The organism is Mesorhizobium sp. B2-4-1 (assembly GCF_006442185.1).
GTDB lineage: Bacteria > Pseudomonadota > Alphaproteobacteria > Rhizobiales > Rhizobiaceae > Mesorhizobium.
This window is the reverse complement of sequence record NZ_VFVN01000015.1, coordinates 55,568-111,119: the sequence shown is the minus strand read 5'-3', so window position 1 is coordinate 111,119 and position 55,552 is coordinate 55,568. Positions and strand designations below refer to the sequence as shown.

Genomic DNA, 55,552 nt, shown 5'->3' with positions numbered 1-55,552 from the left:
CGCGCCGTGGCACCCTGGCACTTCGGACAGTGCCGGTTGCGGCAGGAGTTGTAGGCGATCCGCCATTGGCCGCAGTCCTCGCAAGCCTCGACGTGACCGCCAAGGGCTGCGGTGCGGCATACTCGATCGCCGACATGACCTTGAGCTGGGCGAGGCTCAGGTGACCTGCATGGGCGGCCCGGTAAGCGGGTCCGGCAGCACGGAAGATGTCGGCGACCTCGATCGAGGCGCGCACGGCTCAGATGTCGGGCGAGACCTCTCCCGGCTTGAACAGCCCGAGCTTGTCGAGCGGGCTCGTCACGGCACGTACCGTCCGGGTCGCCACCTTCGCGTAAAGGGCGGTGTTATTGAGCTTGGCATGCCCGAGCAGGACCTGGATGATGCGGATGTCGGTGCCGTCCTCCAGCAGGTGGGTGGCAAAGCTGTGACGCAGTGTGTGCGGCCCGACCGGCTTGGCGATGTCGGCGGCCCGGGCCGCCTCGACGACGGTGCGATAGAGCTGCCGCGTGCTGATCGGCTTCATCGCGTGCTGTCCGGGGAACAGCCAGCCGTCGCGGTGCATCACGCCCTGCTGACGTCCGACCTTCCACCACTCACGCAGAAGCGTGAGTAGGTCCTCCGAGAGCATGGCGTTGCGATAGCGCCCGCCCTTGCCACGCTCGACGCGCAGCAGCACGCGCTCGCTGTCGACGTCGGCAACCTTCAGCATCGACACCTCGGCGACACGCAGGCCCGCGCCATAGGCAACCGACAGTGCTGCCTGGTGTTTGAGGCAGGTGGTGGCGTTGAGCAGCCGGGCCACCTCGTCGCGACTGAGCACCACGGGCAGGTTGCGCGGATGCGACAGCCGGACGAGCCGACGCGCCAGGTCCGGGCGGTCGAGCGTTTGGGTGAAGAAGAAGCGCAGCGCCGACACGATGCTGTTCATCGTCGGCACGGGAACGCCGCCTTCCTGCTGCTCGATCTGGAACCTGCGCAGGGCATCGGCGGTAGCGGTGTCTGGCGACCGCCCGAGGAATGTCGCCAGGCGCCCGATATCGCGGAGATAGTTGCGCTGCGTCTCGCGTGAGAAACGCCGCATGTTCATGTCGTCGATCAGCCGCTGACGAAGTGGACTGATGGGGGCATCAAGAACAGGATAGGGCATGGTCAGGCTCCTTATTGAAGAAGCCCGTGATGCTCTGCCGCTACCGAACTACCCTCAATGCGAGCGCGACGATCGGCTCTTGATCTCCACCTCAACCGCAGGCGCCCTCCCGCGCAGCGGGTTCGTTCAACGGCCCCAAAGCGGACGTCAGACGGTTCTACAATTGGCCATCGACGGGGTTTTTGGAAGCTTTTCGAACTTTGTGCCTAGCGCCCCCAGCCGAGTTGCGCATCCCGATGCTGCCCTTTTTACGCGCATTGCCGACCCTCACAGCTCAATCTGTGCTGGAAGACCAGGCGAGATCCTTGTGCAAGCTCAGGCCAAACGTGTTGCCGGCTTCGCCATCTGTGCGGCTTCGGGCGTACGCGACATCGACGCGAAACGCTCCCGTTGGCTCGAATTCGAACTCGCGGCCAAGGCTGGTTGTGAACAACGTGTCGGTGCCGGCGTCGCTACCCAGGTGGTTGTGGACGGCCGCTGCCAGCGACCCAATCCAGGCCCCCCGTTGAAGCTCAGCGCCGATCGTCGCGCTTACCGCGTTCGTTTCGCCACCGCCCTGGTGGGAAAAGTAGGCGATTTCGGCGAGCGTCCTCAGTGTCAGGTCATCGCCCAATGCAAATATATCCTGACCGCTGGCCAAGAGCCCCCATTCGTCCTGGCCGCCATCTGTAGCGAGGCGCCTTACGGCAAATTGCGCCGAAGGACCAGAGAGTTCGCCCTTGGCGTCCAAAGTCTTGACGGCGGGTGGGAGCACTCGCCGGCAGGCGTGAGGTACACTGCCTGCCGATGAGCTTCTCGTCAGCCTTACTTGGCGGGCTGGATGCTCGAAACCGCCAGCTTGCCGGCCTTGGTCGAGTAGGTCACGACGACCTTTTCACCAACCTTGAGCGTCTCGGCCTCGATGCCTTCCGGCAAGATGAACGTCTTGCCGTCGGACAGCGTGATCGAATCGCCACTCTTGTCGACACTTACAATCGTTCCGGTGACTGCCTTGGCGAAGGCACCGCTTGAAGATGCGAGGGCCAGTACCATTGCGGTTGCGATGACTGATTTTTTCATTTTGGTTTTCCCGTTTGGTTTCGTTGCGATGCCGAAAGGGCTGTTGGCGCCTGAGCGGCAACGGTGACAATCCGGGGCGGTAGGGCTTGCCGGATCATTTCTCTCATCGAGAGAAGATGGGATCGAGCTTATGCGGCAGAGTTTTCGGGGAGATGGCCGGGACTTTACAAATGGGTAAGTCCGGCGCGGATTGTCATAGATCCCGCAAGTGCTGGGCGTCCTGTCCGGATGAAGGCCTGGCCGACAGGACCGCGGCGACGACCGAAGCGGCGACAAGGCTGAGCACGACCCCGAGATAGGCCCAGGGGATCGACAGCGCTTCGGGCGGGTCGAACACGCCGGTCAACAGCTTCACCAGCATCCACGCCGTCACCCAGCCCGACAGAAGACCGAATGCGAAACCACCGACGAGGATGAGGAGGCCTTCACCCCACAGGAAGGCCGCCAATTGCCGGGGCTTGGCGCCGATGGCGCTCAGTATGGCGAAGGTCCTGCGGCGCTCGATGAACCCCAATGCCAGCATCAGGCCGGCCGCGGCAGCCGCCATGACGACGGAAAATCCCAGTTCGATCGTCGTCAGTCCGCCAAGGTCGACCGCCGTCAGGCTCGAGCCGATGAGATGCGCGGCCTGGCCGATGTCGGTGACCTTCAGCGACGGATCGAAGGAGAGCGCCGAAGCGGCCTGCTGTGCGAGCGCTGCCGGATCGGCCCTTGCCCGCATCAGGACGTATTCGGATGCATCCGACCCGGTCATGCGGGCGACATAGGCGGCGTTGGCGACGAGGAAGGAGTCCTTCGGCGCGGTCGGAAATTCGCGCGCGACGCCGATGAACTTGAAGGCGATGGGATGATACTGGTGATCTTTTGCATCGATGAGCCGAAGATTGATCGTGTCGCCTTGCTGGAGCTGGAAGTCCTGCACGGTCTCTTCCGAGACCAGAACACCGTCGGGCGTTAGGGTGAGCTGGTCGAGCGTGCTGGCCGCGTCGGCGCCGCTGAAATAGGCGTCGGAAAGGCCCGTCGCGCGTTCGATGTGCCGGGGGTCGATGCCATAGAGATCCTGCAGGTCGGCGCCTACATAGGCGAAACGGTGCTGCATGGGCTCTGCCGCCGCTGCCTCGGTCAGCGAGGCCAGCGATGTCAGATGTGCCCCAGCCGGCCTGTCCGATGTGCCGAAGACGGTGACGTCGGAGCCGTTGGTCAGTTCGGCATCGATGCGCGCCTGCGCGTTGTAGGTGGTGTTGAAGATCGCGGTCGACGTGGCGAAGGAGATCGCCAGCGCGGTCATGGCGATGCCGACGGTCAGGCGCCGCGATTGCCGCGACAGCGCGGCCGATACGACAGCCGTGAGGGGTCCGGCGACCGGCGCAATGATCGCCCGAAGTCCGCTGCCGTTGCGCGCGATGATGGCGCCTGACAGCCGCACGGTCAGCAGCGCCATGCCCAGCCAGAACAGCGCCGGCGCGATGAACGCCTTGTAGTCGACAGAGGTGGCGGCAACGCCCTCGGGGGCAAGCACGATCTGGTACCCGGTGCTTGCCGACTGCCAGAAGAAGAGCCCGGCTGCCGCGAGCAGAATGATGTCGAGCCACAGGCGCTGCCAGAGTGGCGTCCCGGTGCGGGTGACGGTGCGCCGCGCGGCACTGACAGTTACCCAGCACGCGTCGCGCCAGACAGGAAACAGAAAGGCGATGAAACCGACAAGCAACCCGAACAAGGCGACAACAAGCAGTGTCGGACCGCTCGTGTTCGCCGTTACGTGCAAGCCTGGAGCGATGCGGCCGAAGAGCAACGCCGCGGCTATGCCGAGCGCGGTTCCGCCGGCTACGGCGATTGCGGCCTCGGCCGCCGACAGGGACAGGATTGTTCTCGTCGTCGCGCCGCGGACGCGCAGCAGCGCCTGCTCTGTGCGCCGGCGCGTAGCACCGGACGAGGTGACCGCAAAGGTGAGGGCAATGGCTAGCGCAATGCCGGGCAGCCCGAGAAACAGGAACAGGACGGAGGCATAAAGCGCATCCTCGCGAACTGCTCCGAGGCGGGAGCCGAGATTGTCGGCGACCAGAGCCTGACCGACGGTTTGCGCCTCGAGATTCCTCTGCGCACCGGTTACGAACGTATAGGCGGCGACGGGATCCGGCGGCAGCGCCTCACGGGCGAGCCGCACATGCCATTGCAGCCGGGCGGTGTCGGGGCGTATTTTCTGCTGCGGGTCGAACAATTGCTGCCAGTCTTGCCGCGGCAGCACGAGCACATTGTCGGGCGGCGCCTGTGGAGCTGCCTGAGGCGGCAGGCCCACTGCCTGGAACAGCGAATCGGCGTCGGGGAGGTCGATCACACCGGCGACTTTCACCTCTGCCGGAGGCAGCCCGACCCGCTTGATCGACACCGTGTCGCCTGGGCCGACATGAAGGTTGGCCGCCGTCTGCTGGGCAATGAGAACGCCGTCGGTGTTGCCGGAAAGTGGCCGGACTTCCGCCCGAAAGTCTTTCGCATAGAAGCTGTCGAAGGCGATGACCTGACCCGGCCCGGTGGTCTGTGTCGTGCCGCTAGTCTGGGCTTCAAAACCGGCGACATCCGCATAGCGGACCTGGTGCGCGGCCTTGACCGGCGCGGCCTCCGCCAGTGCCCTGCCGATCAGCTCCGGGTCGGCACCGGAAATCACCTGAACCTGCCAGTCGATCGGCACGGCCGATATGGCGCGCGCCGTCATCGAGGTGCCGGAACTGGCGAGAAAGAGCGCCATCACCGCCAGCAGTGCCACAGTCAGCGCAACACCTGCCGCGGCACCGGCGACGCGCAGCAAACGGCGGGCGAGAACACCGCGGATCCACAACAGCAGCATCATGCCGCCTCGCTTCTCGGTCGCCCCGCGATCAGCCTGCCATGATCCATTGTCCACCGCGTCGCCATCCGGGCGGCCGCGGCTTCATCATGCGTCGCCACGACGAGGGCGATGTCCGTGCCCTCCAGGCGATCGAGCACGGTGTCGAAAAAGAATTGCGCCGTGATGCTGTCGAGTTGCCCGGTCGGCTCGTCGGCAAGAACGAGTTTGGGGCCTATGGCTAGCGCACGGGCCATGGCAATGCGCTGCGACTGTCCGCCGGATAATTCCTCCGGCAGTTTGTCGCCAAGCTCGCCGAGGCCGAACGAATCCAGCAGGGCTGCCGCTGTTTCGTCTGCGGCCGCAGCTTCGCCGGCAAGCACCATGGGCAGGCCGACATTCTGAGCCGCGGTGAGAGCGGGAAACAGGCTGGGTGACTGGAACACAAATCCGACCTGACGCGGCCGCAGTTGCTCGAACGTCCCAAGCCCCGGCCATTCGATGGCGCCGGCTGTCGGCCGGTCCAGCCCGCCAAGAATGTGCAGCAGCGTTGTCTTGCCGCTGCCGGAGGGCCCGACGAGGGCAATGCGCGCGCCCGCCGCGATCTCGCAGTCGACATCGCGCAAAACGGTGATCCGGCCAGCATTCCCGTCATGAAAGTCGCGGCCAAGACCTTTGCCGACAACGAGCGGCCTACTCACCGTCGATTCTCCCGTCTCTCAGACGGATGATCCGGTCGGCTCTTTGCGCCAGCGCTTTGCTGTGGGTTGCAAGCAGCGTTGCCAATCCGGCTTCGCGTCTGGCCTCGAACTGCTCGATCAGCCCTGATTCGGTGTCGCGGTCGACCTCCGCAGTCGGTTCGTCAGCAACCAGAATGGGGGGATCCGCGGCCAGCGCCACGGCAAGGCCGGCGCGCGCCGTCTCACCGCCCGAAAGCTCGGTTGGAAATGCGCGCGCGCGATGCGACAGGCCGACGCTTTCCAGCAGGGCGCCGATTCGTTTCTCGTCCGGCTTCGCCGCCAGCAGCATCTGCAAACGGACGTTCTGTTCGACGCTCAGGTGGCCAAATAAATTGCCGGACTGCAGGAGGATGCCGAAATTGGCGGCGCGAAAGCGCGTGCGCTCGGGCTCCGATCGCCGGGTCAAACGCATGCCGCCCACCTCGACATGGCCACCATCCGGCTCGTCGAGGCCGGTTACGCAGGCCAGCAAGGTCGACTTGCCGCTGCCGGACGGCCCCGTCAGGGCGACGATCTCACCGGCCGACAGCTGGAAACTTACACCGCGCAGAGCGGCGGTCTCGTCGTCCCCGATGTGGAAGAACCGATAGAGTTCGTGCGCGTCCAGCGCGTGCATGTCACTTCCACCGCAACGAGTTGGACATCAACTGCCACTGGTCGACATTGTCGGCGCCCTTCGGCGCATAGAGTTCGAGCGTGACGAGCTTGCCGTCCTTGAAATAGAGGTAGCGCTCATTCTCCAGGCGGACCTGTTTGTTGGTCACCGCATTTGGTTCGGAGTTGGACGTGTAGACGATGCGGATTGCCGGGCCCGCCGGCAGCTTGACCTGCTTGACCGTCGTCACCCGGATGGCTCGACCGGTGGATTGGAGCTTCGGAACATAGTCCGCCTTGGCGCTTTCGACGGTCGGTGCGGCGTCCGCCTTTGCCGCGGAAACAACGACGCCGTCGAGCTTGTCGACGAAGCTTGCGCCATCGGCATTGTCCGAGCGCGCCCACCCCTCCGGCACCTTCATGGTGAACCCTTGCGGTGAGACATAGTCGATGAAGACCTGCGTATCGGGAATATCGCCAGGAGGGTTCTTTTCAGCAGGGACCGCCTTTTCGGCCGCCGACGCCGGCAGACTTCCGAAACCTGGAGCAATCGCGACGGCAGCCCCCAGACATGCAGCGACGGTAAGGATCGACGGAATCCGGCTGATTTTTCGATGAGCGGACATCATTTAGCGGCCTTTCGAGTTGAACGGCGAATGCACTCATTATCGCGCGCCAAGCTTACAGGCATGTCGCCTGGTTCATACGGATTGGTAAGCTTGGAGGGCAGTGGCTAGCCAGCCGACGACTTCGCACCAGGAAAACTGACGACCACCGCAAGGCCGGGATGACGGTCTTCCAGGGCAATGGATGCGCCGTGCAGATCGGCTATGGCGCGCACCAGGCTCAGGCCAAGGCCATTGCCCGGCGTCGTGCGGCTGTTGTCCAGCCGGTAGAGCCGCTGAAATACTTTTTCGCGCTCCTCGGTTGGAATGCCGGGCCCGTCGTCGCCGACTTTCGCAAGAATGCGGTCATCGTGCCGGATCACCGATAATTCGATAACGGTGCCTGCCGGGCAATGCCGCAAGGCGTTCTCCACCAGATTGGCGAACATCTGCGTCAACAATTCCCAATCGCCGTGGATCTGGCATTGTGTGCCTTGAAAGATTTTTGCCGTCAGCGACTTTCCGTCATCCTCGGCAACGTCCGCATAGATTTCGGCAATGCTCTCGACGACGCCATTGAGGTCCAGATCGATGAAGCGTGCCTTGCGCGCTCCAGCCTCGATCTGGGCGATGCGCAGCAGTGCATCGAAAGTCTCATTGATCTGAAGACCCTCCGCGCGCGCGTCCGCCAAATCATCGGAAACCGCTTCGCCCAAAGCGGTCTTGTCTGCGGCGGCTTCCAAAATCATCTGCAGCCGGTTCAGCGGCGTCTTCAAATCATGCGCGATGTTGGCGCTGACCTGCTTCATGCCTTCGACCAGCGCCGACAGCCGGTCGAGCGCTGCGTTGACCTGGGCGGAAACCCCGTCGATATCGTCGCCGTTGCCAACCAGGGGAATGCGGGCGTCAAGCCGCCCATGCGACACGTCGACCATGGTGGCGGCGATGCCGTCGAGGCGTCGCTGGACGCGGGACGCCAGCAAGGCGCCTCCGGCCACCGCCAGACCGGAGATGATGAGGGTTCCCCAGCCAAAGCTCATCAGCACGATGGTTTCCAGCTCCTCGGTCTCGGCAAGGCTTAAGGCGACCGTCAGATTGTTTCCGCGAACCGAACCGGACCAGGCCCGGTAGACGGTGCCGGCCGGCACGCCGGGCATGGTGGCGTCAAACATCGAGAAGCCGTCGGGAAGGTCTGCCGCGGTGAAGTTTCCGGCGAGATGATTGCCGGCCGGCTCGGTCAGCGAGAACAGCCGCTCTTTCTTGGTTGAGAGCGCGGCGTGGCTGTCGACGGTGGCAACCAGATCCTCCAGGTCGCTTTCGGCGTAAGTCGCCGCCACCACGGAATAGGTCTCCTTGATGGATTCATCGAGCCGCGCGGCAAGATCGGCGCTCATCAGCCGGTAGACGATAGCGCCCGACAGGATAAAGGCGAGCACGAACAGGAAGGCGAAGGTCAGGGCAAGGCGGAAAGGCGTGCTGCGCAGAAGGTTAAACCGTCGCATGCAAACTGTAGCCGGTGTTGCGGACAGTGTGGATAAGCTGGGCCTCGAACGGCTTGTCGATCTTGGCCCGCAGCCGGCTGATGTGGGTCTCGACCACGCTGGTCTTGGGGTCGAAATGGAAGTCCCAGACGCGTTCCAGCAGCATGGTCCGGGTAATCACCCGGCCTTCGCCGCGCATCAGCACTTCGAGCAGGCTGAATTCCCGCGGCTGCAGGTCGATCGCCTGGCCCTGCCTGGTGACGCGGCGCATGATCAGGTCCATTTCGAGATCGGCGACCCGCAAGGCGGTCTTCTGCTCCTGCGCCGCCGGCCGGCGGCCAAGGGCGTTGATGCGGGCAAGCAGCTCGGAAAAGGCGAATGGCTTGACGAGGTAATCGTCGCCGCCGGCTTCGAGGCCCTCGACCCGGTCGTCGACGCCGCCGACCGAGGTCAAGAAGATCGCCGGCGTTCGCACCCCGGCGGCACGCACCGCCTTGATCATTGACAGGCCGTCCAGGCCCGGAATCATCCGATCCGCGATGATCACGTCATAGGCGTCGCATGTCGCGGCAAACAGCGCGTCATGGCCATTGCGCAACAGGTCGCAAACATGCCCGGCTTCGCTTAGTCCCTTGACGACGTAGTCAGCAGTCCGTGGATCATCCTCAACAAGGAGAAGTCGCATCGTCGTTCCGGTCTGTTGCCGACTTTTTATCGAGGTGGCACTCTATCACCAGCCGCGACCCGTTCCTAGAAAATCGGTCGGCCCTAGGCTGCTCATGCCGTTGTACGTGCCCACAACATCATCTGGCAGGATCTCTTGCGGGAACAAGCATGCGGCGAAGCACGGTGTCTTTCAGAACAAAATGGTGGAAAAATGCTGCACCGGCATGAAGGCAGATCAGGACGACAAATACCGGCTTGGCCAAGGCATGGACATCTCCCATCCAGTCCCAGACATAGAAGGCCAGAAGCCCGGAAACAGGGACACCGATGAGAAGACAATAGAACAGCACATGCGTTGCTCTCGAGGCGAAAGCCATCCACCGCGGCATTGTCGATTGCGCATGTGGCGCGCCGGCGAGGATGCGGATGGCCAAGCGGACCAACACCAGCACCAGGATCGACCAGCCAACCCAGTAATGAGCAGACCCCATGGTTTGCTCATATGGCGACAGCTGACGTCCGTCCGCCGCGGCGTCGACAAACGTGGTCATGCTTTCTCCAAACAAGAGCTGAAACAGGACAAGCACTGCTATCGTCCAATGCAGACCAATCTGAAGACGGCTATAGCCGAATTTATCGGAGTTCATTTTTCTGTCCATGCGGTCGCTGACGATAGCTGCTGATCGCGAAGCTAGGCCAAGGGATTGATCGGGGTGTCGGTAGATCCGCTATACGACCCTGTCCGTGGTGTTCCTTGCAGCGTCATGCAGCCACTTTATTCTTGTTCCGATTGAAGCAGGATTTCGTCGGTCTGGTCGACGCCCCGCTTCAGCGTCATGTAGAGAACAAGGGCGACGATGCAGCCAAGGAAGAGGATGCTGGTCAAGGTGGTGCCGAAGCCGAGGCCGCCATATTCGACCGGTTGCGAGAGCAGGTCGCCGAATGAGGCGCCAAGCGGCCGCGTCAGGATATAGGCGAGCCAGAAGGCAAGGATGCCGTCCAGTCTGAGGACATAATAGGCAAAGGCGATGAGCGCGATGACGCCACCAAACAACAGACCCGTTGTGAGGTAGCCCATGTCGAAGCTTTCCGCCACGAGGTCGCCTGCGGCGGTGCCGAGCGAAAAGGTGAACAGGATCGCCAGCCAGTAGAAGATCTCACGCCTGGTGGTGACGATGGTGTGGATCGACAGCGTTCTTTCGCTGGCGTACCAGACCGAAAATGTCGCGGTGAGCGCGATGCTGAAGGCGATGGTCGTCGTTTCGAGCCGCACGCCGAAATTGTCGACGAGGTTGTCGGTGACCAGCGTGCCGACGATGCTGATCAGCACCACCGCCAGCCAGTAGGCCCACGGCACGTAGCGTTTCTGCGCAAACTGCAGGATGAGCGCGACAACCAGGATACCGGTCATGATCAGCGAGGTGACGGTGAGCCCGAGGCCGAGATTGACGGCAAGATAGTCGGCCGCCGTCTCGCCCATGGTCACCGCCATCAGCTTGATCAGCCAGAAATCAACGGTGACATCGGGAACCCGGTTTAGGGCAGGCGCGACACGTTGGGCGGCTGGCGAGAGCATGGCGGTATCCTGTCGTTGAAGGGGGGTAGAGTGGACTTACTTGCCCAGAATTTTCATGGCCTGAGCGAAGAAGTCGTCGGCGCGCTTGTCGTCGTCGGCGTTGCAGCGCTCGATGCCCTTGGTCTCCAGCTCGGAAACTTTTGTCTTGTCTGCATCGGTGAGTTTCGCTTCAGCCTCCGCGGCGCGCAGGCTCTTGAGCGTCTCTTCGCAAGGCGCCGGCGCGGCGGAGGCGGATGCAATCGGGCTGGCGAGCGCGGCGAGCGCGAAGGCGAGAACCAGTCTGTTCATGGGTGCTTTCCCTGGTTGAGCGCCGGTCTCCCGGCGTCGGGCTCCGGCCAGGCCGACCGGCACAGCGACCATAGGGACGCGACCTCACCGGCATCTGTCTCGTAGTTTACATTTTCGTAAGAATGGGCGCGGAAGCGACAAAAACGCGCCCGACGTCTCGCCAGCAATCGGCAGAAAGAGTAGTGGCTAGTGCGGGGCGCACATGCTTTTGCCCGGTTCCACAGGCTTGCCGGGCGTGCGAGAAACACCAATGACCTACGCTACTTCCAAGCCGTCCCCGAAGGCGTTCAACCAGCACAAGCGCCTGATCGTTGTCCAGGTGGCGGCCGTGCTCGCCATAGCGCTGCTGTTGTTTGCCAAGCCTTTGCTGAGCGAAGGGTCGAGCGGACACGAGTTCATCGAACTGCTCGGCTGCGTCCTCATCCTCATCTGCGTCGGCGGCCGTCTGTGGAGCATTCTCTATGTCGGCGGCAAGAAGAACGCCGAAGTGATTTCCGCCGGGCCATTTTCGATGACCCAGAACCCTCTCTATTTCTTCTCCACGTTGGGCGCGGTGGGCATCGGGTTGATGTATGGATCCATCGTGGTGGCCGCGGCATTGGGCCTGGTCAGTTTCGTGGTTTTCCGGGTGACGGCGCGCAAGGAAGGTGAATTCCTGCTGCAAAAGTTTGGCCCCGCTTACACGGCGTATGCTGAGCGAACGCCGCGCTTCTGGCCGAACCCGCTGCTGTTTGCCGACCAAGCCGAACGGCAGTTCTCAACGCATGCCTTGAAGCGGACGTTCTATGACGGGCTTTATTTCCTTGCCATCTTCCCCGCGATCGAGACGATCGAGTATTTCAGAGCCAGCGGCTTTCTGCCCACGTTTTTCACGCTCTATTGATCAATATTGATCAATGCATAAGTCTGCTGCCATTCGCCATGCTCGCCGCTATCAGCTGGAACATAAGAGCACCGACTAATTTTCGGCACATCGCGCAATGCAGACCGGAATTTACGACATCGGATGGTCATTTACCGGGAAGGCACTAAGCGGGACGGCGGTCCGCGGAAAACCCATCTCCCAACATTGGCCAAAGCATTTTCGCCGGACCAAGATGTAAGCACTCTTTCGCGATGTGGCTATCGTGCGCTGAGACGGATTAAATGCGTATCTTACTTGCGGAAGACAATCGCGAATTGTCGACATGGCTGGCGCGCCTGCTGCGGCGCGACAATTACGTGATCGATTGCGTCTTTCGCGGCGATGATGCCGATGCCGCCCTAGCAAGCCAGGACTACGCTTTGGTGATCCTCGACCTGGCGTTGCCGCATCTTGACGGCATCGAGGTGCTGCGGCGGCTGCGCGGTCGCGGCAGCACGACTCCGGTCATCATTCTCACCGCCAACGATGCCGTATCGAGCCGGGTTCGGGGCCTCGACAGTGGTGCCGACGACTATCTGGTCAAACCGTTCAACGTCGATGAATTCGAAGCGCGCGTCCGTGCCCAGCTCAGGCGCGGGCGGGCGAATTTCGATCCCATGGTGCGCTTCGGCAGGCTCGCCTTCGACACACAAGGGCGGACCTTCGTGCTCGGTGAAACACCACTTCATCTGACGGCCAGGGAACACGCCGTGCTTGAAACACTGATCATGCGCGCCGGACGACCGGTGCAGAAGACCGTGTTGGCTGAGAACATCTTCGGCTTCGACGACGAGACGAATCCGAATGCCCTGGAAATTTGCATCCACCGCGTCAGGAAGAAGCTCGAGGGCAGCGGCATGGCCATCACCACACTTCGCGGTCTAGGCTACGCCCTCAAAATCGACGATGGCCAATAGAATGGCGAGCAGAAGCCTCCAGCGTGAACTGCTCGGCTGGCTGGTCGTGCCACTGACGGCGGTCGTCTCGTTCAACGTGTGGACGACTTACAAAAACGCAGCGGAAACCGCCAATCTGATCACAGATCGAACCCTTCTGGCGTCGGCCCGGGTGATCGCGGAAAACATTCGCGAGAATGACGGTGTGCTAGAAGCGCCGATCCCGCCGGCGGCGCTGGAAATGTTCGCCTCCGATCAGCCCGACCGCGTCGTCTACCGCGTGACGACGCCGCGCGGCCAGGTCATTGCAGGCTATCCCGACGTTATCGCACCGCCAGGGCAGCCTGTTGATCTCAAACCGGTCTATTTCGAAACGACGTTTCGCGATCAGCCCGTTCACGCGGTCGCCATCGCCCAGCCCATCGTCAGCAAGCAGAACCCGGGCAACGCGACGGTGGCGGTCGGCCAGACACTTAGGGCGCACGACAAGCTGATGACCAGCCTGTGGCTCAAGGCGCTGCGCGATCAGGTGCTGCTGGTTGCGGCCGCCGGCCTGCTCGGCGTTTTCGGGCTGCGCCGTGGCCTGGCACCGATCCTGCGGCTTCGCAACGATGTGATGGATCGCGATCCGGCGGAGTTGAAACCTTTCGCCACCGATACCGTCCAGAGCGAATTGCGGCCGCTTGTCGAGGCGCTGAACGAGGCCTTCGACCGCATCCAGCGCCAAATGGCCACGCAGAGGCGGTTCGTCGCCAACGCCGCCCACCAGTTACGCACGCCGCTGGCGCTGTTGAAGACGCAAGTCAGCGTCGGCCTGCGCGAACCGGATATCGGAACCAAGGATGAAGTTCTGGCTGCGGTCGACATGTCGGTCGATGGCATGGCTCACCTGTCGAACCAGCTTCTTTCACTTGCCCGCGCCGAGCAGGGCAGTGCGTCGCTGATGAAATCCGAGGTCGATTTCGGCGCCGTGGCCAGGGATGCCCTCGAGGGGCTGGCGCAAGCGGCACTGGCGCGCAACATCGACCTCGGCTTCGAGTCCGGGGAAGATGGCCTGGCTGTGTGGGGACATCCAACCTTGCTACGCGAGCTGGTCGTCAACCTGGTCGACAACGCCCTGCGCTACACGCCGCAAGGCGGCTCGGTTACGGTAGGGATTGGCCACGAGGCGGGCTGGGTCGTGCTGCAGGTGGAGGACACCGGCCCCGGCATTCCTGACGGCGACCGGGAAAAGGTGTTCGAGCGCTTTTTCCGTGGCTCCGAGGCCGGCAGCGAAGGCACAGGTCTGGGTCTTGCCATCGTGCGCGAGATCGTCTCCTCGCATGACGGTCACATCGTACTCGCCAACCGCCGGCCGCCGCCTGGATTGAGTGCGCAGGTTAGGCTGCCGGCCCACCCGCCAGCCCACACTTGATTCAGTCCTGAACTCTACGCAGCTTACTGCGTCTCGTGCAGGGGCTGGGGACGCCACTTCGCCAGCCGGTCCTCGACTAGCGTCATCAGATATTCCGCGCCGAGCGCCACCACCATGACGATGACGATCGCGGCATACATGCCGGCGGCGTCGAAGGAACCCTTGGCGATGTTGATCAGCAGGCCGATGCCGTAACGCGAGCCGACGAACTCGCCGACGATGGCGCCGATGATGGCAAAGCCGAAGCTGACATGCAGGCTGGCGAAGATCCAGCTCATCGCCGACGGTACGATCACCGAACGGGTCAATTGCCAATTGGAGGCACCGAGGATGCGGGCATTGGCGATCATCGCCCGGTCGGCTTCGCGGACGCCCTGGAAGGCGTTATGGAAGACGACGAAGAAAACCATGACGAAGGCCAGCGCCACTTTCGAGGCCAGGCCGAGACCCAGGATCATGATGAAGATCGGCGCCAGCACCACGCGAGGAATGGAGTTGATGACCTTGATGTAGATGGAGAAGATGTCGGCGGCCATGCGGTTGCGGCCGAGTGCTACGCCGATGATGATGCCGGCGACCGACCCGGTGACGAAACCGATCGTAGCTTCCTCCATGGTCACGTAGAGATGGTACCAGAGCGGTCCTTCGGACGTACCCTCGGTCATCCATTCGTAGAGCCGTTCGGCGATCGTGCTCGGCATCGCGTAGAAGAACGGATCGATCCAGGCGAGGCGGGCGGCGATCTCCCACAGAGCGAGGAAGACGACGAGGATGGCGATCCGCCAAAAGATCACCGTGCGGCGCCGCTGCGTTGCTGCCTTGGCTGCGGCGGCTTCGATTTCGGCGTCCGAGGTTCCCGGCCTGAAGCTTCCGGTGCCGATGTCGATGGCAGCATCAGTCATGATGTTCTCCCTCAGGCCGCGGCGCGTGCATAGCTGGTCTCGACCTCTTCCTTGAGGTCGGCCCAGATCGTGCGCGAATAATCGATGAAGCTCTGTTCGTAGCGTATATCGGCGACGACGCGCGGCCGCGGCAGATCGATGGTGTAGACCGACTTCACCGTCGCCGGCCCGGCGGTCAGTACATAGACCTTGTCGGCGAGCGCGATCGCCTCTTCCAGATCGTGGGTGACGAAGACCACGGAGGCCTTGGCCTCGGACCAGAGGCGCAACAGCTCTTCATGCATGAGAACGCGTGTCTGCACGTCGAGCGCGGAAAACGGCTCATCCATGAGAAGAATCTCGGGGCCGTTGATGAAGGTCTGGGCGAGCGCCACGCGCTTGCGCATGCCGCCCGAAAGCTGGTGTGGATAATGCTGCTCGAACCGCGACAGGCCGACGCGCGCCAGCCAGTCGCGCGCCTCGGCCTGGGCTTGCGCTTTAGGCTTGCCGCGAAAAAGCGGTCCGGCCATCACGTTCTCGATCACCGTGCGCCAGGGGAACAAAGCGTCGGTCTGGAACACGAAGCCAATACGCGGGTCTATCCCCTTGACGGGACCGCCCATCACGCGAACCTCGCCGGCGCTTGGGCTTGCCAGACCGGTGATCAGGTTGAGGGTCGTCGACTTTCCGCAACCTGTCGGGCCGACGACAGCGACGAATTCGCCACGCTCGACCGTCATGGTGAAGTCGCGCAGCGCTGTCAGCGATTTTCCGGTGGGGGAGAGGAAGCGGCGGCTGACGTTGATCAGCTCGATCGCCGGAACGGTTTTTTCGGCAGCCATGATAAAGAACTCTCCAAAACCCAGCGGTCGCCGCGCGGGAGATCGCCGGACGCGGAAACAGGATGGATGCCGGCGCGAGGCTCGCGCCGGCGATGTCGGCTATTTCACGTTCTTGACGAACTCGGTGGTGTAGGTCTTCGACAGGTCGATCTGCTTGCCCTGTAGGTCCTTCTTGAAGGCTGAGAGCACGGTCAGCACCGTTTCCGGGCCGCCTTCCGGCATGACACCATCGGCGGTGAACATTGCCTTGCCCGCGTCCAGCGCCTTCACATAGCCTTCCTTGTCGCCGACATAGTAGTCCTTCGGCATCTTGTCGGCGATCTCGGCGCCGCTATGGGTGTTGATGAACTTCAGTGTCTTGACGAAGGCATTGGCCAGCTTCTGCACTGTCTCCTTGTGGGCGTCGACCCAGTCGGTCTGCATGTAGAGGGAAGCAGCCGGATAGGTGCCGCCGAGCGCGGCTTTGGTGCCTTCCATCGTACGCATGTCGACAAGAATAGAAGCTTCGCCGGTCTTCAGAAGCCGGGTGATAGTCGGCTCGGTCGTCATGCCGGCCTGGATCTTGTCCTGCTGCATGGCTGCGATGAAGGTGTTGCCGGCGCCGACCGGAACCGAGGTGAATTCGCCGAGCTTCAAGCCGTTCTTGACGGCAAGATATTCCGTCAAGAAGTTTGTCGAGGAGCCGAGGCCAGTCACGCCCAGGCTCATGCCCTTGAAGTCGGCGGGCGATTTGATCTCCGGATGCTTTGTTGAAACGAGCTCGACTTCGCCGGGCGCCTGGCTGAACTGGACGACGGATTCAACGAATTTGCCCTTCGCCTGCAGGTCGATGCTGTGGTCGTAGAAACCGACCACGGCCTGCACGGCTCCGGCCAGCATCTCGTTTTCGGCATCGACGCCGGCCGGCTCGTTCAGCAATTCGACGTCGAGACCCTCGTCCTTGAAGTAGCCAAGCTCTTCCGCCAGCTTGGCGGGCAGGTAGATCTGCTTCTCGTAGCCGCCCACCATGATCGAGATCTTTTCATCGGCGCGAGCCGATTGTGCGGACAGGGCCATTGTGGCGACGAGTGCGATTGTAGCGGCTGAATCAAGCAGTGTTCGCTTAAGCGACATGGCCTCTTCCCTTGGTTCGTTTCCCGCGTCCCTCTCTTCTCCCATCGCTTTTGCGACATTTGCGGGGACGCGGGGTATAGTTATGGCATCAACCTTTCATCAACCTTTCAAACGGGGACGCGAACGGCTTCAAGGTTTGGAGTTCTGCCGGAGGTGTGCGGCGCGGCGAACGCTTTGCAGCAGGATGGCGAGGCAACCCAACAGCAGCAAGCCGCCGCCGAGCGGAGGCGGCAGCGCCAACAGCTTCACCACCGCCGTGATGACGGCCACAAGGACTAGCGCCAGCAGCGCCAGATTGCAATCATCGACGAACATGCCGAAGAATTCCTTGGCCGCGAGACGAATGACGTTCATCGGGCAAGCCCTCCTGTGAGTTCGGGGTAGGCACCGCGCAGCCAGCGCACCATGGCAAACGACGCCAGCGCGACGATGGCGAAAATGGCGAGCAAAGCGAGATCGGCGCCTGGCCAGTCGGCGCCGATGCCTTCGCCGGTCCAGAAGATGCCGAAGCTGGTCAGCATCAGCCCGACGACGAATTTGAGCGCATTCTCCGGCACCCGCGCCAATGGCCGGTGGACCGCCAGGCCGATAAGCATCACCAGGATGAACGCCGCCAGCGCGCCCAGGCTGGCGTAAAGCGTCTGCCCGTGCGCTGCACCGACGGCAATGACGATGAACACCACTTCGACACCTTCGAGCAACACCGCCTTGAACGACGCCAGCCCGGCGAGGTAGTCGGCCCGGCGATCGTTGGCCTGCTGGTGCAATGTGACGGTTTCTTTGGAGAAGGCGGCCTCCTCGTCATGCAGGGCGACAACGCCGACGCTGCGCAGGATGGCCTTGCGCAGCCAGCGCATGCCGAACAGGATCAACAGCACCCCGACGACGAACTGCAGCGTGGTGATGGGCACGAGCGCCAGCAGCGGGCCGAACGCCAGCACCAGTGCCGTGAGCACCGCCAGCGCCAGTGCGGCGCCAGTCAGCGCCGGGCGCCAGCTGCGCGTCACCCCGACAGCAAGCACGATGGTGAAGGCCTCGACGACCTCGACGAAGGACGCCAGGAATGCCGCCGTGACCGTCGAAATGATGGGTGTCAGTGTCTGCATGGAGGTTTCCTGTCTCGTTCGACCGAATGCCCATCCCAACCTCTAACATCCGGGATATTGCGACGGCCGTTTGAATCTGCCCATCGCGCCGCGATCAACTCGTGAATTCGCCGACCTCAACTAAGGCCGCCGCCGCCTTGAACCTCGACGTTTTGATAGTTAGTCGTCTCATTGTTGGCACATAAGGAGCTAGAGAATTCTTGTCACCAGATTGTCCAGCCGGGAGTTCTCGCGGTAAGCCAATCGCACCACAACGGCACCTAAGACGCCCGTGATGGCGCCGCCGATCACGTCGGTGACATAGTGGGTGCCGATATAAATTCTCGACCAGCAAATCAGGAATGCCATGACGAGGAATGCCAGCGCCCGGCGAGGCAAAGCTTGCATCGCAAAGGCCGCGACGATCGCAATGGATGCCGTCGCATGATCGGACGGGAACGACCAGTCGGCGCTGGGCGCGATCAGCAGATGCGTCACACCGGCATCGTAGGGCCGTATCCTATGCACGAACAGAAGGATGAACTGGTTGATCGCCAGCCCGAGCAAGAACGCCAGACCGGCCTCCAAGGCCGCGTGACGAACATGATAGCGGTCGACCTTCGCCCACCATTGCACAACCACAGCCAGAACCATGAGCGGAACGCCGATTTGTGAGGCGCCGATCATTGCCTTATCCAGAACCGGGTGAAGCCCGGCTGCAGCGTTGATCCAGTGGGTGAGAGTAGCATCCATTCTTCGTTGCTTCCGTTGTTGTCGATCGCGAGGTGAATTGTGAAAGCAGTCGACGAACTCCGCATCCATCAGATTTTTGAAGTCAGCGTATGGCTTAAGGGTGCGCACGCCCTGATCGAATGCCTTGGCGGTGTCCTGCTCTATGTCGTCACCACCGGCACCATTGCCTCGTGGGTCAATGCCTTCACCCAAGAGGAATTGATCGAAGATCCGAACGATTTCATAGCTGGCTATCTGTCGCAGATGGCAAGCCATTTTTCTGTCGCCAGCAAGGAGTTCTACGCCTTTTACCTGCTCAGCCACGGCCTGATAAAGCTGCTCTTGGTTGTCGGCCTTTTGCGAGGCAAGCTCTGGTCGTATCCGGCCTCCCTCGTCGCACTCAGCGCATTCATGGCCTACCAAGTCTACCGCTATTCCTACACCCACTCTCCGGGTCTGCTCGTTCTGACGGTCTTCGATGCACTCGTAATGGTGCTGATCTGGCACGAATGGGGTGTAATGCGACGACACGAGCCCGCGTAGCGACGATTACCCGCCTCGACTCTGTTCAATCCGCTGGATCGCAGACCAGCACAGAATGGCCCAAGCGGACCCGACACACCAACCTGCAAGGACGTCCGTGGGGTAATGGACGCCGAGATAGACCCGGCTCAATCCGACCATGACTGTCAGAAACACCGCGAGCGAAACGAAATACGCCTTAACGCCGGGATTGGGGTTCGCCTTGGCCAATAGCGCTCCAAGGGTAAGGAAAGTGACGGCGGAAAGCATCGCGTGCCCGCTTGGAAAGCTCGCCGTGAAAACTCTTGCGGAGTGCACAATATCGGGCCTTTGGCGATCAAAGACGAGTTTAAGAATTGTGCTGATGGCCTCTCCGCCTGCCACAGCGGCCGCAACCAGCACGGCATATCTCCGCTTTCCCGTAATCAGCAGATAGCCCACTGCGGCCACCGAGACGAAGCCCAGGAAAACAAAGCTGCCTAGGGACGTCACGTCGCGCCCCATTTCTTCTAGCCAAGGCGGACCAATTGGGTTCGTCGCGTCACCGGCACTGCGGAACGCTATAAGCACTGCCTGGTCGAAACCGCTCGTGTCGCCCTCTGTGACTTCTTCAGCTAGGAGGCCGAATCCGAGGATCAGGCCGCCAGCGACGAGCAGCGAGGCTATCATCCACATGGCATCGCTTTGAAAACCATCCAGAAAGCGGCGCGAAGAAGGAGGCTTGATCGCCATGCGTCTATGATCGACCTATTTTGTAGAGGTCACAAGCGCGATGGCTCGGCGAGAGTTTCTTATAGCTGACGTAGGCGGCAAAACGGCGCCGGAGGCACAGGCGTACTAGACCAATCGCTTTCGTGTGCACTATGTGTGCAGTGAGAACTTAGATCTAGCCGGGTGGCCTTCCGTTGCGACGGAATAATCGTAAATTGGGCCACGTTTGGGCGGGTGTGTCAGACCAAATTGCTCAATCTTTCCAATCGGGCATTGGACGGACTGAGGCTGAAAAAAGATAATGAAATGAATAAGATAGAGCGAAGAATTGCCGTGGCGCCTATGAGGACTGGACGGACCACAGGAAGTCCATGGATCAACCCGAGGTCCAATGAGCGTGTCATAGAAGGCTTATACGAACGCTCGACGAATTCGTTTACCGCTGCGCTGCCGTTTACGCATGGCCACGCCGCACTGACGATCGCCGACACCAGTCGGCAGTCAGCGCCCAGCTCGCCCTTCCTCTTGAGCGAGTCCGCCACCTAGTGCTTCTATCGCCGTATGATCACCAGCAGGCACAGACCGATCACACTCGCACAGATCAACACAGATTGTTTTCCAAACAGCGCTCTGCAATAAACTAGCATGCGCAGCCTTCTGCGGGTGGTTACCACCGCCTTGCGAAGATGCCCGAAGGCCAGGGACGACACGACGAATATCCGGGGCGTAACGCCCTTGGATCGTGGCTCACTCCACGTGGGTTCCCAACGTCCGGCCTCGCAGCGCACCGCTGCCCTCGCTGGACCCCAACCCGCGGGAGGTTATGCTATGCCCAAAATTCAATCCGATCGCCGTACCGACAGTGCAGGTTTTGGCGACTTGACGCTCTGGGAGCTGGCCGACCCGGATGCCATGGCTCGGGCAGCTATCGAGCTTTATGGATCGAATGCGTCGACTGCCGCGGCACATTGCGCGCTGACAGCCCATTTCGATGGCCGCACGGGCGACTACCGCTTCTGGTGCACAGTTTTTTCGGAACTCGGTTGTGGCAGGGACCGAGCGGATCAGCATTCAAACAGCGGGATCAAACGCGTCTCTGACCATGCCTGAGACTCAGCATTGCCTGGCCAGACCATAGGCTCACGTGTCGATCGGGAGCCGGTTAGACCGCTTGATCTGGGCAAGGGCAAAGCTGGATTCGATCGAGGCAACGCCATCGAGCCGCGTCAGCTTTTCCTTGAGGAAGCGGTCATAGGCTTGCAGGTCGCGCACCACGATGCGCAGCAGATAGTCGCGCTGCCCGGTCATCAGATAGCAGTCGACGACCTCCGGCCAGCGGCCGATGGCCGTATTGAACCGCTCCAGTTCGTTCTCTCGCTGACGCTCTAACCTGATCGAGGCGAACACCGAGATTGGCAGGTCAACAAGATCTTGGTCGATGAGCGCGGCGTAGCCCGTGATAACGCCCCTATCCTCCATCATGCGGACGCGGCGCGCGCAGGGTGACGCTGAGAGGCCGACCTGATCGGCAAGTTGCTGCGCCGTCATTCTGCCATCGATCTGAAGCGCGGCGATGATTTTGCGGTCGATATCGTCCAGTCGGATTTTTGGCACAGATCATCACTCCTATCATCGATCTTGATCAAAGCAGCTAAACTAGGCGCCATAATCAGGCAAGTTTAGCGACCATTGGCTTTTCCCTCGGCCTATGATTTCGATCGGTTCACCAGGAGGTTGGGCAATTGGACGAACGGGAATTGGAGGCGCTTTCCGCGCTGGAGAAAAAGGTGCTGTGGCTGTCGGCGTGGATGATCCACAACGCCAACCATCTTCGCGAAAGCACCGGCGGATTGAAAGTTGGCGGGCATCAGGCATCATCCGCCTCACTGGCGACGATCATGACGGCGCTCTATTTTTCAGTGCTGCGACCGGAAGATCGCGTTGCGGTCAAGCCGCATGCATCCCCTGTCTTTCATGCCATTCAGTATCTTCTCGGCAACCAGACCAGGGAAAAACTCGAGCAGTTCCGCGCCTTTGGTGGAGCGCAAAGTTATCCATCGCGGACCAAGGACGTCGACGATGTCGATTTCTCCACCGGCTCGGTCGGGCTCGGCGTCGCCCAGACGCTGTTCGCCTCGCTGGTGCAGGACTATCTCTTTGCCCGTGACCAAAGCATGCCCCAGGGCCGCATGGTGGCGCTGATCGGCGATGCCGAGATGGACGAGGGCAACATCTTCGAAGCGCTGCTGGAAGGCTGGAAGCATGGCCTGCGCAATTGCTGGTGGATCGTTGACTATAATAGGCAGAGCCTCGATGCCGTCGTGCGCGAGGGGCTGTGGGAGCGCTTCGAAAGCATCTTCCGCAACTTCGGCTGGGACGTCGTCATCCTGAAATACGGGTCCCTCCAGCAAGCCGCCTTCACCGAGCCAGGCGGCGGGGCGCTGCGCGACTGGATCGATGCTTGCCCCAACCAGCTTTATTCGGCTCTGACCTTCCAGGGCGGAGCAGCCTGGCGCAAACGCTTGCGGGGCGACATTGGCAAGGAGCCCGGTGTCGCGTCACTGCTCGATCGCCGCTCTGATGCTGATCTGGCAGCGCTGATGACCAATCTCGGCGGTCATGATCTGCCCTCCCTGCTCGATGCCTTCGACACGGCGCGCGGCAACGAGCGGCCGACATGCTTCATCGCCTACACCATCAAAGGTTTTGGGCTGCCGCTTGCCGGTCACAAGGACAATCATGCCGGCCTGATGACCAAGGACCAGATGGCAACGTTTCGTGCGTCGATGTCGGTCGTCGAGGGGCGCGAGTGGAACGCCTTCGAAGGATTGGATATGGGCGAACTGGATCTTCAACGGTTTCTCGATGCTGTTCCATTCGCGGCGAAGGGCAAACGGCGCCGTCACGCCCAGCGCATGCTCGTTCCTGGTCATCTTGTCTCGGACGCCAAGGGCATCGTCTCCACGCAGATCGGCTTTGGGCGGATCCTGGACGAGATCGCGCGCGCCGGTGGGCCGCTTGCCGATGCAATTGTCACAACATCTCCGGACGTCACGGTCTCGACCAATCTCGGCCCATGGGTGAACCGACGCGGCCTCTTCGCCAGGGAATCGCTGGCGGACACATTCCGCAACGAACGTATCGCCTCGGCGCAGAAATGGGAGTTCGGCACGTCCGGCCAGCATATCGAGCTTGGCATCGCCGAGAACAATCTGTTCATCCTGCTGTCGGCGCTCGGACTGTCGCATTCGATCTTCGGCAAGCGGCTGCTGCCGATCGGCACGCTTTATGATCCGTTCATCCAGCGCGGTCTCGATGCGCTCAACTATGCCTGCTATCAGGATGCGCGATTCCTGCTCGTGGCCACGCCGTCAGGCATTACGCTGGCACCGGAGGGCGGCGCGCACCAGTCGATCGCCACCCAGCTGATCGGAATGGCGCAGGATGGGCTTGCCGCCTACGAGCCGGCCTTTGTCGACGAGCTGAGCGTCATTATGCGCTTCGCACTCGATTACATGCAACGCGATGGGGACGCGGTGCAATCGGAGCGTACCTGGCTACGCGACGAGACCGGCGGGTCGGTCTATCTGCGGCTTTCGACACGTCCCGTCGAGCAGATTGCGCGCGTCATGACGCCGGAACTCGAACGCGACATCGTCGACGGCGCCTATTGGCTAAGACGTCCAGGCCCGAATGCCGAGCTGATCGTCGCCTACACCGGCGCCGTCGCACCGGAAGCCATCGAAGCGGTCGGTTTGATGGCTGAGGACCGTCGCGATATCGGTCTCCTGGCAGTGACATCAGCCGATCGGTTGAACGCCGGCTGGACCGCGGCAAGCCGCGCACGCGAGCGCGGCCTCATCCATGCAAGAAGCCATGTCGAAAGGCTGCTTGCCGACCTTCCAGCCCATTGTGCGATCATTACCGTCACCGATGGCCACCCGGTGGCACTAGGCTGGCTTGGCTCGGTCTCCGGCCACCGAACGCGCAGCCTTGGCGTCGAACACTTTGGCCAATCGGGGACCATCGATGATCTCTACCGGCATTTCGGCATCGACGCGAATTCGATAGCGACAGCGGGTGACCGGATCATCAATAGCCGGCCGGTGCGCCATTTGCGCGCTCTGGATTGATATTACCTCAGCCTGGCGCCGCCAGGTTTAGGCATTTTCTTCGTTGGCGAGCCCTTCGCGTCTCGATCATCATAATATCTGGGAAGCGATCCACTCCGCCAGAACACCAAATCAGCGAGCGGTTCTGCCGCAAGCTCAGATCCACTTGCGCTTTATCGCGATGCCGAGGGCCTGATAGGTGGTTAGGACGTTGAGTTTGCGGCGAATGTTCTGCAGCTGAAACTCGACGGCTCGCCGGCTGACGTTGCGCAGCGTCGCAATGTCGTCGTTGGTCTTGCCCGCAAGGAGCCATGCAAGGCACTCGAGCTGATAGCTCGTCAAAGGAGAGGCGGCTGCGCTCATCAGCTGCTGATCATCGCGGCTCTGCAGATAGCCATCGACAAAGGCACCAAGCGTCAGAACCGAATAGGGGTCGGCCAGCATGGTGGTGTCGGGTTTGCGCTCGCGCGACGAGAAGGTGAAGAGAGCCCGCCTTCCAAAACCATCGAAGATGGGGATAGAGATCCCCGAGCGGATGCCAAAATTCCGGGCTTCGCCGAAGAACGTCCGGTGATGCTTTCTTGCTGGAACGGGCAAGCCGCTCTCCCACCAGGCGTAGGCACCGCGTCTTGGAGAAACCGCTTCAACGACAGGATCCACCTTGGCCAGCCCGCTGTCGAGATAGTGCTTCTGCCACGCCACCGGATAGTTCGACATCCCATACACGTCCGCCTCGTGTACCGAGAGATAGGTGAACCATTCAAACCCCTGCGCGTTGGCGAACCTGCGCAAGGCCTGATCGATGGCAGGCTTGTCGGGCGCCAGTTTCAACCAGTCCCGCAGCATTTCAAACTGTGGCTTCAGAGACTTCATCGGCACTCCTTCTTACTGCCCCAGCCGCAAAAAGGTGCGTCTCATATTGAAGTTCAGGCGGTTGAGATCAACCTCAAAAATGCAACCGTCGCTAGCAGACGGGTGAATCTTCGGATTTACCTGGCCGACCTTCGGAAACCCGTAATGGTCCGCCTGCTCGAACGCTGTTTCTTTCGCACTATCGAAACAGCGCGGAGAAAATGGGCATGCAGATAGTTGCAGTCAGGAATGGAGAAAGCAGCGCAGGAGATGGGCTGATTGATCAAATGCACGCGCTGCGCGCGCGGGTGTTCAGAGACCGCCTCGGCTGGAACGTGACGGTCAAGTCCGGGCGCGAAACAGATGAATACGATGCGCTCGATCCGACCTACCTCCTCGCTGTGACCGACGATTTACGCAATGTCGCTGGCTGCGCACGCCTTCTTCCGGCCACCGGTCCGACAATGCTGGGCCAGACGTTTCCGGTCCTTCTCGGTAGCGATCCCATGCCATGCCATTCAGGCCTGATCGAAAGTTCCCGGTTCTGCGTGGACACGGAGCTTGGATCCAGGAACGCGGCCAGAGGCCTCCACAAGACGACGATGGCGCTGTTCGCAGGCATCCTGGAATGGTCGTTGGTCAACGGCTATTGCGAAGTAGCGACTGTCACCGACATCCGTTTTGAAAAGATCTTTGGCAGGGCAGGGCTACCTTTCAATCGCCTCGGCTCGCCCCATCCGATCGGCAACACGATCGCGGTTGCCGGCGTCATTCCAGCCACCCTTCAAAATGCGCTTCGCGTTCGGGCGAACGGATATGAGCCCTTCTCCCTCGACGCGCGCCCACTCGCAGCATGACGGCGGATCGATCCAACATTGCATCCAAGATGATCCACAAATGACGCCCACTTCGCAATCACACCATCGGCTCGTGCGAAAACTTCGCGAGGCCATGGGCAGCACGATCTGCAACACGCTCGACGACGCGCTCGTCGTCGAGATCATGCTCAATCCAGACGGGCAGCTCTTCGTCGAACGCATCGGCGAACCGATCACTCAGGCAGGCAGGTTGGCGCCGCAGGCGGCCGAGACGATCATTGGCACAGTCGCTCACGCGCTCGGAACGGAAGTGAACCTCAACCGACCCATCATTTCTGGCGAGCTGCCGATTGGCGGACATCGGTTCGAGGGCCTGTTGTCACCGGTGGTCGCGGCACCGGTCTTCACGATCCGCAAGCGCGCCACGCGGCTTTTTCCGCTCGACAGCTATGTCCGCGACAAGATCATGACGCCATACCAGGCTGCGGTCATTCGCAATGCTGTCGAGAACCGGATGAACATCGTCGTCGCCGGTGGCACGGGAACGGGCAAGACAACCCTCACCAACGCGGTCATCGGCGAGATCGTCAGCCTGATGCCGGAACACCGCCTGGTTATTCTCGAAGACACGGTCGAGATCCAATGCGCGGCAGAAAATGTCGTCGCGCTCCACACGACTGATGCGGTGGACATGAGCCGACTGCTCAAATCCACCATGCGTCTCAGACCCGACCGGATCATCGTCGGCGAGGTTCGCGACGGCGCCGCACTCACGCTGCTGAAAGCGTGGAACACCGGCCATCCCGGCGGCATCGCCACGATCCACGCAAACAGCGCGCTCTCGGCGTTGACCCGCCTCGAGCAGCTGACGGCCGAAGTCAGTTCCAACCCGATGCCCGAAATCATCGGTGAGGCGGTCGACATGGTCATCTCCATCGAACGCACGTCGAAAGGTCGTCGCCTTCGTGAACTGCTGGTTGTCGAGGGCTATCGCGACGGCCGTTACCGCATCGAATCCCACGGCAGCGAAGAGGGGCACCGCCATGTCGCATAGGGCGATCAGGACTTCTGTTGGATTGACGGCCTCTCTTGTCCTGTCGAGCAACTCGGCGCTCGCCGCAGGCGGTGGGGGCGGATTGCCTTGGGAGGGTCCGCTTCAACAGATCCAGCAGTCGATAAACGGACCGGTCGCCGGTACAATCGCACTGGCGGCTGTGGCGATCGCCGGTGGCATGCTGATTTTCGGCGGTGAACTGAACGATTTCGCACGGCGACTGGTCTATGTCGTGCTGGTTGCAGGCATCCTTCTCGGCGCGACCCAGATCGTGGGGCTGTTCGGGGCCGGCGGAGCGTCGATCGGCATGGAGCCAGCCGTCGAGAGCAGAGCGACCCAATCTCCCGCGGTTCTCATCGATGGCTGAGCGTTCCAGTCGACTTCACCGCGTCAGGATCCATCGCGCGCTTTCCCGGCCGAACCTTCTGTTTGGCGCGGATCGGGAACTGATGCTCGTGACGGGCTTGGCAAGCGTCATTCTGATTTTCGTTGTCCTGACCTGGTTCTCCGCGCTGCTTGGCATCGCGATTTGGGTCGTCATCGTCGGATTGCTCAGGCTGATGGCAAAGACCGACCCGATGATGCGAACGGTGTATCTGCGACACATCCGTTACAGAGCCCATTACCGGCCGACATCGACGCCCTGGCGGGCCTACTAAATACGGACGGCTGATGATGGTCGCACTCAAGAAATTCCGGCATGCCGGTCCCTCGTTTTCCGACCTGCTTCCTTATGCAGGCCTGGTGGACAACGGCGTCCTGCTGCTGAAGGACGGATCACTGCTCGCTGGATGGTATTTTGCCGGCCCGGATTCCGAAAGCTCGACCGATTTCGAGCGCAACGAAGTCTCGCGACAGATCAACGCCATCCTTGCTCGTCTAGGCAGCGGCTGGATGATCCAGGTGGAAGCGGTGCGTGTACCGACCACCGCCTACCCCCCGCGCGCGGACGGCCATTTTCCAGACCCGGTGAGTGCTGCGATCGAGGATGAGCGCCGAAGGCATTTCGAGGCCGAAAGCGGCCATTTCGAGAGCCAGCATGCAATCGTTCTCACCTACCGTCCGGCCCAGAAGCACAAATCGGCGCTGGCAAAATATGTCTATTCCGACGACGCCTCCCGCAACGAACGTTTCGCCGATACGGTGTTGAAGTATTTTCGGAACGCAATCCGCGAGTTCGAACAGTATTTGGCGAACGTGCTGTCGATACGGCGCATGGTCACGCGGGAAACAGTTGAGCGCGGGGGAACACGGACCGCGAAGTATGACGAGCTTCTGCAGTTCGTCCGCTTCTGCATCGTAGGCGAGAACCATCCGATCAGGCTGCCAGCGATCCCGATGTATCTCGATTTCCTGGTAACTGCCGATTTCCATCACGGTCTTTCGCCGCTCGTCGACAGCCGTTACCTCGCCGTGGTGGCGATCGACGGTTTTCCGGCCGACAGCTGGCCGGGCATTCTTAACTCTCTCGATCTGATGCCTCTCACCTACCGCTGGTCGTCGCGCTTCATGTTTCTCGATGCCGTCGAGGCGCGTCAGAAGCTCGAACGAACCCGCAAGAAGTGGCAGCAGAAAGTTCGCCCCTTCTTCGACCAACTCTTTCAGACGAACTCCCGGTCGATCGACCAGGACGCCGCCATGATGGTGGCCGAGGCCGAGGATGCGATTGCGGAATCGTCGTCGCAGCTCGTTGCCCACGGCTACTACACGCCGGTTATCGTGATGTTCGACCAGGACGAGCGGCGCCTTCGCGACAAGGCTGAAGCTGTGCGCCGGCTTGTTCAGGCCGAAGGCTTCGGGGCCCGCATCGAGACACTCAACGCGACGGAGGCCTTTCTCGGCAGCCTACCAGGCAACTGGTACGCTAATGTCCGCGAGCCGCTGATCAACACGCGAAATCTCGCGGATCTTATCCCGCTCAATGCGGTGTGGTCGGGCAGTGCTGTTGCACCGTGTCCGTTCTACCCGGAGAATTCCCCGCCGCTCTGCCAGGTCGCGTCCGGCTCGACACCATTCCGGCTCAACCTTCATTCGGGCGATGTCGGTCACACCCTGATCTTCGGCCCGACCGGTTCTGGAAAGTCGACGCTTCTCGGCCTGATAGCAGCGCAGTTTCGAAGATACCAGGGCGCGCAGCTCTTCGCCTTCGACAAGGGATTGTCAATGCTACCGCTGACGCTTGGTGTCGGCGGCGATCATCATGATGTCGGGGCAGGCGAGGGGCTTTCCTTCTGCCCGCTTTCCCAACTTGGGTCCGATGGCGACAGGGCCTGGGCTGCTGAGTGGATCGAGACGCTGATCGCGCTCCAAGGCCAGAAAATCACGCCAGACCATCGCAACGCCATCGCCCGGCAGCTGGCCCTCATGGCGACGTCCCAAGGGAAGTCCCTCTCCGACTTCGTGTCAGGCGTGCAGTTGCGTGAGATAAAGGAGGCTCTCCAGCATTACACGGTCGACGGTCCGATGGGGCACCTGCTCGACGCCGAAGCCGACGGTCTGACGCTGTCGTCCTTCCAGACGTTCGAAATCGAGCAGCTGATGAATATGGGTGACCGAACCCTCATTCCGGTTCTGCTCTACCTGTTCCGCCGTATTGAAAAGCGCCTCACTGGATCGCCCAGTCTTATCATCCTCGACGAGGCCTGGCTGATGCTCGGGCACCCCGTGTTCCGCGACAAGATCAGAGAGTGGCTCAAAGTCCTGCGCAAGGCCAACTGCGCGGTTATCCTCGCAACGCAGTCGATCTCGGACGCCGAGCAGTCCGGCATCATCGACGTGCTGAAAGAATCCTGTCCGACGAAAATCTGCTTGCCGAACGGAGCCGCCCGGGAGCCCGGCACACGCGAATTCTACGAACGGATCGGCTTCAACGAACGCCAGATCGAGATCGTGGCGACGGCGCTCCCCAAGCGTGAATACTACGTCGTCTCGCCCGAGGGACGCAGGCTGTTCGACATGGCACTCGGACCCGCAACGCTCTCCTTCGTCGGCGCTACCGGCAAGGATGACCTCAGGCGCATTCAGGAATTGCGAGACGTTCACGGCCAGGGCTGGCCCGCAGCTTGGCTCAAGGAGAGAGGAATAAACAATGCCGACACAGGCCTCCAATCGTAGTCGCGGCATCCGGCGAGGCTCACTTGCTCCATTGATTACGGCGCTGGCAACGAGCGCGTTGATGCCTGCTGCGCTGACGCCTGCCAACGCGGGTGCTGCCACGGGCAATGCGACCGAATGGACCCAGTTGCTCAATAACTCAGAACTCGTCGGCCTTGTCGGCCAGTCTGCCGAGCAAATTCAGAACCAAGTCAAGCAAATCACCCAGCTTGCCGACCAGATCCAGAACCAGATGCGCATTTACGAGAACATGCTGCAAAATACGGCAAAGCTTCCTTCCCACGTTTGGGGTCAAGTCGAGAGCGATCTCGGAAAGCTCCAGGGGATCGTCAGCCAGGGACAGGGGATCGCCTTCTCGATGGGCAACATCGACGATGTCCTGAAGCAGCGGTTCCAAAGCTATGCCGATTTCAAATCCAAACTGCCCGAAGGGCAGGACTTTGCAAGCGCATGGCAAAGTTGGTCCGATACGAACCGCGACACCGTAGCCGGCACACTCAAAGCGGCGAACCTGACCGCGGAGCAATTCTCCAGCGAAGAGGCCACCATGCGCCAGCTCCGTTCTATGTCGGAGTCGGCGGACGGACAGATGAAGGCCCTTCAGGTTGGGCATCAGATCGCCACCCAGCAGGTAGCCCAGACCCAGAAACTGCGCGGCCTGCTGGCTCAGCAGACGACCATGATGGGAACTTGGTATCAGTCCGAGCAGGCGGAGAAGGACCTCGCACAAACGCGGCGGGAGAAATTCTTCAACGCCCCGACCCGTGACATTCGCGGCGGCCAGACCATGGAGCCGCGCTGGTGAACCGTCCATACCTTGGTTTGGCCCTCGGGCTCCTGTTCAGTTTCCTCGCGGGAAGCACTCTTGTGTGGCTATGGACGGCGACAACCAAGGTGCCAACGGCGAGCTCGCCGTCGTCTCCCGCAAGACCATCGGCTTCGGATGCGAAAAATCATCATCACGGCGAGAAATTCTTTGGTGGCGACGCGGAACGCAATATCCGGAATGGTCAGGAAATGACGCCACGATGGTGACGAAACAAAAACGTCGATTCGGGATCGTCGCCGTGTTTGCCGCCGCCCTCGTGCTGCTGGCGTGCGCTCCAGGCTTTGCCCAAGAAGGCTCGGTGCTGACGACACTGGAGAACTCCGTCGTCACCGCCGCCAAAGGTTGGGAAACGACGGTGACGGATGCCGCCCGCTCCCTGTTCTGGATCCTTGCGGGGATAGAGATCAGCGTCGCCGCAGTATGGCTCGCCATAAATGCCATCTCCCTCGATGCATGGTTCGCGGAGCTGGTTCGGCGGATCATGTTCGTTGGTCTTTTCGCGTTCATTCTCGAACAAGGGCCAAGCTTCGCCAAAGCAATCGTCGACAGCCTATTCCAGATCGGTGCCAATGGTGGATCGGCGTCGCCCGCCAACGTCTTCGACGCCGGGATACGTGTCGCTTCGAAGATGGCTGAGCAGGCGAGGTTTGGCCTGTTCGAAGATAACGCGCTGGCGATCGCAGCCGTCTTCGCCATGATCGTGGTAGTCGTTTCTTTCTCCCTTGTCGCTGCGATCTTCGTCGCAGTCATGGTCGAGATGTATGTCGGCTTGTTGGCTGGCATGATCATGCTTGGCCTTGGCGGCTCGTCTTTCACGAAGGACTTCGCTGTCCGCTATCTGGTCTACGCTTTCTCCGTTGGCATGAAGCTGATGGCGCTGGTCATGATAGCCCGCATCGGTTCCGAGGTGCTGCTCGGTCTGGCGGAAGCGTCGACCGCGACATCGGACCAGTTCATCACGACGCTTGCTATCGCCGGCATATCAGTCGTGGTCTTCATCATTGCAATGTATGTGCCCGCTATCCTCCAAGGCGTCGTCCAGGGCGCTTCAATCGCTGGCGGCATGGAAGCGATCCGACACGGCGCGCAGGCCGGGACCTTCGCAGCAGGCGGAGCGTTTCTGGGTGCAAGTGCTGCCGCGAAAGGCGCCGACGCAGCGCGCGACGCGAAGGCGAGCGGATCGTCGCTCGCAGGAGCAGCGTTACGCGGCATGGCTTCCGGGATAGGCAACGCAGGTTGGGCTGCCGGATCCGCCGCCAAGGAGAAAGCTATCGCTTCGCCCGGCGCTTATGCGGGGTCGGTGCTTGGGCTCGCCAATGCCAAGCTCGAAGAGAAACGGCAGTCGGGGCGCGTACCCGTACGGCAGCAGCCTCCGCCCCTTGAAGACAAGTAGAGGAAGATGCCGATCCATGGCAATTCGCACACCGCCGGATAATCCCTATCTCGCCGCTCGCCAGGAATGGAACGAGCGCTATGGAAGCTATGTGAAGTCTGCGAGCGCTTGGCGCGTCGTTGGCATCACTGGCATGACTATGGCGGTGATCGGCTTTTCCTACGCACTTTATCAGAGCACGCGGGTGAAGCTGGTGCCCTACATCGTCGAGGTCGACAAGCTGGGCGCCGCGGCTGTTGCCGGCTTCCCGCAACAGATCGAGTACGCCGATCCTCGCGTGGTTCGCGCAGCCCTGGGCGGCTTCATCACTTCCTTCCGGTCGATCACGCCGGATGCGGTCGTCCAGAAGCAGTATATCGATCGCACCTACGCGCTTCTTCGAACCTCTGATCCCGCAACCGAGAAGATCAATAGCTGGTTTCGGGGCAATTCGCCGTTCGAGAAAGCCAAAGCCGCAACGGTCGCGATCGAAGTGAACAACGTCGTCGCCTTGTCGAACCAGAGCTACCAGATCGACTGGACGGAATTCGAGCGTAATCGAAAAGGCAAGGAAACGGCGACCCGTCGTTTTCGAGGCATTGCCACCGTCACGCTTACCCCGCCGCAGGATGAGGAAATCATCCGCTTGAACCCGATCGGATTGTATCTTCGCGATTTCGATTGGACCGCGCAACTATGATGTCCTTGAGGTTTTACACCATGATCCCCTTATCCATGCGAGCGAGTGCCTGCGTTGCGGTGCTCGCTCTAGCCTCAGCATCGATCTGGGCCTCGGCGGCGGCCCAGGAAATGAGCGCCAATGAGACGAAAGGAACCAGCACTTCGGGGAAATGGCGAGGATCACGAGGTCTCGTCACCAAAGGCGCCGATGGCAAGGTGGTCTTCCTCTATGGCGAGGTGCAGCCGTCCATAGTTTGCTCACCGCTCCAAGTCTGTGACGTAGAACTCCAGGCCGGTGAGGTCGTTCGGGACGTGCTGGTTGGCGACACCGTTCGCTGGAAGGTCGAGCCGGCAACTTCCGGCGCGGTGGGTGGCCAGGCGGTCCATCTGATCCTCAAGCCATCTGAACCCGACCTCGTCTCATCGATGGTCGTGACGACGTCGCGGCGCACTTCCCTGGCCGCCGATCGCAGGCCGCGCCACGCCGATCCTGTGGCCGGTCTCCTCGTCGACCGCCCAATAGACATGGCCGAGCGTCTTGCCGAGGGCATCATTGCAGGAGACACCGGTCAGCTTTTCGGCGACAGGATTCATGAAGGTGACGCGGTTGGCGGCATCGGTGCAGATGACGGCATCGCCGATCGACTGGAGCGTCACTTTGAGGCGCTCCTTTTCGTCCGCCAGCATGGCCGCCGACACGGCGAGGCGCTCCTCCGCCTGCTTGCGCCGGGTGATGTCGGTCAGGCTGCCTATCGCCCTGATCAGCCGCCCCTCTTCGTCGCGCTCGATCGCCTTGCCACGGTCGAGGAACCAGAGCCAGCGGCCATCCTTGTGGCGCATCCTGAATTCGGCCTCGAAGAACGGCGTGCGGCCTTCGAGATGGGCGCGGTCCGCCTCGGCCACTGCTTCGCGGTCGTCGGGATGTATCATCGCCAGCCAGTGATCGGGGTCACCGTCGAGTTCCCCGTCGGCGTAACCCAGCATCTTGACCCAGGTCGAGGAATAGTTAGTGCCGCCCCTGCGCTTGTCGAAGTCCCAGACGCCCTGGCCGGCGCCGGCCAATGCAAAGTTCCAGCGCGTTTCGGCCTCGGCGATCCGCGCCTCGGCCTGCTTGCGCGCATCGATGTCCTCTATCTGCGAGACGAGATACAGCGGCCGGCCGCTATTCCCGTCGCGAATGACGGAGCCGGCCAGCCTGGCCCAGACGGGCGTGCCGTCCTTCTTGAGATAGCGCTTCTCGAAATGAAAGGAATCGATCTTGCCGGCCTTCAGGTCTTCCATCGTCTCCCGCCCGATCTCCAGATCGTCGGCATGCGTGAGCTGGAAGAAGGTCAACGCCTCGATCTCGTCGCGGCGGTAGTCGAGCATGGCAGCGAAAGCCGGGTTGGCCTCGAGAATGCGCCCGTCGAGGCCGACGATGGCGACGCCGATGGAGGAATCCTCCATGGCACGGCGGAAGCGCTGCTCGCTCTCGGCGATCTGGCGGCGGTCCTTGCGGATGACGCGCGCGAACATGCAGGCCAGGAGAAGTGCGCCGGCTGCCACACCGACCGACGCCTGCACACAAAATTCGAGCGTCTCGGCGCCGGGATCCAGCCGCGACAGCAGGATCGATGCCGTCATCGCCGCTGTCCCGCCCACGAGCAGAGCCAACCCCGCATGTCTGTGCGGCGCCGGCCCGATGATCCTTCGCATTGCCACGATTTGTACCACCCCGTGGGCAATCGCATTTCCCGTGAAAATCCTGACGGATCGATTTTAAGGAAAGGTTGCGTCGGGTATCGGCGATACCGCCGGCCGGCAAACATTTGCCGGCATGATTAAGGATCGGTGTGCGCGGGATGCAGGAGCGGGCGGCGCGCTACCAGCGCACGAAAAACCGGCCGCCGAGCGCGCCGAGCAGCGCCAGCGCGGCGATCGCGATCGTATACCAGGTGGCGACGAAAAGCGGCGAATCATCAAAGCAATGCGCGGCATAGAAGGTCGCCGCCAGCCCGCCGGCGAGCAGGCCCGCGGCCGTGCCGGCCAGCACCGGCCGTGTCGGCGCGCCATAGCGCAGCATCCACAGGAAGATGGCCAGTGGGCCGATGCCGATCAGCGGGATGAGCCCCATGCAGACCATCATGTTGGAACCGACGAGGCGCCTGCCCCAGTCGGCCTCGGGCACGGCGTAAAGCTCCAGCACCACGGCCACTGCCACGAGCACGGGCGCAGCCGCCATCCAGGCCGCCGCCTTGCCTGTCGATGCTCCCGGTGTCGACAATGCCCTGACGAAGGCGAAGGCGCTGGCGGCGAGCACGATGGTGAACAGGAACTTCGAAAGAAAGCGCATCGTATGTGCGGCAGCCATGAAGTCGGGGCGCGGACCGATCGTCATCATGAAAACCGCGCCCGCGATCACGGCGGCCACGCCGGCAGCCAGCCACCAGGCCGAGCGCAGCGGCATCGCCTTGCTGCGGGCGTCGGCATCAAGCGCCTTGATGAGATCCTCGGTCCTCATGTCATTCCCGCCCAAACCGCCCCTGCCCGAACCGCTTGGCAATGGCTGCAAGTCCGCGATGCAAGGAAACCCGCACCGCTGTTTCGCTGATGCCGAACTTGGCTGCCGTGTCGCCGATCGAGCGCCCCTCCACCGACACGGACGACACCACGGAGCGCTGTGCCGGCGGCAGGCCGTCGAGCGCCCGGCTGATGTCGCGTTCGCTGACGGTTTCCGTTTCCGGCTCGGCGAAGGTTTCGGCAATATCGTCGACATCGATCTCGATGCGCCGTCCGCGCCGCCGGAACGCGTCGATCAGCTTGAAGCGCGCGATGGCATAGACCCAGGGCAGCACAGGTGCGTCCTGGCGCCAGGTGTGCCGTTTCACATGAATGGCCAGCAAGGTTTCCTGCACGACATCCTCGGGATCGACCCCGCCTTTGACGATCTTGCGCCTGGCAAAACCGCGAACCAGAGCGGCCGTCCGGTGCAGAAAGTCGGCATAGGCCCTTTCATCTCCCGCGATCGCGGCTCGCATCAGCCGGGAAAGCTCGGCCTCGTCCTTGCCGCTCACAAGAGTTCACTCCCCGATCTTCGCGCCTCGGCGCTGATTTGTTACGTGGCCGGCGAAATAATGTCCAAGGCAAACTACCGGCAAGTCACGAAAGATTGCGGGCGAACGCGAACTTGGGCTCGTCGACGGCGACTGTGTCCTGGACCGTCGGTCGTGCGCGGCCATCACGCGGAATTGTCCGCCTGGCATGGGCCTGTGCCGCCAGCGGCCGATTGAAGCAGGCCAAAAATGTTGACTACACCTGTCATGTATCGATAGGTGCTGCGTGCCAGTTCAACGAGATCGAGGACGACGCCCATGAAATACGCTCTTTCCACCCTTGCCGGCGCCGCGGTGGTGGCGGTCAGCCTGATCGCTGGCCAGGCGATGGCTGAGGATACAGGCATCATCGTCTACAATGCCCAGCACGAGAGCCTCGCCAAGGAATGGGCCGACGGCTTCACCAAGGAAACCGGCATCAAGGTCACGCTGCGCAATGGCGGCGACAGCGATTTCTCCAACCAGATCGTCGCGGAGGGCACCGCCTCGCCCGCCGACGTGTTCCTGACCGAGAATTCGCCGGCCATGGTGCTGGTCGAGAATGCCGGCCTGTTCGCGCCGGTCGACGCCGACACACTGGCGCAGGTTCCGCAGGATTATCAGGCAGCGAGCGGCAAATGGGTCGGCGTTGCCGCCCGCAGCACCGTCTTTGCCTACAATACCACCAAGCTCAAGGCCGACCAGTTGCCCAAGTCGCTGCTCGACCTTGCCGATCCGAGCTGGAAAGGCCGGTGGGCCGCCTCGCCGTCGGGCGCCGATTTCCAGGCCATCGTCAGCGCGCTGCTGCAGCTCAAGGGCGAAGCCGCGACAGCGGACTGGCTGAAGGCGATGAAGCAGAATTTCACCGCCTATAAGGGCAACAGCACCGTGATGAAGGCGGTCAACGCCGGCGAGATCGAAGGCGGCGTGATCTATCACTACTACTACTTCGGCGATCAGGCCAAGACCGGCGAAAACAGCAAGAACGTAGCGCTGCATTATTTCAAGAACCAGGATCCGGGCGCCTTCGTCTCGACCTCCGGCGGTGGCGTGCTGGCTTCGAGCAAGCATCCCAAGGAAGCCCAGGCTTTCCTGAAGTGGGTGACCGGCAAGGGCGGCCAGGACGTGCTGAAGAACGGAACGTCCTTCGAATACGCGGTCGGCAAGGGCGCAGAGTCCAATCCGAAGCTGGTGCCGCTGGCCGACCTGCAGGCGCCGAAGATCGATGCCGCGACGCTGAACTCCAAGAAGGCCACCGACCTGATGACGGCGGCCGGCTTGCTTTAGTTGCCGTTCGTCCTAATAAGGGCACCGGCCGTGCTCCCGCGGGAATTCCGCGGGAGCGTTTTGTTTTTTCGAGATGGCATTCGTCGATGACGACACGCTGTATTCCCGACCATGATCGTGGTCTTTCGATTGCCGCCGCCGGGCGGCAAGGGCGCGAAGTCTGAGCCGATGCAGTTCGCGGCCGACATTGCAAGCCCGGGCCTGCCGCCGAGGACGCGCCGCAGGGCGCGCCGGCGCGCTGCGTCATGGATCGTTGCCGCCGCTATCTTCGTTTCGCTGCTGGCCCTGCTGCCGCTTGCCTTCATCGTCTGGGTCGCCGTGCAGACCGGTTGGGAAACCGTCTCGGCGCTGGTTTTCCGGCCGCGTGTCGGCGAGCTTCTGGCCAACACCGTCCTGCTTGTCGCGCTCGCCGTGCCGATCGCCATCATCCTGTCGGTGGCGCTGGCCTGGCTGACCGAACGCAGCGACCTGCCCGGCGCCCGGCTGTGGGCCTGGCTATGCGTGGCGCCGCTCGCCATTCCCGCCTTCGTGCACAGCTATGCCTGGATCACCATGGTGCCCGGGCTGCATGGCTTGTGGGCCGGCGTGCTTGTCTCTGTCATAGCGTATTTCCCGTTCCTTTATCTGCCGGTATCGGCGGCCCTGCGCCGGCTCGATCCGGCGCTCGAAGACGCCGCGGCCGCACTCGGCCTTGGTCCCTGGCGTGTGTTCTGGCGCGTCGTGCTGCCGCAGCTCAGGCTTGCCATCTGTGGCGGCGCATTGCTGGTCGGCCTGCACCTGTTGGCCGAATACGGCCTTTACGTCTTCATCCGCTTCGACACCTTCACCACGGCGATCGTCGACCAGTTCCAATCGACCTTCAACGGGCCGGCCGCGAATATGCTGGCCGGCGTGCTGGTGAGCTGCTGCTTCGTGCTGCTCGGGCTGGAGGTGCTGGTGCGCGGGGAAGAGCGCTATGCCCGCGTCGGTTCGGGCGCCGCGCGCCACCAACAGCGCGCGCCGCTCGGCCGGGCGACCGTGCCTTGCCTGCTGCTGCTTGCCGCCACCACGCTTCTGGCGCTCGGCGTACCGTTCGTCACCATCGGACGCTGGCTTGCCGCCGGCGGCGCCGAGGTCTGGCGGCTCGACGAGATCGGCCTGGCGCTCGGCCAGACGTTGTTCCTGGCGCTCGCCGGCGCGCTGCTCGCCACCGTCGCCGCCATGCCGATGGCCTGGATCTCGATCCGCGCGCCGGGGCCTCTGCAGCGCTTGCTGGAGGGCTGCAACTACATCGTCGGATCGCTGCCCGGGGTCGTGATCGCACTGGCGCTGGTCACCATCACCGTGCGCATCGCCCTGCCGCTCTACCAGACCCTGTTCACCATCCTGGTTGCCTATGCCTTGATGTTCCTGCCCCGCGCCCTGATCAGCCTGCGGGCGTCGATCGCGCAGGCGCCGGTCGAGCTCGAGCGCGCCGCGTCCAGCCTCGGGCGGTCGCCGCTCCATGCATTGTGGTCGACGACGATCCGCCTGTCGGCGCCGGGTGCCGCCGCCGGCATGGCGCTGGTGGCGCTCGGCATCATGAACGAGCTGACCGCGACCCAGATGCTGGCGCCGAACGGCACCCGCACGCTGGCGATGGCGTTCTGGTCCTACAGCGGCGAGATCGACTACGCTTCGGCAGCACCTTACGCCTTCATCATGGTGGCGATGTCGCTGCCCCTGACCTGGCTGCTCTATGTCCAGTCAAAACGGATGGCTGGACGATGAGCTTTCTCGAACTCAGGGGCTTGCACAAGCATTACGGCCCGGTCGCGGCGCTTGCCGGCATCGATCTCGACATCGCCAGCGGCAGCCGCACGGCCATCGTCGGGCCGTCCGGCTGCGGCAAGACCACCTTGCTGCGGCTGATCGCCGGTTTCGAGGCGCCCGACCAGGGCAGCATTGTGCTTGACGGAAAGATGCTGGCCGACAGCGGCGGCGCCGTTCCGGCGCACCGCCGCGGTATCGGCCTGGTTGCACAGGACGGCGCCCTGTTTCCGCACCTGACGATTGGCGACAATATCGGTTTCGGGATGGACCGCAGGCTGGACAAACGCTCCGAACGCATCGTCGAACTGGCCTATATAGTAGGGCTGGACAAGGCGATCCTGAAGCGCCGCCCGCACGAACTCTCCGGCGGTCAGCAGCAACGCGTGGCGCTCGCCCGCGCCATGGCGATGAAGCCGCGGCTGATGCTGCTCGACGAACCGTTCTCGGCGCTCGACACCGGCCTGCGCGCCTCCATGCGCAAAGCCGTGGCGGAACTGCTCGAAGCCGCCGGCATCACCACCATCCTGGTGACGCACGATCAGGCCGAGGCGCTGTCCTTCGCCAGCCAGGTCGCTGTGATGCGCGAGGGCCGATTCTCGCAGGTCGGCACGCCGCGCGAACTTTATCTCAAGCCGAAGGACAGGATGATTGCCGAGTTCCTTGGCGACGCCATCATCCTGCCGGCGAAGATAGCGGGCGGTTTCGCCACGTCGCCGCTTGGCCGCATCGCCGTCGATACGTCGGACAGCCGCGATGTCGCCCGCATCATGTTGCGGCCGGAGCAGATCGGACTGAAGCGGACATCGCGCGAGGGCATGTCGGGCACGCCGGACATGCTTTTTGGCGAGGTAACGGAATCCGAATTCGCCGGCTCGACCTGCACGGTCGCGGTGCGGTTGCTCAACAGCCCCGACCCGCCGGACGCCGCCGCCATCGGCAGCACGCCGCTGATCCTGCGCAAGTCCGGCATGGACGCGCCGGCGGTCGGTGAGATCGTCCGGCTCACCGTGTCGGGACAGGCGCATGTATTCGCCTGACCGGCCGACGGTTCGCGGCTCGCTGATCAGCATGCAAGATTGGCGTCAGTCGACCCTCTTTGCAGCCTGATCGAACCAGTGAAGTTTCTCGGCCTTGGCCACGACGCGCAACTGGTCGCCGGGCTTGGCTGTTGCGCGCGCGGCCACACGCACGACGATGCGGTCGCCTCCTGCCGCACAGTGAAGAAAGCTGTCCGCTCCCACCGGCTCGACCGCCTCCACCATTGTCGGCAGCACGAGCGCGCCGGACGGTGCCTCGGCCGCGAAAGTGACATCGGCATCCTCGGGGCGGAAGCCAAGCGTGACGGCATTCGCAGGCGCAAAGTCGCTCGTCTTGCTGCCGGTCAGCGCCGGACCCGAAAGGGACAGAAGATTCATCGGCGGTGCGCCGATGAAAGAGGCGACGAACGTCGAGGCCGGCTTTTCGTAAATGTCGAGTGGCGCGCCCGCCTGCTCGACCAATCCGCCATTCATGACGACAAGGATGTCGGCCAACGTCATCGCTTCCAACTGGTCATGGGTGACGTAGACCGAGGTGACACCGAGCGAGCGCTGCAAGTTCTTGATTTCGACCCGCATCTGGCCGCGCAGCTTGGCATCGAGATTGGAGAGTGGCTCGTCGAACAGGAAGACTTTCGGATTGCGCACGATGGCGCGGCCCATGGCGACGCGCTGGCGTTGACCGCCTGAAAGCTCGCGCGGGCGCCGGTCAAGCAGCGCTGAAAGCTCCAGCACCTTGGCGGTCGAACGAACCCTGCTGTCGATCTCGTCCTTGGGCGTACCGCGATTGCGTAGCCCGTAAGCCATGTTGTCGTAGACTTTCATATGCGGATAGAGCGCATAGTTTTGGAACACCATGGCGATGTCGCGCTCGGTCGGGCCGATCGTGTTGACGATCTTGCCGTCGATAGCGACCGTGCCGGAAGAAATGGTCTCCAGCCCGGCGATCATCCTCAAAAGCGTGGACTTGCCGCAGCCGGACGGCCCGACCAGCACACAGAGTTCTTTGTCGGGAATGGCAATGGAGACGCCCTTCACGGCTTCGACGCCGCCGGCATATACTTTCTTCACGTCCCTCAGATCGACCGTCGCCATCGGCTTCTCACTTTTCGGTGTCGACCAGTCCGCGCACGAACCAGCGCTGCATCAGCACCACAACCAGGATTGGCGGCAAGATTGCCAGGATCGCCGTGACCATGACCAAATGCCATTGGGTGTCGGCATCGGCGAAGGAGACCATCTTCTTCAGTGCGATGACGATGGTGTTCATATCGTTGCTGTTGGTGACCAGCAGCGGCCACAGATACTGCGTCCAGCCGTAGATGAAAAGAATGACGAACAGCGCCGCGATATTGGTGCGCGACAATGGCAACAGGATATCGAAAAAGAACCGCCATGGACCGGCGCCGTCGACGCGCGCCGCCTCAACCAACTCGCCCGGGATGGTCATGAAGAACTGGCGGAACAACAACGTTGCGGTGGCCGAGGCGATCAGCGGGATGATCAGTCCGGCATAAGTGTCGATCATACCGAGGTCGACCATTACCTTGTAGGTCGGCAGGATGCGCACCTCGACGGGAAGCATCAGGGTGATGAAGATCAGCCAGAAGAAAGTCATGCGCAGCGGAAAACGGAAGAAGACGATCGCATAGGCCGACAGGATCGAGATGAATATCTTTCCGACCGCAACGCCGAGCGCCATGATCGTGGAGTTGAGGAGCAGCCTGCCGACGCCGAGCCCGCCGATGCGGCCGACGCCGCCGAACAGCGCCTCGCCGTAATTGTTCCAGAACTCGCTGCCCGGCCGGAAAGGCAGTGGCGGCCTAAGGATGGTTTGCAGCGTCTGCGTCGAGGCAACGAAAGTGTAGTAGATCGGAAAGGCCACGATCAGTATGCCGAGGATGAGCACGGCATGTGCAAGGAAAATGCGAAACGGGGATTGACCGATCATCGCGCTCCTCAGCCGTAATGAACCTTCCGTTCCACGTAGCGGAACTGGATGGCGGTGAGCGCGATGACGATGACCATCAGGATGACCGACTGCGCCGCCGAATCGCCGAGGATCAGATTGACGAAGCCGTCATTGTAGACCTTGTAGACCAGTGTCTCGGTGGCCTTGCCCGGCCCGCCGCCGGTGACGGCGTGGACGATGCCGAACGTGTCGAACAGCGCATAGACGGTATTGACGACCAAAAGGAAAAACGTCGTCGGCGCCAAAAGCGGGAAGACGATGGTCCAGAAGCGCTTGGTTTCGCCGGCGCCGTCGATCGCCGCCGCCTCGATCAGCGTTTTCGGCACCGCCTGCAGCCCGGCGACGAAGAACAGGAAATTATAGCTGATCTGCTTCCAGGCGGCCGCCGCCACCAGAAGGATCATGGCGTCGGTGCCGTTGAGCAGCGGATCCCAGGCGACGCCCAAACGTCTCAGCAGATAAGACAGCGAGCCGATCGATGGATTGAACAGGAACAGCCACAGCATGCCTGCAATCGCCGGCGCCACCGCGTAGGGCCAGATCATCAGCGTGCGGTAGAGGCCTTTGCCGCGCACCACCTTTTCCGCCATCACGGCAAGGAGCAGCGCCACGCCCATGGCAACGATCACGGTCGCGAGCGAAAACACCACTGTGACCTTGATCGAGTTGAGATAGGCCGGGTCGGCAAGCACCTTGCGGAAATTGGCAAACCAGACGAACCTGCTCCTCAGCCCGAACGGGTCCTGCCTCAGCATCGACTGGTAGAGCGCCTGCCCGGCCGGCCAGTAGAAGAACACCAGCGTGATGGCAAGTTGCGGCGCCACCATTAGGTATGGCAAGACTTTGTTGGGAAAGACGACGCGCGGGGTCAATGCGCCGCTCCGGCGTGGAAAGCCGAGCGGCACTCTACGGCGCTCACCGCTGCCCTGCCGGGCATCTCCCCCTCTTGGAGGAAGATTGGCAGTTCCTGCGGCAGCTGCCATTCTCCAGCTTTGACAATTGCCGAAAACGGTCGCGACAGCCAGTCTCCCCCCTCCAGGGGGAGATGCCCGGCAGGGCGGAGGGGGGTCTCGTAGAGCAAGGACTATAACTCGATAGGCTCGACGCGCCCTAATTCCCCAGCGCTTCCTTGATCGCCGCGTTGCCACGCGTGACCGCATTGTCGAGCGCCTGCTGGGCGGTTTCCTGGCCGGCAAGCATCTTTTCGAACTCCTCGTTCTGGATGTCGCGCACCTGCGGCAGGTTCGGCAACCGCACGCCCTTCGAATTGTCGGTCGGCGCCTTGCCCGTCATCTGCAGGATCGGCGTCTCGCGACCGGGATTCTTGTCGTAGAAGCCGGACTTTTTCGTCGCCTCATAGGCGGCGAGCGTCACCGGCAGGTATCCCGATTTCTGGTGCAGATATTCCTGCACATCGGTCTTGGACAGATAGGCGAAGAAAGCCGCGACGCCTTTGTACTCCTCGTCGGACTTGCCGCCGAAGACCCAAAGGCTGGCACCGCCCGGCGTCGTGTTCTGCGGCGCGCCCTTGGCGTCGCTGTCATAGGGCAACTGGCCAATGCCGTAGTTCATGCCCGACTTGACGATGTCGCCTAGGCCGCCCGAGGATTCGGTGAAGATGCCGCATTCGCCGGCGAGGAATATCTGCTTGGCTTCGGAGGTGCGCCCGCCATATTTGAAGGTGCCGTCCTTGGCCAGATCGGCGAGCGCCTGGAAATGTTTGACGAAGATCGGCGAGTTGATCTTGAGTTCGACATCACCGCCGGCCAGGCCATTCTGCTGCGTGGCCCACGGCACATCGTTCCACGCCGCGAAGTTTTCCAGGTGTATCCAGGTCAGCCAGGTCGAGGTGTAGCCGCAAGCGGCGGCGCCGCTCGCCTTGATCTTTTTGGCATCCTCCCACACCTCGTTCCAGGTCTTGGGTGGGTTGTTCACATCGAGCCCCGCCTTCTGGAAGATGTCCTTGTTGTAGTAGAGGATCGGCGAGGAGGAGTTGTAGGGGAAGGACAGCATGGTGCCGTCCGGCGTCGAATAATAACCGACGATGCCTGGCAGATACTGGCTCTTGTCAAAGTTCATCCCGGCGCCGGTCAGCACCTCGGCCACTGGCTTGATCGCGTCCCGGGCCGCCATCATCACGCCGGTGCCGACATCGAACACCTGGATGATGTCAGGCGACTGGCCGGCGCGATAGGCGGCGATGCCGGCATTCAGCGTTTCGGGATAGGTGCCCTTGAAAACCGGAACAATCTGGTAGTCGCCCTGGCTGGCGTTGAAATCCTTGGAAATCTTGTCGACGACCTCTGCGTTGGCGCCGGTCATGGCGTGCCACCAGCTGATCTGCGTGACGGCGAAGGCGGAGGTTGTGGAAAGCAGGGTCACGGCGACACCGGCCGCGAAGCCAAAGAACTTCATGTTTCGTCTCCCGTTCTCATTGCTTGTCATTGGCGAAAGGGGCACTCCCGCAATGGCACTATGTGTCGTTCGCGCGCAGCGGACAACGGTTTTGTTGCGGGCAGGCGCACTTCATGTCCGGCTAAAGTAGCGTTCACTTCCGGATGAAAGTGACCCGGAAAAGGATTGCATAGCGGCTTGCTGCTTGAATTGATGTACCAGGGACCTGTCTCGAGACGGTCAGCGACCTCACCGACGAACGGCGTCTAACAGCACATGACAACGCTGACATGACAACGCTGAAAAAGGCGTCGGTTTGCTCGGTCGATGCGTGGAAATTCCCGTCCCGCGCTCAGCCTGACGGATTTGACATCGGCCAATCAGTCTGCTGGCCGGGAATGGGTCTGCCGCCGCTCAGTTCTGCTGCCGCTGGGTTCCAGAAGCGCGCGGCAAGTAGAGATGCAGGCTTGTTCCCTGACCGATTTCGCTATCGATTCGGACATGCCCACCGGATTGCTTGATGAAGCCGTAAACTTGGCTTAGCCCGAGTCCCGTACCCTGCCCTTCCGATTTTGTTGTGAAGAACGGCTCGAAAACGCGCGCCAGGGTGTCCTTGCTCATTCCACAGCCGGTATCGCGTACAGTCACGCGAACAAATGAAGCCGCCGCTGAACGCAAATCCTCCAGATCATTTGGAAAATTGCTGGTCTCAATCGTGAGAGTGCCACTGCCTTTCATTGCATCTCTGGCGTTCACGGCAAGGTTAAGAACGGCGATGTCGAGCTGGTTGGCATCGATAAGGATAGGGCCCAAGGCTGGATCCAGATTGCATTGTACCCGGATGCCGCTCCCCAACGTCCGTTCCAGCAGCGTCGTCAGCCCCTTGATACGTTCATTGAGATCAATCTGTTCCGGGACCAGGGATTGGCGTCGCGAAAAGGCAAGCAGTTGCTGTGTTAGCGCTCCTCCATTTTCGATCCGCCTGAACATCTCCTCGACCAGCAGAGCGACTTTCTCATCCGCAGGATCTTTAGCGATCTGTTTCTCCAGAAGCCGAAGGCCAGACCCGAAAACGGCGAGTAGGTTGTTGAAGTCATGGACAATGCCAGCTGCGAGGCGTCCAATGGCCTCGAGCTTTTGTGACTGGCGTGCGTTTTCTTCTCTTGATCGCTGGGCCGAGACATCGCGCAGGCTGGCAAGCAATGCGGGCCTGCTGTCCCAGGTAACCTCGACCGTACGCATTTCCACTTCTGCCGGCTTGCGGCCGGAACGGTGAACGGTGATCTCGGCGATCTCTCCGGAGACGACCGGACGGCCGAGCGGAACGTGGAGGAGTTCGTCAAGCGGCTGTCCAAAAATTACGGCTGCCGCAGGATTGGCATAGAGCACTGTTCCGTCCAAATCGACCACCAGCATCCCGTCGGCGGTATTTTCGATCAACTGGCGAAAGCTGAGCTGGCTGATGCCAGCCGGAGATGTATCTCCGGGCGATTCCAGCATTTCGGCGGCGTTTTGCGCCGTATTCAAGGCGCTCTTCATGTCGACGTGTTGTCCACGGCGGAGTCGCCGAACACATCAGGCGCGCTGTCAAAGGGCTTTCCAAGATGCATACCGCCACTGTCGATGGTGAAGCGCCGTATCTGTTTGTCGTGTTCGCTGCCGCGCATTTTCAGCACCATCATGCCGCGATGCATGAATTCTTCCTGCTGAATGTAGCGCAACAGAATGATCGAATCGGTGAGTGTGGAAATATGCTGCTCGCTAGCGCTCTGGCCTCCGACAAGCGATTTGTTGGTAGCGGTGCAAAGGCCGGCAATTTCGCGCTTCTTTATGAAGGAGGTGACGCTGATCAAGAACTCACGAAACCCGGTTTCTGGCGCGATGCGTTCCAATGCCGACAAGCTGTCGATTGCCATGCGATCGGGTTTGAACTCCGCCACCAGTTCGCGGATCATCAGAAGGTGATCCGGCAAACTCTGCGCTTCCGGATAAAGGCAGACTACCTTCAGGCGACCATCCGCCTCCATCGCTTCGAAATCGACGCCCCAGCTACGCGCGTTGCGGAAAAGCTGGCCGCGGCTCTCCTCATAGCCGACGAGCAAGGCGCGTTCGCCCGCAGCCACTCCGCCCGCCAGAAAGTTGGTGACAAGTAGAGTCTTTCCGGTGCCTGTGGCTCCACTGACAAGGGTTACGCTGTCGCGAAAGAACCCGCCGCTGCACATTTTGTCGAGTTCGGAATTACCACTGGTGACCCGTTTCGTGCTTGATTGCTGCTCCAGGCGCAACGATGACAGAGGCACAGCTACGATGCCCTGTTCGGCGACCAGCGTTATGGGCACTTCGCCCTCAACGTGACGGCTGCCGCGCATTTTCAGGACTTCTATGGTCCGCCGACGGCGCTCGCGATCAAGGGCATTGCGAAGGATCACGACATTGTCTGCGACGAACTCCTCTATTCGGTGACGGGAGATTTCACCATATTCACTGTTGCGTTCCGCGGTCATAAGGACCGTCAGCCCTTCTTTCTTCAGCGCGGTCGCAATACGTAGAAGTTCGCGGCGCACTGCCGTCTGCTCGGCTACGAAATGATCGAAAAGTTGGGTAACCGAATCGAGCACGATGCGCTTTGCCCCGGCGCTTCGGCTCGCGTGCAGAATGCGGGTCAGAAGACCGGCGAGGTCGAAATCGCCCACAACCACCTGGTCCTGATCGCGCGGGCTCGCATCGACGAAAACAAGCTTGTCCGCCGCTCGCCAGCCGCGGATGTCCCAGCCGAAGCTCGCCATGTTCACCTCGATCTCGGTTGGCGACTCCTCGAAGGTGACGAAGACACCGGCCTCATTGAGACCGGTGATGCCATGCGCCAGGAACTGCGTGGCGAATACGGTCTTGCCGCTACCGGGCGTGCCGCCCACGATGGTGGTGCGTCCGCGCGGCAAGCCACCCATCACCAAGTCGTCAAAAGCTTCGATCCCTGTATTGACGCGTTCAAGAACCGGGTCGATAGAGATCTCATCCGTCGCGGTCATGAATATCATCCTTCTTGCGAAAACCGAAATAGTCCAGAACCTGAGCGATATTGCTGATGTCGCCCACCAGACGGCGCGGGGGATCGGCGGATTCGTCGGAGAGCGTCGGCGTTGCTAGTATCCCTGCTCGCTCCGCCTCATGAGGATGTTCCAGGATATCGAAGATCTGGATTTCAATGGATGCGCTCATCTCCTCGATTATCTTCAGGCGGCTTTCCAGTGCCCGACGAGCACCGGGCGTGTCTCCGGCGATGTAGAGCCGGAGAAGGGGATGGGCCCCTGAAGCGGGCGGTTGTTCCGGGTTCATATCTCACGCTGGTTGCACGGGTTCAGTATCGACGTGCTCTACGCGACACGCCAGCAATTCAACCGCAGGGCTTTGTTGTCCGCCTTGGGCGATCTTCTAGCATTTCGCCTGGAGCCGACGCGCCACAGCTCGCGCTCGATGGGGCCTGGATCAGCACCCCTGTCACTTCTTAGACATTCGCGCTTTGCGCGTCTGCGCACTAGTGGACATTTCTCCGGTTATTGGGATATGGGCCGCAAGCGATCGTTCGGAGGAGTGTAAATGGAAGCCCGCGCCCACATAGACTCCGGCATGATCGGCAACAATCTTCTGCGGGCACTCACCGCGGCAGATTGGGCAATCCTCGAGCCTTGGCTGGATGAGTGGTCGGCCCCCACCGGAACACTGCTTTATGAACCTGGCGACACGGTTCGCCATGCATACTTCCCGAGAGGTCCCAGCCTGATTTCCTATCTCGTCGTGCTGAGCGACGGGCGTGCGATCGAGACGGCTCTGGTCGGACGAGAAGGGGCAATTGGCGGAGTTGTCAGCCAAGGCAGGCTCCCAGCTTACGCTCGCGCTGAAGTACAATTGGGAGGTTCGTTCTTCCGCATCGACCTGCTTAACCTTGAAGAGGCGAAGTCCAGGTCGTCGACGCTACGGAATCTGTTCGCGCGGTACGCGGACTGCCTGATGGCGCAGATGTTCCAGTCCGTCGCCTGCAATGCCGCGCATTCGATCGAGCAACGGACAGCGAAATGGCTGCTGGCCGCCATTGATCGGACGGGCACTCCCGATCTGGCGCTGACACAAGAACAGCTCGCCGTAATGCTCGGAGTCGGCCGGAGCTATTTGAGCCGCGTCATACGCGATCTGAAAGAACACGGTCTCATTGAGACCCATCGTGCCCGGATCGTCGTTCGCAAGGTCGACGGCCTGCGGTGGCTTGCTTGCGAGTGCAATGCGGCGGTCAGTCATCACTTCGACGAAGTATTGAAGGGCGTCTATCCCCTGCCGACCAACGCCTCGTCTGGCCGATAGCACAAACGGCTCGCCATATATGTCCTTAAGGTGAGTCCCTGGACGCCGAGGCTTGGACTACTATCTCGGCAAGCCGGCGCCGATCCAGGCATTCGACGAATTGACCGGGTCGGCTCAGGCCGCCGCGGATGGGCTGGGCGGAACCGTTGCGTGGTCAAGCCGCGCTTGCGCCCAGCCTTGTCCCAGCCTCTTCAAGACCCGAGCGCGGCCTCGACAAGCCGCTTGGCGTCCGGCCCCGACCACTCGGCCGGCCCGTTCATATGAGCGATCAGGCAGCCTTCGCCGTCGATCAGCAAGGTGACGGGCAGGCCGAGCGCCAGACCGCGCGTCTTGAGCTCGTTGAACAGCGCCATCGTCGAATCCCTGTAATAGCCGAGCGCCTCGACGCCAGTGTCCTTGAGGAACTTCTTCGGCTTCACGTCGTCGCCGGCATCGACATTGACGGCGACGACCTGGAACGCATCGCTGCCTTTCTCCTTCTGCAAGGCGTCCAGCGCCGGCATTTCGGCGCGGCATGGCGCGCACCATGTCGCCCACAGATTGAGCAGCACCGTCTTGCCGGCATGGTCGGCGATGGTCATCGGCTTGCCGTCCGGGCCGTTGAAGGCGAGGCTCTTCATCGATTGCGGCGGATCGGCTGGCAAGAGCGCCGCGACCTCGCCGGTGGCGGCTGCGGCGATCTTCTTGGCGCGTTCGCTCTTGGCGGCGCAGGCGACATCGTCCTTGCTGTCGCCGACGGCGACTTGCGACGCGGCGTTGTTGCCAGACCGGCTCTCGCTGACATATACCGCGACCGCGCCGGCCAGCGCTCCCGCCACCAGGGCGGCGAGGATCAGGCGCGGGGCCGGGAAAAATCTGTTTCCGTCTGCCATGTTCTCAAAACTGCTCCGAGCACGGGTTTTATAGCCATGAGCGACAAGAAGACCAGCAACCAGATGTGGGGCGGACGATTTGCCTCGGGTCCGGCCGCGATCATGGAAGCAATCAACGCGTCGATCTCGTTCGACCGCAAACTCTATGCGCAGGACATCAGAGGTTCGATCGCCCATAGCGCGATGCTGGCGCAAACGGGCATTATTTCGGCGGCCGATCAAGAGAAAATCGCTCACGGCCTGAACACGATCCTGAAAGAGATCGAGGCGGGCACGTTTGAATTCTCGACAAGGCTGGAAGACATCCACATGAACGTCGAGGCCCGCCTCGCCGAGCTGGTCGGTCCGGCCGCCGGCCGGCTGCACACGGCCCGCTCTCGCAACGACCAGGTTGCAGTGGACCTCCGGCTCTGGGTCAAGGACGAGTGCTTTCGCGTCGCCGAGGCCTTGAAGGGCCTGGTCGGTGCGTTGCTGGAGCGGGCCGAGCAGCATGCCGCGACGGTGATGCCGGGCTTCACCCATATGCAGGCGGCGCAGCCGGTGACATTCGGCCACCACTGCATGGCCTATGTCGAGATGTTTTCGCGCGACCTGTCGCGGGTGCGCGACGCCATCGAACGCATGGACGAAAGCCCGCTGGGTGCGGCCGCCCTTGCCGGCACCAGCTTTCCGATCGACCGCCACCGGACCGCCACGGCGCTCGGCTTCCGCGAGCCGATGCGCAATTCGCTGGACAGCGTCTCGGACCGCGATTTCGCGCTGGAATTCCTGGGACTGGCGGCCATATGCGCCACGCATCTGTCGCGGCTGGCGGAAGAAATCATCATCTGGTCAACGCCGCAATTCGGCTTCATCAGGCTGTCGGACAGCTTCTCCACCGGCTCCTCGATCATGCCGCAGAAGAAGAACCCCGACGCCGCCGAACTGGTGCGCGGCAAGACCGGGCGCGTCACCGGCCATCTGGTCGGCCTGCTGACGGTGATGAAGGGCATGCCTTTGACCTATGGCAAGGACATGCAGGAAGACAAGGAATCGGTGTTCGATGCCGCCGAGACGCTCGACCTGATGCTGGCGGCGATGACCGGCATGGTCTCCGATATGACGGTGAACGCGGCGGCGATGAAGAAGGCTGCCGGCTCCGGCCACGCAACCGCGACCGACCTTGCCGACTGGCTGGTGCGCACGCTCGGCCTGCCGTTCCGGGAAGCGCATCATGTCACGGGACGGGCGGTGGCGCTGGCCGAAGAGAAGAAGCTGAGCCTGGAGAAGCTTGCGCTGGAAGACTTGCAGTCGATCCACCCCGGCATCACGAAGGACATCTTTTCGGTGCTGGCCGTGCAGAACTCGGTGAAGAGCCGCACCTCCTTCGGCGGCACCGCACCGTCGGAAGTCAGGAAGCAGATCCGCTACTGGAAAAAGCGGCTGGCCAAGGCGTGATGCCGGACATTGCGGCCAGCCATATCCCGGATATTGCAACCGCCAATATCCACGATATTGCAACGGCAATATCCAGGGTGCAATGCGCCGAGAACTCGGCTAAAAGCAGCGGCGGAAAAAAGTTTCGGACGGATGGATCGATGACCGGAAGCAGGATTTTGGTGACACTGACGCTGCTTGCGGCGGTTGCCGCCGTTACGGCTTGCGGCAGAAGGTCCGGTCTCGACACGCCTTACGAGGCGGCCGTGCAGGCGCGCAAGGACGCCGAGAAGGCACACCAACCCGTGCCGCCGGAACCGGAAAAACCGGTCGCGGACAAGAAGTTCATTCTCGACCCGCTGCTCTAGAGCCGGTCAGAGCGGTTTAGAGTGCTAAACCCGCTCCCACCCTGCTCCAACTTTTCGGAACCACTCTCGTGAACCATTTCGACTACCGCGACGGCGTGCTTCATGCCGAGGACGTGGCGATATCGGACATCGCCGCAACCGTCGGCACGCCATTCTACTGCTATTCGACGGCCACGCTGACCAGGCACTACCACGTCTTCGTCCAGGCATTTGCCGGGCTCGATGCACTGGTCTGCTACGCCATGAAGGCGAATTCCAATCAGGCGGTGCTCAAAACCCTGGCCAGGCTCGGCGCCGGAGCCGACGTGGTGTCGGAAGGCGAGTTGCGGCGCGCGCTGGCAGCCGGCATCCCGGCCAGCAAGATCCTGTTCTCCGGCGTCGGCAAGACCGCGCGTGAGATGGACTTTGCGCTGGCAGCCGGCATCCTGTGCTTCAACGTCGAATCCGAGCCCGAACTCGAACTGCTCTCGTCGCGCGCCGTTGCCCTGGGCAAGGTGGCGCCGGTCTCGCTGCGCATCAATCCGGATGTCGACGCCAGGACGCACAAGAAGATCTCGACAGGCAAAGCCGAGAACAAGTTCGGCATCCCATGGCAGAAGGCGCGTCAGGTCTATGCGCGCGCGGCTGAATTGCCGGGCATCAAGGTCACCGGCATCGACACCCATATCGGCAGCCAGATCACCGAGCTGCAACCCTTCGACGATGCCTTCGCGCTTTTGGTGGAACTGGTCGGCGCGCTGCGCGCCGACGGCCATGCCATCGAGCATGTCGATCTCGGCGGCGGTCTCGGCATTCCCTACCGCGTCGACAACAACCCGCCACCGCTCCCCGACGCCTACGCGCAGATCGTCCGCAAGCACGTCACCAAGCTTGGCTTGAAGGTGATGTTCGAGCCGGGCCGGCTGATCGTTGGCAATGCCGGTATCCTCGTCTCGCAAGTGATCTTCGCCAAAGAAGGCGATGCCAAGAATTTCCTCGTCGTCGACGCCGCCATGAACGACCTGATCCGGCCGACGCTCTACGACGCTTTCCACGACATAAGACCGGTGGTGCTGCCCCCCGCCGACGCGCCGCGCATGACGGTCGATATCGTCGGCCCGGTCTGCGAGACCGGCGACTATCTCGGCCTCGACCGCGACCTGCCAAAGCTCAAGTCCGGCGACCTGATCGCCATCGCCACCGCTGGCGCCTATGGCGCGGTGCAGGCCGGCACCTACAACACCCGCCTGCTGGTACCGGAGGTGCTGGTCGACGGCGATCGTTTCCACGTCGTGCGCCCGCGCCAGACCTATGACGAACTGATCGGCCTGGATTCGATCCCCGACTGGCTTGCATAGAAGCCAAACGACGGAGGTCCTACAGTCGGTTCTGGATCAGCGCTCTCGCCTCGGCGATCCTGCCCTCGTCGCGGCGATAGAAGGTCCATTGCTTGGTGCGCTTGGTCCGTAACAGCCCTGCCTGCGTGAGCACACGCATGTGCTCGCTGAGCGTCGCCTGCGTAATGCCGAGCTTTTCAGCGATCAGCAGCGCACAGACGCCGTCCTCGACCAGATCGCCATCCGCCTGGGCCGGGAAATGCGCGCGCGGATCCTTCAGCCAGTCGAGGATCCGCAGCCTTCGTTCGTTGGCAATCGCCTTGAACACGTCAACCTCTTGCATTTAGGCATTTTGCCAAGTTACTAATTGCTGTCAATCCCGAGGAGATGGCCATGACCGACGGCAGCACCATAACGCGCGAACGCATCGCGGCGATGGAACCGCGCATCCGCCCCTATGTGCGCCAGACGCCGGTGCTGCGCGTCGACATGGCCGATTTCGACCGGCCGCCGCTGGCGGTCGACCTCAAACTCGAATGCCTGCAGCATTCCGGTTCGTTCAAGGCGCGCGGCGCGTTCACCAATCTTCTCGAGCGGCAGGTCCCCGAGGCCGGTGTCGTCGCCGCCTCGGGCGGCAATCATGGAGCGGCGGTGGCGTATGCCGCCATGCGGCTCGGCCATAGGGCGACCATCTTCGTCCCGGAAGTGAGCCCGCCGGCCAAGCTGGAGCGCATTCGCAGCTACGGTGCCGAGCTGGTCGTCGGCGGCGCCCGCTATGCCGAGGCGCTAGCCGCCAGCGAACGTTTCGCCGAGCAAACCGGCGCCTTGCAGATCCACGCTTTCAACCAGGAGGAAACGCTTATCGGGCAAGGCACGCTCGGGCTGGAAATCGAGAACGACCTGCCTCAGATCGACACTTTGCTGGTCGCCGTGGGCGGCGGCGGCCTGATCGGCGGCATCGCCGCCTGGTTCGCCGGCCGTATCCGCATCGTCGCCGTAGAACCCGAGGGCGCGCCGACACTCTATCGCGCCCTCGAGGCCGGCCATCCGGTCGATGCGCCGGCCGAGGGCATCGCCGCCGATTCCCTGGCGCCCAAACGCGTCGGCGAGATGATGTTCCCGATCGCCGAGGCCTTCGTGGAACGCTCCATCCTGGTCAGCGACGACGAGATCGTCGTCGCCCAGAAGGCGCTGTGGGACCGGGTGCGGATCATCTCGGAACCCGGTGGCGCCGCGGCGTTCGGCGCCATCCTGTCCGGCCGCTATGCGCCGGCACCCGGCGAACGGCTCGCCGTCCTGGTCTGCGGCGCGAACGCAAACCCGGCGAAATTCTGATCGCTGCGCCTTTCTCTCCTTCACGTTTTTCAGGAACTGCCTCGCCTTCGCCGCGTTTGCTGGGTATTCTTCGAGTCGTGAGGTTCGGGCCATCCCGCCCGCTCCCGTGGAAGGGCCGATGACGGAACGACCGATCTTCAGCAGCGATCGCGGTCTCGCCGGGCGCCTGGCGCTCAGCCGGCTGGCGACGCGGGTGTCGATGATGGTCGAACGGGGCTGGCCGCTCCTGCTGCCGCTTCTCGTCGTCGCCAGCCTGTTTCTCAGCATTTCCTGGCTAGGGCTTTTCCCGCGCCTGCCCGATGCCGCGCGCATCGGGCTGGTCGCCGCCTTCGGCGTCGCGACACTGGCCGCGCTCTACCCGCTACGCTTTTTCCGCATGCCGGGCGGCGCCGAGATCGACCGCCGCATCGAGGCGGCCAACCATTTGCTGCACCACCCCGTCCAGACCCAGACGGACCGGCCGAGTGGTCGCGAAAGCAGCTTCTCGCAGGCTCTGTGGCGCGAGCACCAGAAGCGCATGGCCGACAGGCTCGACAGCCTCGGCGCCGACGTGCCGCGCACGCGCGTGCCGGAACGCGATCCCTGGGGGTTGCGTGCCGTGGCGGCGCTTCTGCTCGTCACCGCCTTCGCTTTTTCCTTCGGACCGACCGGTGGCCGGATAGCCGACGCGTTCCGCGCCCAGGACGCGCATGACGCCGTGCCGCCGCGCATCGATGCATGGGTGACGCCGCCCGCCTATACCGGCAAGCCGCCGATCTTCCTGACCGCAGATGCCAACCAGGCGGCGCCGGCTTTCCACGTTCCCGAAGGCAGCGATGTTTCGCTGCGCGTCACCGGCGGCTCGGGCGAGGAGACGCTTGCCTATGCCGACAAGAACGGCAATGCCCGCGCCATCGATCCCGCCGACCCGCAGGCGGCCGCGGCCAAGCCGGCGGCAAGCCCGGCAGCGCAGTCCAAAGTGCGCCAGTTCATCGGCAAGCTGACGAGCGATGGCACCCTAACGCTGAAGTCGGGCGAGGACGAACTCGGCCGTTGGGCCTTCGCGGTGATCCCGGACAAGCCGCCGCAGATCCGTTTCGTCGGCGAGCCGAAGCGCGCTGTCAACGGCGCTTTCGAGCTCAACTACCAGATCGACGACGATTATGGCGCCGCCAACGCCAAGGCCGTGTTCGCGCTCGCCGATCCGCAGGCGCCCGATGCACGTCCGCTCTACGGTCCGCCTGACATGCCGCTGACGCTGCCGCGCCGTGGCGGCAAGGCGAATGCCGCCAGGACCTCGAAGGACCTGACCGAGCACGTCTGGGCTGGCGCCGAGATCAAGTTGACGCTGGTCGCCACCGACGATGCCGGGCATACGGCGAGCAGCGAAACCAAGACATTGGTGATGCCGGAGCGGCCGTTCTCCAATCCGCTGGCGCGTGCCGTTAT

At 62.1% G+C, this 55,552-nt stretch carries 57 protein-coding genes and 2 pseudogenes (2 of these 59 cut by a window edge); 25 read left to right on the top strand and 34 right to left on the bottom strand.

Annotated elements, in window-relative coordinates; genetic code table 11:
* The 13 genes and pseudogenes from FJ949_RS27705 to FJ949_RS27645 all read right to left on the bottom strand — a co-directional run.
* A pseudogene (locus FJ949_RS27705) lies at window positions 1–208 on the bottom strand (transposase zinc-binding domain-containing protein); its annotated part reaches 70 nt to the left of the window's first position; the annotation flags it as partial.
* Between the two features lie 30 nt (window positions 209–238).
* Window positions 239–1,147 (bottom strand): tyrosine-type recombinase/integrase, encoded by a 909-nt coding sequence (locus tag FJ949_RS27700; protein WP_140500845.1) that lies wholly within the window; start codon window positions 1,145–1,147, stop codon window positions 239–241.
* 274 nt (window positions 1,148–1,421) lie between these two features.
* Entirely contained in the window at window positions 1,422–1,760 is a 339-nt protein-coding gene (locus FJ949_RS27695; protein WP_140500844.1) for a hypothetical protein, read from the bottom strand.
* A 191-nt stretch (window positions 1,761–1,951) separates the two neighbouring features.
* Entirely contained in the window at window positions 1,952–2,206 is a 255-nt protein-coding gene (locus FJ949_RS27690) for a DUF1344 domain-containing protein (protein ID WP_140500843.1), read from the bottom strand.
* Between the two features lie 193 nt (window positions 2,207–2,399).
* Window positions 2,400–5,051, bottom strand: a complete 2,652-nt coding sequence (locus tag FJ949_RS27685; RefSeq protein ID WP_140500842.1) for an ABC transporter permease — start codon at window positions 5,049–5,051, stop codon at window positions 2,400–2,402.
* Window positions 5,048–5,728 carry an ABC transporter ATP-binding protein gene (locus FJ949_RS27680; protein WP_140500841.1) on the bottom strand — a complete coding sequence of 227 codons (681 nt, stop codon included), beginning with the start codon at window positions 5,726–5,728 and terminating at the stop codon, window positions 5,048–5,050. The genes FJ949_RS27685 and FJ949_RS27680 overlap by 4 nt, the downstream gene beginning before the upstream one ends.
* Window positions 5,721–6,383: an ABC transporter ATP-binding protein gene (locus tag FJ949_RS27675; RefSeq protein ID WP_140500840.1), complete on the bottom strand. Its 663-nt coding sequence runs from the start codon at window positions 6,381–6,383 to the stop codon at window positions 5,721–5,723. Before FJ949_RS27675 ends, FJ949_RS27680 begins: the two co-directional genes overlap by 8 nt.
* Before the next feature lies 1 nt (window position 6,384).
* The gene (locus FJ949_RS27670) at window positions 6,385–6,990 is read right to left on the bottom strand and encodes a hypothetical protein (protein WP_140500839.1); all 606 of its coding nucleotides are present in this window, start codon (window positions 6,988–6,990) and stop codon (window positions 6,385–6,387) included.
* Window positions 6,991–7,094: 104 nt separating this feature from the next.
* Window positions 7,095–8,468: an ATP-binding protein gene (locus FJ949_RS27665; RefSeq protein WP_140500838.1), complete on the bottom strand. Its 1,374-nt coding sequence runs from the start codon at window positions 8,466–8,468 to the stop codon at window positions 7,095–7,097.
* Window positions 8,455–9,132: a winged helix-turn-helix domain-containing protein gene (locus tag FJ949_RS27660; protein WP_140500837.1), complete on the bottom strand. Its 678-nt coding sequence runs from the start codon at window positions 9,130–9,132 to the stop codon at window positions 8,455–8,457. The genes FJ949_RS27665 and FJ949_RS27660 overlap by 14 nt, the downstream gene beginning before the upstream one ends.
* Window positions 9,133–9,250: 118 nt before the next feature.
* Window positions 9,251–9,760, bottom strand: a complete 510-nt coding sequence (locus FJ949_RS27655) for a cytochrome b/b6 domain-containing protein (RefSeq protein ID WP_140500836.1) — start codon at window positions 9,758–9,760, stop codon at window positions 9,251–9,253.
* 128 nt (window positions 9,761–9,888) lie between these two features.
* Window positions 9,889–10,689, bottom strand: coding sequence for a hypothetical protein (locus FJ949_RS27650; protein WP_140500835.1), 801 nt, complete (start codon window positions 10,687–10,689; stop codon window positions 9,889–9,891).
* A gap of 36 nt (window positions 10,690–10,725) precedes the next feature.
* A complete protein-coding gene (locus FJ949_RS27645; RefSeq protein WP_140500834.1) occupies window positions 10,726–10,977 on the bottom strand; it encodes a hypothetical protein in 252 nt (83 codons plus the stop codon).
* Between the two features lie 250 nt (window positions 10,978–11,227).
* Between FJ949_RS27645 and FJ949_RS27640 the strand changes: the two genes are divergently transcribed.
* The 3 genes from FJ949_RS27640 (at window position 11,228) to FJ949_RS27630 (ending at window position 14,191) form a co-directional block, all read left to right on the top strand.
* Window positions 11,228–11,860, top strand: coding sequence for an isoprenylcysteine carboxylmethyltransferase family protein (locus FJ949_RS27640; protein ID WP_140500833.1), 633 nt, complete (start codon window positions 11,228–11,230; stop codon window positions 11,858–11,860).
* A 263-nt stretch (window positions 11,861–12,123) separates the two neighbouring features.
* Window positions 12,124–12,798, top strand: coding sequence for a response regulator (locus FJ949_RS27635; RefSeq protein WP_140500832.1), 675 nt, complete (start codon window positions 12,124–12,126; stop codon window positions 12,796–12,798).
* Between the two features lies 1 nt (window position 12,799).
* On the top strand, window positions 12,800–14,191 hold the full coding sequence (locus tag FJ949_RS27630) for a sensor histidine kinase (RefSeq protein WP_181172178.1): 1,392 nt from the start codon (window positions 12,800–12,802) through the stop codon (window positions 14,189–14,191).
* A gap of 23 nt (window positions 14,192–14,214) precedes the next feature.
* On the opposite strand, the gene FJ949_RS27625 is transcribed toward FJ949_RS27630, so the two are convergent.
* The 6 genes from FJ949_RS27625 to FJ949_RS27600 form a co-directional block, all read right to left on the bottom strand.
* Complete coding sequence (locus tag FJ949_RS27625) at window positions 14,215–15,093, bottom strand: ABC transporter permease (RefSeq protein ID WP_140500830.1); 879 nt, start codon at window positions 15,091–15,093, stop codon at window positions 14,215–14,217.
* A gap of 11 nt (window positions 15,094–15,104) precedes the next feature.
* Complete coding sequence (locus FJ949_RS27620; RefSeq protein ID WP_140500829.1) at window positions 15,105–15,914, bottom strand: ABC transporter ATP-binding protein; 810 nt, start codon at window positions 15,912–15,914, stop codon at window positions 15,105–15,107.
* A gap of 99 nt (window positions 15,915–16,013) precedes the next feature.
* Window positions 16,014–17,027 (bottom strand): ABC transporter substrate-binding protein, encoded by a 1,014-nt coding sequence (locus tag FJ949_RS27615; protein ID WP_140500828.1) that lies wholly within the window; start codon window positions 17,025–17,027, stop codon window positions 16,014–16,016.
* 129 nt (window positions 17,028–17,156) lie between these two features.
* Entirely contained in the window at window positions 17,157–17,381 is a 225-nt protein-coding gene (locus FJ949_RS27610; protein ID WP_140500827.1) for a hypothetical protein, read from the bottom strand.
* Window positions 17,378–18,133 carry a COG4280 domain-containing protein gene (locus FJ949_RS27605; RefSeq protein WP_140500826.1) on the bottom strand — a complete coding sequence of 252 codons (756 nt, stop codon included), beginning with the start codon at window positions 18,131–18,133 and terminating at the stop codon, window positions 17,378–17,380. Before FJ949_RS27605 ends, FJ949_RS27610 begins: the two co-directional genes overlap by 4 nt.
* Window positions 18,134–18,322: 189 nt before the next feature.
* Window positions 18,323–18,865, bottom strand: coding sequence for a phosphatase PAP2 family protein (locus FJ949_RS27600; protein ID WP_140500825.1), 543 nt, complete (start codon window positions 18,863–18,865; stop codon window positions 18,323–18,325).
* Between the two features lie 39 nt (window positions 18,866–18,904).
* On the opposite strand from FJ949_RS27600, the gene FJ949_RS27595 reads away from it, so the two are divergent.
* The gene (locus tag FJ949_RS27595; protein WP_140500824.1) at window positions 18,905–19,387 is read left to right on the top strand and encodes a DUF2127 domain-containing protein; all 483 of its coding nucleotides are present in this window, start codon (window positions 18,905–18,907) and stop codon (window positions 19,385–19,387) included.
* A gap of 6 nt (window positions 19,388–19,393) precedes the next feature.
* Here the strand turns inward: FJ949_RS27595 and FJ949_RS27590 are convergent, their stop codons facing one another.
* Window positions 19,394–20,098, bottom strand: a complete 705-nt coding sequence (locus FJ949_RS27590; protein WP_140500823.1) for a phosphatase PAP2 family protein — start codon at window positions 20,096–20,098, stop codon at window positions 19,394–19,396.
* 807 nt (window positions 20,099–20,905) lie between these two features.
* On the opposite strand from FJ949_RS27590, the gene FJ949_RS27585 reads away from it, so the two are divergent.
* Complete coding sequence (locus tag FJ949_RS27585) at window positions 20,906–21,187, top strand: hypothetical protein (RefSeq protein ID WP_181172177.1); 282 nt, start codon at window positions 20,906–20,908, stop codon at window positions 21,185–21,187.
* Between the two features lie 30 nt (window positions 21,188–21,217).
* Here FJ949_RS27585 and FJ949_RS27580 read toward each other — a convergent pair whose 3' ends face one another.
* Window positions 21,218–21,691 carry an Lrp/AsnC family transcriptional regulator gene (locus FJ949_RS27580; protein WP_140500822.1) on the bottom strand — a complete coding sequence of 158 codons (474 nt, stop codon included), beginning with the start codon at window positions 21,689–21,691 and terminating at the stop codon, window positions 21,218–21,220.
* 128 nt (window positions 21,692–21,819) lie between these two features.
* Here FJ949_RS27580 and FJ949_RS27575 point away from each other — a divergent pair, with 128 nt between their 5' ends.
* Window positions 21,820–24,210 carry a 1-deoxy-D-xylulose-5-phosphate synthase N-terminal domain-containing protein gene (locus FJ949_RS27575; protein WP_224646677.1) on the top strand — a complete coding sequence of 797 codons (2,391 nt, stop codon included), beginning with the start codon at window positions 21,820–21,822 and terminating at the stop codon, window positions 24,208–24,210.
* Window positions 24,211–24,345: 135 nt separating this feature from the next.
* Here the strand turns inward: FJ949_RS27575 and FJ949_RS27570 are convergent, their stop codons facing one another.
* Window positions 24,346–25,062 carry an autoinducer binding domain-containing protein gene (locus FJ949_RS27570; protein ID WP_140500821.1) on the bottom strand — a complete coding sequence of 239 codons (717 nt, stop codon included), beginning with the start codon at window positions 25,060–25,062 and terminating at the stop codon, window positions 24,346–24,348.
* A gap of 206 nt (window positions 25,063–25,268) precedes the next feature.
* On the opposite strand from FJ949_RS27570, the gene FJ949_RS27565 reads away from it, so the two are divergent.
* The 10 genes and pseudogenes from FJ949_RS27565 to FJ949_RS27520 all read left to right on the top strand — a co-directional run.
* Window positions 25,269–25,898 (top strand): acyl-homoserine-lactone synthase, encoded by a 630-nt coding sequence (locus FJ949_RS27565; RefSeq protein WP_140500820.1) that lies wholly within the window; start codon window positions 25,269–25,271, stop codon window positions 25,896–25,898.
* Window positions 25,899–25,938: 40 nt separating this feature from the next.
* Entirely contained in the window at window positions 25,939–26,913 is a 975-nt protein-coding gene (gene trbB / locus FJ949_RS27560; RefSeq protein ID WP_140500819.1) for a P-type conjugative transfer ATPase TrbB, read from the top strand.
* Entirely contained in the window at window positions 26,903–27,280 is a 378-nt protein-coding gene (locus FJ949_RS27555; RefSeq protein ID WP_140500818.1) for a TrbC/VirB2 family protein, read from the top strand. Before trbB ends, FJ949_RS27555 begins: the two co-directional genes overlap by 11 nt.
* On the top strand, window positions 27,273–27,572 hold the full coding sequence (locus tag FJ949_RS27550; protein ID WP_140500817.1) for a conjugal transfer protein TrbD: 300 nt from the start codon (window positions 27,273–27,275) through the stop codon (window positions 27,570–27,572). Before FJ949_RS27555 ends, FJ949_RS27550 begins: the two co-directional genes overlap by 8 nt.
* 16 nt (window positions 27,573–27,588) lie before the next feature.
* Window positions 27,589–30,027, top strand: coding sequence for a conjugal transfer protein TrbE (locus FJ949_RS27545; RefSeq protein WP_140500857.1), 2,439 nt, complete (start codon window positions 27,589–27,591; stop codon window positions 30,025–30,027).
* The gene (gene trbJ, locus FJ949_RS27540) at window positions 30,002–30,832 is read left to right on the top strand and encodes a P-type conjugative transfer protein TrbJ (RefSeq protein WP_140500816.1); all 831 of its coding nucleotides are present in this window, start codon (window positions 30,002–30,004) and stop codon (window positions 30,830–30,832) included. The genes FJ949_RS27545 and trbJ overlap by 26 nt, the downstream gene beginning before the upstream one ends.
* The gene (locus tag FJ949_RS31100; RefSeq protein ID WP_348642178.1) at window positions 30,829–31,062 is read left to right on the top strand and encodes a DUF2749 domain-containing protein; all 234 of its coding nucleotides are present in this window, start codon (window positions 30,829–30,831) and stop codon (window positions 31,060–31,062) included. Before trbJ ends, FJ949_RS31100 begins: the two co-directional genes overlap by 4 nt.
* Window positions 31,056–32,249, top strand: a complete 1,194-nt coding sequence (gene trbL / locus FJ949_RS27530; RefSeq protein WP_140500815.1) for a P-type conjugative transfer protein TrbL — start codon at window positions 31,056–31,058, stop codon at window positions 32,247–32,249. The genes FJ949_RS31100 and trbL overlap by 7 nt, the downstream gene beginning before the upstream one ends.
* A gap of 16 nt (window positions 32,250–32,265) precedes the next feature.
* Window positions 32,266–32,928 carry a conjugal transfer protein TrbF gene (locus FJ949_RS27525; protein WP_140500814.1) on the top strand — a complete coding sequence of 221 codons (663 nt, stop codon included), beginning with the start codon at window positions 32,266–32,268 and terminating at the stop codon, window positions 32,926–32,928.
* Between the two features lie 35 nt (window positions 32,929–32,963).
* Window positions 32,964–33,362: pseudogene (locus FJ949_RS27520) on the top strand (TrbG/VirB9 family P-type conjugative transfer protein); the annotation flags it as partial.
* On the opposite strand, the gene FJ949_RS27515 reads toward FJ949_RS27520, so the two are convergent.
* From FJ949_RS27515 to FJ949_RS27505, 3 genes are all read right to left on the bottom strand, one after another.
* Complete coding sequence (locus tag FJ949_RS27515) at window positions 33,330–34,424, bottom strand: PAS domain S-box protein (RefSeq protein WP_281405843.1); 1,095 nt, start codon at window positions 34,422–34,424, stop codon at window positions 33,330–33,332. The pseudogene FJ949_RS27520 and the gene FJ949_RS27515 overlap by 33 nt on opposite strands.
* A gap of 346 nt (window positions 34,425–34,770) precedes the next feature.
* Window positions 34,771–35,409: an NrsF family protein gene (locus tag FJ949_RS27510; protein WP_140500813.1), complete on the bottom strand. Its 639-nt coding sequence runs from the start codon at window positions 35,407–35,409 to the stop codon at window positions 34,771–34,773.
* Between the two features lies 1 nt (window position 35,410).
* On the bottom strand, window positions 35,411–35,962 hold the full coding sequence (locus FJ949_RS27505) for a sigma-70 family RNA polymerase sigma factor (RefSeq protein WP_140500812.1): 552 nt from the start codon (window positions 35,960–35,962) through the stop codon (window positions 35,411–35,413).
* A gap of 297 nt (window positions 35,963–36,259) precedes the next feature.
* Between FJ949_RS27505 and FJ949_RS27500 the strand changes: the two genes are divergently transcribed.
* The 3 genes from FJ949_RS27500 to FJ949_RS27490 all read left to right on the top strand — a co-directional run bounded on the left by FJ949_RS27500 (window position 36,260) and on the right by FJ949_RS27490 (window position 40,095).
* The gene (locus FJ949_RS27500) at window positions 36,260–37,267 is read left to right on the top strand and encodes an iron ABC transporter substrate-binding protein (RefSeq protein ID WP_140500811.1); all 1,008 of its coding nucleotides are present in this window, start codon (window positions 36,260–36,262) and stop codon (window positions 37,265–37,267) included.
* A gap of 168 nt (window positions 37,268–37,435) precedes the next feature.
* A complete protein-coding gene (locus FJ949_RS27495) occupies window positions 37,436–39,016 on the top strand; it encodes an iron ABC transporter permease (protein WP_181165391.1) in 1,581 nt (526 codons plus the stop codon).
* Entirely contained in the window at window positions 39,013–40,095 is a 1,083-nt protein-coding gene (locus tag FJ949_RS27490) for an ABC transporter ATP-binding protein (protein WP_140500809.1), read from the top strand. Before FJ949_RS27495 ends, FJ949_RS27490 begins: the two co-directional genes overlap by 4 nt.
* A 45-nt stretch (window positions 40,096–40,140) precedes the next feature.
* On the opposite strand, the gene FJ949_RS27485 is transcribed toward FJ949_RS27490, so the two are convergent.
* The 7 genes from FJ949_RS27485 to FJ949_RS27455 form a co-directional block, all read right to left on the bottom strand.
* Entirely contained in the window at window positions 40,141–41,190 is a 1,050-nt protein-coding gene (locus tag FJ949_RS27485; protein ID WP_140500808.1) for a sn-glycerol-3-phosphate import ATP-binding protein UgpC, read from the bottom strand.
* Between the two features lie 7 nt (window positions 41,191–41,197).
* Window positions 41,198–42,046, bottom strand: a complete 849-nt coding sequence (ugpE, locus tag FJ949_RS27480) for a sn-glycerol-3-phosphate ABC transporter permease UgpE (protein ID WP_140500807.1) — start codon at window positions 42,044–42,046, stop codon at window positions 41,198–41,200.
* An 8-nt stretch (window positions 42,047–42,054) separates the two neighbouring features.
* A complete protein-coding gene (ugpA, locus tag FJ949_RS27475; protein ID WP_246680040.1) occupies window positions 42,055–42,894 on the bottom strand; it encodes a sn-glycerol-3-phosphate ABC transporter permease UgpA in 840 nt (279 codons plus the stop codon).
* 283 nt (window positions 42,895–43,177) lie between these two features.
* Window positions 43,178–44,482 (bottom strand): sn-glycerol-3-phosphate ABC transporter substrate-binding protein UgpB, encoded by a 1,305-nt coding sequence (ugpB, locus tag FJ949_RS27470; RefSeq protein WP_140500805.1) that lies wholly within the window; start codon window positions 44,480–44,482, stop codon window positions 43,178–43,180.
* 393 nt (window positions 44,483–44,875) lie between these two features.
* Window positions 44,876–46,000 (bottom strand): ATP-binding protein, encoded by a 1,125-nt coding sequence (locus FJ949_RS27465; RefSeq protein ID WP_140500804.1) that lies wholly within the window; start codon window positions 45,998–46,000, stop codon window positions 44,876–44,878.
* Complete coding sequence (gene kaiC / locus FJ949_RS27460; RefSeq protein WP_140500803.1) at window positions 45,997–47,490, bottom strand: circadian clock protein KaiC; 1,494 nt, start codon at window positions 47,488–47,490, stop codon at window positions 45,997–45,999. The genes FJ949_RS27465 and kaiC overlap by 4 nt, the downstream gene beginning before the upstream one ends.
* Window positions 47,474–47,797 (bottom strand): circadian clock KaiB family protein, encoded by a 324-nt coding sequence (locus FJ949_RS27455; RefSeq protein ID WP_140500802.1) that lies wholly within the window; start codon window positions 47,795–47,797, stop codon window positions 47,474–47,476. The genes kaiC and FJ949_RS27455 overlap by 17 nt, the downstream gene beginning before the upstream one ends.
* A 261-nt stretch (window positions 47,798–48,058) precedes the next feature.
* Here FJ949_RS27455 and FJ949_RS27450 point away from each other — a divergent pair, with 261 nt between their 5' ends.
* A complete protein-coding gene (locus tag FJ949_RS27450) occupies window positions 48,059–48,817 on the top strand; it encodes a Crp/Fnr family transcriptional regulator (RefSeq protein ID WP_140500801.1) in 759 nt (252 codons plus the stop codon).
* Between the two features lie 191 nt (window positions 48,818–49,008).
* Here the strand turns inward: FJ949_RS27450 and FJ949_RS27445 are convergent, their stop codons facing one another.
* On the bottom strand, window positions 49,009–49,689 hold the full coding sequence (locus tag FJ949_RS27445; RefSeq protein WP_140500800.1) for a TlpA disulfide reductase family protein: 681 nt from the start codon (window positions 49,687–49,689) through the stop codon (window positions 49,009–49,011).
* Between the two features lie 36 nt (window positions 49,690–49,725).
* Here FJ949_RS27445 and argH point away from each other — a divergent pair, with 36 nt between their 5' ends.
* From argH to lysA, 3 genes are all read left to right on the top strand, one after another.
* On the top strand, window positions 49,726–51,126 hold the full coding sequence (gene argH / locus FJ949_RS27440; protein ID WP_140500799.1) for an argininosuccinate lyase: 1,401 nt from the start codon (window positions 49,726–49,728) through the stop codon (window positions 51,124–51,126).
* A gap of 140 nt (window positions 51,127–51,266) precedes the next feature.
* On the top strand, window positions 51,267–51,473 hold the full coding sequence (locus tag FJ949_RS27435; protein WP_140500798.1) for a lipoprotein: 207 nt from the start codon (window positions 51,267–51,269) through the stop codon (window positions 51,471–51,473).
* A gap of 68 nt (window positions 51,474–51,541) precedes the next feature.
* Entirely contained in the window at window positions 51,542–52,810 is a 1,269-nt protein-coding gene (gene lysA, locus FJ949_RS27430) for a diaminopimelate decarboxylase (protein ID WP_140500797.1), read from the top strand.
* A 19-nt stretch (window positions 52,811–52,829) separates the two neighbouring features.
* Here the strand turns inward: lysA and FJ949_RS27425 are convergent, their stop codons facing one another.
* Window positions 52,830–53,132, bottom strand: a complete 303-nt coding sequence (locus FJ949_RS27425) for a metalloregulator ArsR/SmtB family transcription factor (RefSeq protein WP_140500796.1) — start codon at window positions 53,130–53,132, stop codon at window positions 52,830–52,832.
* Window positions 53,133–53,182: 50 nt separating this feature from the next.
* On the opposite strand from FJ949_RS27425, the gene FJ949_RS27420 reads away from it, so the two are divergent.
* Both FJ949_RS27420 and FJ949_RS27415 read left to right on the top strand, forming a co-directional pair.
* Window positions 53,183–54,124 carry a threonine/serine dehydratase gene (locus FJ949_RS27420; RefSeq protein WP_140500795.1) on the top strand — a complete coding sequence of 314 codons (942 nt, stop codon included), beginning with the start codon at window positions 53,183–53,185 and terminating at the stop codon, window positions 54,122–54,124.
* Between the two features lie 118 nt (window positions 54,125–54,242).
* A protein-coding gene (locus tag FJ949_RS27415) for a TIGR02302 family protein (RefSeq protein ID WP_140500794.1) crosses the window boundary here: on the top strand, window positions 54,243–55,552 show its 5' portion. The gene runs 1,285 nt beyond the window's last position; the window shows 1,310 of its 2,595 coding nt (coding positions 1–1,310); it begins with the start codon at window positions 54,243–54,245; its stop codon lies beyond the right edge, outside the window.

Excerpts from the sequence above, each read along its gene's own strand:
- FJ949_RS27700 (WP_140500845.1), bottom strand. The coding sequence starts at position 1,147 with ATGCCCTATCCTGTTCTTGATGCCCCCATCAGTCCACTTCGTCAGCGG.
- FJ949_RS27690 (WP_140500843.1), bottom strand. The coding sequence starts at position 2,206 with ATGAAAAAATCAGTCATCGCAACCGCAATGGTACTGGCCCTCGCATCT.
- FJ949_RS27685 (WP_140500842.1), bottom strand. The coding sequence starts at position 5,051 with ATGATGCTGCTGTTGTGGATCCGCGGTGTTCTCGCCCGCCGTTTGCTG.
- FJ949_RS27675 (WP_140500840.1), bottom strand. The coding sequence starts at position 6,383 with ATGCACGCGCTGGACGCGCACGAACTCTATCGGTTCTTCCACATCGGG.
- FJ949_RS27670 (WP_140500839.1), bottom strand. The coding sequence starts at position 6,990 with ATGATGTCCGCTCATCGAAAAATCAGCCGGATTCCGTCGATCCTTACC.
- FJ949_RS27665 (WP_140500838.1), bottom strand. The coding sequence starts at position 8,468 with ATGCGACGGTTTAACCTTCTGCGCAGCACGCCTTTCCGCCTTGCCCTG.
- FJ949_RS27660 (WP_140500837.1), bottom strand. The coding sequence starts at position 9,132 with ATGCGACTTCTCCTTGTTGAGGATGATCCACGGACTGCTGACTACGTC.
- FJ949_RS27655 (WP_140500836.1), bottom strand. The coding sequence starts at position 9,760 with ATGAACTCCGATAAATTCGGCTATAGCCGTCTTCAGATTGGTCTGCAT.
- FJ949_RS27650 (WP_140500835.1), bottom strand. The coding sequence starts at position 10,689 with ATGCTCTCGCCAGCCGCCCAACGTGTCGCGCCTGCCCTAAACCGGGTT.
- FJ949_RS27645 (WP_140500834.1), bottom strand. The coding sequence starts at position 10,977 with ATGAACAGACTGGTTCTCGCCTTCGCGCTCGCCGCGCTCGCCAGCCCG.
- FJ949_RS27640 (WP_140500833.1), top strand. The coding sequence starts at position 11,228 with ATGACCTACGCTACTTCCAAGCCGTCCCCGAAGGCGTTCAACCAGCAC.
- FJ949_RS27635 (WP_140500832.1), top strand. The coding sequence starts at position 12,124 with ATGCGTATCTTACTTGCGGAAGACAATCGCGAATTGTCGACATGGCTG.
- FJ949_RS27630 (WP_181172178.1), top strand. The coding sequence starts at position 12,800 with ATGGCGAGCAGAAGCCTCCAGCGTGAACTGCTCGGCTGGCTGGTCGTG.
- FJ949_RS27625 (WP_140500830.1), bottom strand. The coding sequence starts at position 15,093 with ATGACTGATGCTGCCATCGACATCGGCACCGGAAGCTTCAGGCCGGGA.
- FJ949_RS27620 (WP_140500829.1), bottom strand. The coding sequence starts at position 15,914 with ATGGCTGCCGAAAAAACCGTTCCGGCGATCGAGCTGATCAACGTCAGC.
- FJ949_RS27615 (WP_140500828.1), bottom strand. The coding sequence starts at position 17,027 with ATGTCGCTTAAGCGAACACTGCTTGATTCAGCCGCTACAATCGCACTC.
- FJ949_RS27610 (WP_140500827.1), bottom strand. The coding sequence starts at position 17,381 with ATGAACGTCATTCGTCTCGCGGCCAAGGAATTCTTCGGCATGTTCGTC.
- FJ949_RS27605 (WP_140500826.1), bottom strand. The coding sequence starts at position 18,133 with ATGCAGACACTGACACCCATCATTTCGACGGTCACGGCGGCATTCCTG.
- FJ949_RS27600 (WP_140500825.1), bottom strand. The coding sequence starts at position 18,865 with ATGGATGCTACTCTCACCCACTGGATCAACGCTGCAGCCGGGCTTCAC.
- FJ949_RS27590 (WP_140500823.1), bottom strand. The coding sequence starts at position 20,098 with ATGGCGATCAAGCCTCCTTCTTCGCGCCGCTTTCTGGATGGTTTTCAA.
- FJ949_RS27585 (WP_181172177.1), top strand. The coding sequence starts at position 20,906 with ATGCCCAAAATTCAATCCGATCGCCGTACCGACAGTGCAGGTTTTGGC.
- FJ949_RS27570 (WP_140500821.1), bottom strand. The coding sequence starts at position 25,062 with ATGAAGTCTCTGAAGCCACAGTTTGAAATGCTGCGGGACTGGTTGAAA.
- FJ949_RS27565 (WP_140500820.1), top strand. The coding sequence starts at position 25,269 with ATGCAGATAGTTGCAGTCAGGAATGGAGAAAGCAGCGCAGGAGATGGG.
- trbB (WP_140500819.1), top strand. The coding sequence starts at position 25,939 with ATGACGCCCACTTCGCAATCACACCATCGGCTCGTGCGAAAACTTCGC.
- FJ949_RS27555 (WP_140500818.1), top strand. The coding sequence starts at position 26,903 with ATGTCGCATAGGGCGATCAGGACTTCTGTTGGATTGACGGCCTCTCTT.
- FJ949_RS27550 (WP_140500817.1), top strand. The coding sequence starts at position 27,273 with ATGGCTGAGCGTTCCAGTCGACTTCACCGCGTCAGGATCCATCGCGCG.
- FJ949_RS27545 (WP_140500857.1), top strand. The coding sequence starts at position 27,589 with ATGGTCGCACTCAAGAAATTCCGGCATGCCGGTCCCTCGTTTTCCGAC.
- trbJ (WP_140500816.1), top strand. The coding sequence starts at position 30,002 with ATGCCGACACAGGCCTCCAATCGTAGTCGCGGCATCCGGCGAGGCTCA.
- trbL (WP_140500815.1), top strand. The coding sequence starts at position 31,056 with ATGGTGACGAAACAAAAACGTCGATTCGGGATCGTCGCCGTGTTTGCC.
- FJ949_RS27525 (WP_140500814.1), top strand. The coding sequence starts at position 32,266 with ATGGCAATTCGCACACCGCCGGATAATCCCTATCTCGCCGCTCGCCAG.
- FJ949_RS27515 (WP_281405843.1), bottom strand. The coding sequence starts at position 34,424 with ATGTTCGCGCGCGTCATCCGCAAGGACCGCCGCCAGATCGCCGAGAGC.
- FJ949_RS27510 (WP_140500813.1), bottom strand. The coding sequence starts at position 35,409 with ATGAGGACCGAGGATCTCATCAAGGCGCTTGATGCCGACGCCCGCAGC.
- FJ949_RS27500 (WP_140500811.1), top strand. The coding sequence starts at position 36,260 with ATGAAATACGCTCTTTCCACCCTTGCCGGCGCCGCGGTGGTGGCGGTC.
- FJ949_RS27495 (WP_181165391.1), top strand. The coding sequence starts at position 37,436 with ATGCAGTTCGCGGCCGACATTGCAAGCCCGGGCCTGCCGCCGAGGACG.
- FJ949_RS27490 (WP_140500809.1), top strand. The coding sequence starts at position 39,013 with ATGAGCTTTCTCGAACTCAGGGGCTTGCACAAGCATTACGGCCCGGTC.
- FJ949_RS27485 (WP_140500808.1), bottom strand. The coding sequence starts at position 41,190 with ATGGCGACGGTCGATCTGAGGGACGTGAAGAAAGTATATGCCGGCGGC.
- ugpE (WP_140500807.1), bottom strand. The coding sequence starts at position 42,046 with ATGATCGGTCAATCCCCGTTTCGCATTTTCCTTGCACATGCCGTGCTC.
- ugpA (WP_246680040.1), bottom strand. The coding sequence starts at position 42,894 with ATGGTGGCGCCGCAACTTGCCATCACGCTGGTGTTCTTCTACTGGCCG.
- ugpB (WP_140500805.1), bottom strand. The coding sequence starts at position 44,482 with ATGAAGTTCTTTGGCTTCGCGGCCGGTGTCGCCGTGACCCTGCTTTCC.
- FJ949_RS27465 (WP_140500804.1), bottom strand. The coding sequence starts at position 46,000 with ATGAAGAGCGCCTTGAATACGGCGCAAAACGCCGCCGAAATGCTGGAA.
- kaiC (WP_140500803.1), bottom strand. The coding sequence starts at position 47,490 with ATGACCGCGACGGATGAGATCTCTATCGACCCGGTTCTTGAACGCGTC.
- FJ949_RS27455 (WP_140500802.1), bottom strand. The coding sequence starts at position 47,797 with ATGAACCCGGAACAACCGCCCGCTTCAGGGGCCCATCCCCTTCTCCGG.
- FJ949_RS27450 (WP_140500801.1), top strand. The coding sequence starts at position 48,059 with ATGGAAGCCCGCGCCCACATAGACTCCGGCATGATCGGCAACAATCTT.
- FJ949_RS27445 (WP_140500800.1), bottom strand. The coding sequence starts at position 49,689 with ATGGCAGACGGAAACAGATTTTTCCCGGCCCCGCGCCTGATCCTCGCC.
- argH (WP_140500799.1), top strand. The coding sequence starts at position 49,726 with ATGAGCGACAAGAAGACCAGCAACCAGATGTGGGGCGGACGATTTGCC.
- FJ949_RS27435 (WP_140500798.1), top strand. The coding sequence starts at position 51,267 with ATGACCGGAAGCAGGATTTTGGTGACACTGACGCTGCTTGCGGCGGTT.
- FJ949_RS27425 (WP_140500796.1), bottom strand. The coding sequence starts at position 53,132 with ATGCAAGAGGTTGACGTGTTCAAGGCGATTGCCAACGAACGAAGGCTG.
- FJ949_RS27420 (WP_140500795.1), top strand. The coding sequence starts at position 53,183 with ATGACCGACGGCAGCACCATAACGCGCGAACGCATCGCGGCGATGGAA.